The organism is Streptomyces sp. NPDC056347 (genome assembly GCF_042262625.1).
Lineage (GTDB): Bacteria > Actinomycetota > Actinomycetes > Streptomycetales > Streptomycetaceae > Streptomyces.
Genome location: NZ_JBHJQP010000042.1, coordinates 1 through 48,176, shown reverse-complemented (window position 1 = coordinate 48,176; position 48,176 = coordinate 1). Strand labels below are relative to the sequence as shown.

The window sequence follows — 48,176 nt, the reverse complement described above, 5'->3', positions numbered from 1 at the left end:
TCGAGCTACCCACCTCAGTGGCCTCAACCGACCCTCACTCACGCACCGAAAGAATCACCATCTTCCCAACCGAATTGCAGGAAAACGACCTCTTACTGATCGTTTCATAATGCGGTTCGGAGTCGTCTCAAGCAGATGATGCTGCAGGCGAGTTGGAACAGACCGAGGTGGAGGTCGGCGCGTATCTCGTAGCGGATCCGAAGGCGTTTGAACTGGTGCAGCCAGGCGAAGGCCCGCTCGACGACCCAGCGGGTCCTGCCCGGGCCGGAGCCGTGCGGATTGCCGCGACGGGCGATCTTCGGTGTGATCCCACGAGCTCGGACGAGACGGCGGTACTTGTCGAAGTCGTAGCCGCGGTCGGCGAAAAGCCGCCGGGGCCGGTGGCGGGGCCGTCGCAGGCCGCGGATATGCGGTACGGCGTCCAGCAGTGGCATGAGCTGAGTGACGTCGTGGCGGTTCCCGCTGGTCAGAGCGATGGCGAGCGGGGTTCCGTGCCGGTCTACGATGATGTGGTGTTTACTGCCCGGCCGTGCCCGGTCGACCGGCGAAGGTCCGGTGTGAGCCCCCTTTCTTTGAGAGCCCTGACGTGCGAGCCGTCGATCGCAGCGTCGTCCATCTCCAGCAAGTCCTCTTCACGTAGTTCCGCCAGCAGGGCTTCGTGCAGGCGGGGCCAGACTCCGGCTTCGGTCCAGTCCCGCAGACGCCGCCAGGCCGTCACCCCACTGCAGCCGACCAGTTCTGCGGGGACGTCGCGCCAGCTCACACTTTCGCGCAGCACGTAAACGATGCCCCGCAGAGCAGCACAGTCATCGGCTGGCAGCCGCCCGGGATACCGGTGCCGCCGAGGCGGACGAGGAGGCAGCAGCGGGGCTATGCGTTCCCACAGGTCATCGGGCCCGAGATCAGCAGACACCCGGCAGATCCTGCCGACACAACACTCAACTGCCAAGCCAGCACACCGATCTCATTCTGAAACGATCAGTAACTGCTGGTGGGGTCCAGCACCAAGCCCTGCTGGATCCCACCGGCCATACGCTGCGCTCAAAGGGAGGAATCAGTAATGACCGGCAATCTCGCATGGGTAGTCGATGCCTGGCACAGCGCGAACCTGAATGCCACCGACCTGTACATCACCTGCGCCCGCGGCCTCAGCCCTCAGCAGCTGGCAGAACGGATGGCCGACCATGAACCAGTCGAGGTCGGGCCCGCTCTCACCATCCAGGAAGCCTCCCGCATGGTCGACCTCACACAAACCTACTGCGTCGGCCGCATAGGCCAGACCGGCGAATGGTCATTCATCGTGGAGTGCGGAGGCAGCGAGGGCTGGTCCCTCGACCCGGCAGTGTCCCGTGGCGGCGCCGAAGTGCTGATACTCGACCCACGGCCGGATGATCCCCCCTCCTTCTTCACATACCTCGCCGACGGCGAGCTTCGTCTGCATTTCGAGTTGGGCCACGGCTATGACCCCGCAGGAACCCAGCCCGACCTGCTGCGCCCAGCGCTGGAAGCTGCCGGAGTAGTCCCAAAGGAGGAATGGAGCGACGACCCGCTTGGCGAGGACGAGGAACTGTCGCCTCTTGAAGAGAAGCGCCGAGTGCTGAAGGTCGCCGGTGACCACTTCGGGCTCTCACTACCCCAGCAGGTGATCGAGAACGGACAGCTTCCCGTAGTGGTGACCCGCACGTCACCTCCTTCGTCCTGGTAACCAGTAGCAGCCCGGCCCCGGCCAGAGCCTCCGGCAGCGACGCGCTTCTGACCCGTTTGGCGGGGCAGAGAACTCCAGCAGTCAGGACATCCGGCCTGGCCCACCTTGGTGAAGCCGGCGCCAGCCTGCTGATGCTGACGGCGAAGGCACGGCACAAGAAGACGGAGAACATCCGCCGCTACTTCATGCCCTCTCCGGCTCAGGCCGTAACCGCGGGCTGTCCGGCGTAGGCGTCGGCGAGGAACTGGTGGACGTGGTCGACCTCCTGCACGCACTCGATCAGGAACCCCGCCGCGATCCACGCGGTGTCCGCGCCGCCGCCCGCGAGGCACCACCGCTTCAGGTACCGGCCCGCCACCGTCACCAACTGCCCCCGCGACGAACGCGCACTCGCAGTCGGTGTGCTCCTCAGGCACGACTGTGAGGCAGCCGGCCAGCGGCAGCTCCGCGGCGAAGCGGCCTCGGGGTCGTACAGCACGGTGTAGCCGGTCACGATACGAGCGCCCGCCTGCTGCTGGAACCAGGCTTCGATCTTCGGGAGCTGCTTCTCGTCGCCGAGCGCGCGGCGGGCGACCTCGGGCAGGGCGTGGTCGCAGCCGGTCATGACCGCGAGCAGGTCGATGACTTGTTCGTGCCAGACCGTCACCCCGTAGGTGTCGCGCAGGACCGGCTCCAGGTCGGGGCACGGGTAGGAGGGCGGGGCGCCGTGGCGGGCGGCGAGGTCGTGTACCCCAGCGGTGGATGGTCCAGGTTCGGTGGGTCAGGCTACGGCGCGCGGCGTCGGGCGCCCGGCAAGGTGATCGTCCGCCATGAGGTGTGACGCTCACGGGGCGAAGGCAGCGGACAGGATCCGGGTGACCAGGGCGAGGTCGTTGCCGCCGCCGGTGGTGGGGTTGAAGGAGTACACCAGGCGGCGGCGCAGGTCGCGGGTGGTGAACATGCCGTTGGTGTAGCCGAAGGTGGTGCCGGTCTTGCCCCACGCCGTCACGCCGTTGGGCAGGGTCACGCGCATCAGGCCGGCGGCGTAGTAGGCGTTGCCCTGTCCCGGGTCGTCGGTGGTGCCGTCGAGGTAGGGGACGTCGGGGACGTCGAACAGTTCCGCCTGCTCGGTCGGGGGCAGCAGCCGTCCCCGGAAGAGTGCGGTCAGGAAGCGGTCGAGGTCGGCGGTGGTGGAGATCAAGCCGCCGGCGCCGGGGTTCTGTTCGGTGATGTCGACCAGCTGCGATCCGCCGTCCGGCCAGGGTACGGCGATGTAGCCGTGGGAGTGGGGGCCGGGGATCGTGGTGTCGGTCAGCGGGGCGGTGGTGTCGCGCAGGTGCAGCGGTTGCAGGATCCGGGTGGTGATCTCCTGCTGGTAGGTGTGTCCGGTGAGGTGCTCGACGAGCATGGCGGCGATGTAGTAGCCGGTGGCCCCGTAGACCTGCATGCGACCGGGCTTGGCGAAGGGGCGTTCGTGTCGGACGGCTTTGGCGACGAGTTCGGAGAGCGGGTGGTTGTCGAAGCGGTGCTCGACGATGCCGTCCGGGGTGGTGGGCAGGTCGTCCGGGGTCAGTTCGGGAAGGCTGCTGGTGAAGTTGAGCAGGGTACGGACGGGAATCGGCGGATAGCTGTCGGGCAGGACGTCCGGCAGGTACCGCTGGACGGGCTGGTCGAGGTCGACGCGGCCCTCGGCGGCCAGCTGCAGCATCACGGTGGCGATAAAGGTCTTGGTGACGCTCCCGAGACGGAACCGGCCGTCCACCGGCACCGGCGCGCCGTTCATGATGTCGGCGGTGCCGTACGTTCCGGCCCAGTGGCCGTCCGGCCCGCTCACGCGTGCCAGCACGCCCGTGACGCGGTCGGGCGCGCTCGACAGGGCATGCTGCAACGCTTGCGGATCCAGCTCCGGCAACCGGCCGCCGGTGGTGTCGGCCGCGGCGGCAGGCCGCGCGGCGGGCGCCGCGACCGCCGGGACGGCCGTGCCCAGTGCCGCCGCGCCGAGCACCACGCAGGCGAGCGCCGCCATCGGCACCCGCCTGAGTCGGCCCGCTGTCGGCGCGGTCCCGGCGTTGGAGGAAGGAGGCTTGAAAGTCATGCCCACGACCGTGCCGCACCGCCGTGGTGCGACGAATCAGGGATCGCCCCCGACAGCACCCTGATGGATCCCTGACGCCGTCTCAGCTTCCGGGGCCGGCTGGAGTACCAGGTCCGCCCGCCGCCTGAGAGGCGATGGAGTGCAGCACGCGATGCATGGCATCGCCCGCCTGCACACCCTCGCCCTCACCGGGTAGCCCCACCACGCAGCGGAGCGGGGGCGCGGGCGGCGTCGGCCGTACTCGAATGACGTCGCACGGTGACGGTCAGTAAAGCCGGCACTCCCAGGGCTCGATCTTCGGCTCTCCAGGAGGCAGCTTCCCGGTGCAGTAGCTGTAGAGATAGGTTGCAGCCCGGCGCTCCGCGTACTTCTCATTGACTGGTTCGCCCTGCGCGTCCAGTTCGAGGACGTTGGCGAAGATCGCGACGCAGATCTCCATCTGGGAGGGCGACTCGCGCAGTTCTTCCCAGTAGTCGATCCCGTCCAACATCGGATGGCCCACCGACCCTCGAGCAAGCCATCCGGCGAAGCGCCGCAGGGCTCCCGAAGCGCCATGGCTGAGATGCAAAGACATGCCAAGGAATCTAGTCCCAGAGGCCGGTGCCCGTCCCGGTACGGACCGGAGGCCAGGGCCCTGCACCGGTCACCGAGCAGCAGAGGCGGGTCCGGCGTGCGGGCACCCCCAGCCACCACAGCGGCCGATCGAGCGGCATCTCGTCGACCAGCACGTCCGCGTCCTGCCCGGCCCGCCACACCGCCAGCGCCAGGAGCAAAGACGCAGATACTCACCGCGCCGCCCGCTCCTGCCGCACCTCCGGCGGATCGATCACCTTTCCGCCGTCCTCCTCGATCCGTTCGATGTCCCCCGGGTCCCAGCCGACAGCCCGCTTGGTCAGTACCCAGGACAGCCGCCGGGCCCGCGCCAACGCCTCCTCACCCCCGAACTCACGACGGTGCCGGTTCCCAGCCATCCGCTACGCCCCGCGTTCCTGCCACCATTGCGCTCCCGATTCATTTCTCCGACGGCGGCTCATCGGCTCGCAGTCGACGCGCCGTCAGCAGATCGAGGAAGCGCTGTTCGTCCTCACTGCCGAGTACGTGGAGGAGCACGGGCACGCGCCGGGGGAGCGGGCCGCCTACGGGCGGCCTGCCGGGCCGCCGACCGGACGCGCCCGCCCAAGCGCAAGGAGCTGCGGTCGCTGTCCGAGCTGCGGACGCGGTGGGCGGGCGTCGGCCGCGGCGGTGTGGGCGCGGGTACGGCCGGTGGTCGAAATCGTCCTGGCGGCCGTCGACACCCTGGCCGTGGTGTACGTGATGCGCGGAGCGTTCAAGCGCCACCACCTGCTCGCCGAAGTCCAGACCGTCGTCGACGACTACACCCGCCCCGTCGGCCGGGGCCTGGCGATGACCGCCGACCTGCACGCCCTGCACCCGCGCGACACGGAGGACCAGGCCGTGCTGCGCCCACTGACCCGCAACCGGACGCTTCCCCTCTACGCACGGGCCCGTCTGGCCGCCGGAGCGCTCTCCGCCCGGCTCCACGCGGCGCGCCGCTCGGAGCGCCTGGGCTCCCGCACCCGCCCGCACACCGTCACCGTGCCCGGCGCCTCAAGGTCCGGCCCGCGGCTGTCGCGTACGGACCGGAAGGCCGGCCGCACACAGGAGCAGCAGGCCGGTGAACGCGCCGAAGGCGCCCGCCAGACCACCCCGGAGGGCCGCAAGGCCCTCCGGGGCGTCCCCACCCGACCTGTGACCCCCGGCCGCCACCCCCCACCGGGCCAAAAACGACGCGGCCCGCATAGGGGGCGCTGCTCGCCGAAAAGGCGTCCAGGAAGTGGTTTGACCGAACGACTTCCTGGACGCCTTGCTGCGCATCGGCCGGAAGGTCCGGAATCGGCTCAGGTGAACCGTCTCTGACGCTACCTGGCTGCGCCCAGCCCGTTCCCGGGCTGGGCTGACTGCTAGCTAGCGGCCCTGCCGGTTGTTCAACAGGTTGCGTCACGGGTTGCCTAACAGGTTGCGCAATGAGTTGCCCAACGGGTTGCCCAAAAGGTTGCCAAGGGTGATTTCGCTTGACCGCTGTTCTCGCAGGTCAGGGGCGTGGGTCAGCGCGACGCGGACGCCTACACCTCTTCCTCGAAGGGGAAGAGCACCTCTATCCACATCTCCCCGAAGAGCGGCACACGCTCCGGCCACGACCGCGACGACCCGAACCCCGGTCCGCTGCCGAGCCAGACGTCTGCGGTTTGGTCTGTACCGGACCGGTTGCCTACGTGCCGGGGTGGCCGTGGAGCATGACGGCGTAGAGGGGGGAGTCGGGGAAGGGCTGGCGTTCGCTGATCTTGCGGTAGCCCCATGTTTCGTAGAGGGCTTGGACGCGGGGGTGTGTGGTGTCGACGAGGAGGGTGGTCAGTGGTTCGGGCCGGGCTTCGATGAGGGTGGTGTGGAGGTGTTGGGCGAGGCCGGTCTTGCGCCACTGGGGGCGGACCAACAGCTCGGACAGGGCGAAGGTGGTGCCCGGGGCGGGGGTGGGGGAGAGGTGTCCGCGCCACGTTTCGCGGCCGAGCGCGGGAGTGGCGCCGTAGGCGAAGCCGACGGGCTCGTCGGCGTCGTAGGCGATGACGCAGTCGAAGGAGGGCCGGGTGCCCCAGTGGTCGACGAACCAGGCGAACTTCTCTGTCTGGTGGAAGGGGTCGTCCATCTCGGCGGCGTAGGCGTCGGCGTGGACGTCGAGGAGTGTCTGTCGGATCGCGGGCAGATCGGTGTGGCCGTAGCGGTCGAGGACGTAGTCGGTCATGTGCGGCTCCGATGAGTGCGGTAGCGGTCGGCGCATTCCCGGGTGCCGGCGGAGTCAGGAGCGGTGGTGGCCAGGTCGCGGGAGAATTCGCCGAGCAGGGCGGCGCGGCCCAGGAGCGGGAAGATGCCCATGGTGGTGGCGGTGGCCTGGTCGAGGTCGCCCTGGTGGAGCTGGGCGAGTGCGAGCCGGGCGGTGGCGAACGCCCGATTCCGGACGAACATGCCGGGCAGGGCGGTGAGGGCGTGGTAGGAGGCGGCCTCGGCGGCGGGGGAGTTGCCGAGGCGGTCGTGGACGATCGAGGTGATGGCGTGGAGCTCGGCCCGGCCGTAGAACGCGATCCAGCTCGGCCGCGGACGTGCCAGGTCGGTCTTGGCGAGTGCCTTCTCGGCATGGTCGAAGGAGCACAGGGCCGGCCGGTGGTCGCCGAGGTGGGCGTGGGCGATGGCGGTCCGCGCGTGCGCGAGGCTCGCGAACAGCGGGTCGCGGCGGGCGGTACCTGTGGCCCGGGCGGCCTGCCCGGCCGCGAGCGCCTCGGCGTGGGCGCCTCGCTGGTGGGCCAGGATCGCGACCGAGTTCCACACCCGCATCGTCGCGACCGGGTCCTGCGCCAGCCCGGCCAGATGCAGGGCCCGCTCGTGCAGCGGCCGGGCACGGGTACTCTGGCGGGCGTCCACGCAGGACCAGGCCGCGGTCGCGGTGTAGTCGGCCGCGAGGGAGAAGAGCCGCTGCCGGGTGCGCTGGGTGGCCGGCTTCTCCTGGAGCGCGACGGCTTCCCGCGCGCCGGCGTGTGAGGTTCGGTCGTGATGTCACTGGGATGTTCGGTGTTGCCATTCACTGGCGTGTAGGTGTACTTGCGCTGATCAAGGGCAGTTGGAGCAGTCGATCATGGTGAAAGTTGCCCGAACATCGCAGTGACGTGAGGCCGTATCAGCCGGTGTCATCTTCGCCGTGTCTCCTTTTTCTTCCTGACCTTCACGCAGGGCCCTCTGGGTGTGCGGAGCGTGCTCGGCGGTTCCTGGCGGGTGCCGCGGTGGCGGAGGCGGTGGCGAGGGTCATTAGCGCGTGCGTCCATCGAACTGGTGGGAACGTTGCGCTGTCACCTGTTCGAGTGAGGGGGTGGGCAGGAAACCTGGGTGAGGCTCATAGCCTCGCAGCAGACGCATGCGTCAACACGTGTGAGTCTGGCTGAACTGACCTGTACGCAAGCGTTGTTCGTTGTTGGAGGCTGTGCGTGATCGCCGTGCCGTTATCCGCCCGTCCGCCTCGTGGGTGCCGGGACCGGTGACGAGGCTGGATGGCGCCGTGGAGGCTGATGAGGCGGGCTTGGGGCGGCACCGGGACGAGTTGCGGCCAGCCGTGGTCCGGCAGCTGCTCAGGCTGCGACAGTCGGGGGAGTTGACCACCGCACACGTGAGGCTGGCTGCCGGCTCAGCTGGCGTGAGCGTGCGCACAGTCTGGAACTGGCTGAAGCAGGCCGAGGAGACGGGTTCCACGGAGAAGTCTGAGCGCCGGCGGTTTCGGATCACCGAGGAGATCATCGAAGTCCTCGCCGATCACCAGGGCAATGTGAAACGCGCTTACGAGTATCTGGTGCGCGTTGCCGAAGAGGCAGGGGAGAAGCCGGTCGGTCTGACCACGCTGCATGACGCGATCGCTCGTGACCTCGACCCCGGTTTCATGGCGGGCCTGCGGGAGGGCATTCCGGCCGCCCGCGGCTTCGACCCGTGCTTTCAGCGGCCGGCGGTGGCGCGGAACGAAGTATGGGAGGGCGATCACAAGCAGGCCGAGACCGTGGTGATGATGCCGGACGGGAAACCGTCGCGGGTGTGGGTGACGTGGTTCGAGGACCGCGGTACCAGTCACGTGATGGGCTGGGCGGTCACCGCCGGCTCCGCGCACCGCGGTTCGGTCCTGGCCGCCGTACGGATGTCGGTGCTGCGTGAGGACCCTTACGGTCCGGCCGGCGGTCTGCCGCGCCTAGTGCGCGTCGACGGCGGCGCCGACTTCCTGTCCAAGACGGTGCTGCGCGCCTTCGGGCTCCTCGGCGTCCCGGTCCACCGGGTGCGCAGTGCCCGCCACAAGGGCGGTATCGAGCGGCTGAACCGCACCAGCATGACCCGCTTCTTCGCTGACCTGCCCCGCTACACGAAGGCGCCGCGGCTCGATCACCGCCGCCGCCTCGGAGAGTCGGACCCGCCGCTGACCTTCGAGGCGTTCGTGCATCTGCTGGGGGAGTGGGTCCACAAGCACAACACCGAGCACGTCATCGAGCGCACCGGGATGACGCCGCTTGAGGCCTGGCAGGCGGATCCCACCGAGATCCGGCCCGAGCCGAGCGCGTCCGAGCTGCGCGCCTTCATGCTGGAGAGCGACCACAGGGTCCACAAGATCACCAGTCACGGGGTGGAGTTCAACCGCCGCGCCTACATGCCCGAGAACGGGGTGGGCCGGATCGGGCTCGAGGTCCGTGTGCGGTGGATGCCCCACCACACCCACGAGATCGACCTGTACACCTTTCGCGGCAACCGCTACCTGGGCCGGGCCTTTTTGAGCAACGAGGCCAGCGAGGAACTGCGCGCCAAGGTGCTCCTCGAGCGCGACGAGCACAGCAGGGTGCTGCGGCAGGCCCTGCAGCGCTCCGCGGAGCGCAAACGGGAACGCCACCTGCCGTCCACCCAGCCCGAACTGCCCGTCCGTGCCCTGCGCATGACCGAGGCCGAGGCCCGCGCCGAACTCGACGGCGCGAGGGCGCCCGCCGCGCCGCGGCGCCGCAGCCAACCGTACCGGCCCCTGACCCCCGTCCCGGCCGCGTGGAAACGCCCCGGACAAGACCCCGACGACACCACATCCGCCGACACCGCATCCAAGGATGACGCCTCGTGACAACTGCCCCCAAACGCAAGCACATGGGCGCCCGCCGCCAGCTGGCCGCCGCGGCCGAGAGCGAGATATCGCGGCGCCGCCCCGACCTGCGCCCGCAGCATTTCCTCGGCCTGAAGGACTCCACGCTGGTCGCCACGGACACCCTGCTGCAGATCAAGGACACCGTCATCGACACCGTCGAGTCCAGGGCCATGTCCGTGATCTACGGTGACCCGGGGCTGGGGAAGAGTTTCTCCACCCGGGCCACGATCCAGGAGATGAACCCCGATCTGATCCTCCCGCTCGACTTCGCCCGCTCCCGCCCCGGGCCCAAAGACCTGCGCGAGGAGCTGTTCCACCAGATGCGGCTCAACTGCAAGATGCCCGGCACACCGACCGCGTTCGACAAGCTGCTGCGCGAGAGCCTGCCGCGCCGCCCGTATGTGATCGTGTGTGACGAGGCGCAGCAGTACCGGCGGGAGAATTTCGAGTTCCTGCGCAAGCTGTGGGACAACTGCGACCCCAAGCCCGCCATCGTGTTCGTCGGTGGCCGTGAGGCCTACGAGACGCTGCAGAGCGATCCGGCGCTCGCCTCCAGGATCTACATCCGTCTGGAGATCCTCGCGATGACCGAGGACGAGATCCTCAAGGCGGTCCCCGACTCCCACCCCGTGTGGCGCGGCGTGGACGAGACGCTGCTGAAGCGGATCGACACCCAGTACGCGCTCGGCTCGTTCCGCGAGTGGGTCAAGGTCACCAAGCATGTCCTGAAGGGCATGGAGTACTTCCAGGCCGACCAGGTCGACGACCGTGTCGTGGATTGGGCGTTGGGCCGATGCTGACCACCGAGTCCACCGCGCACCCCGTATGGGGCGCGGCGGCCCAGGCCGGGCAGTTCGCCGTCCTGCCCGACGACGCTGCCCTGTCCGGCCTGCATTTTCTGCAGGTCGAGGGAGTGCGCGCGCTGCTCACCCCCGCCATGCTCGCGGTGGGCGGCGCGCTCGCCGACGCCGTGGCCGAACGCCAGTTCCTGTGCGTGCTGGGCGATCCCGGGGTCGGCAAGACCTTCGCCGTCCACGTCGCCGCACGCTGGCTTGGGGATCCTGGGCAGCTGCTGCCGCTTCAGGTGCGGGCGCAGCCTGAGCCGGCGGACCTGCGCACGGCTCTGCACCGGGCATGTGGGCTGCCCGGCCAGGCGCCTGCCGATCCGGGTGCCGCGGACACACTGATCCGTCATGCTCTGGCAGATGGGCCGCGGATCGTCGTGGTGGAGGACGCGCACCGGCTGTCGGCGTCCTGCATGGAGTACCTGCGCTTCCTGCACGACGGCGTTTCGGGCGGACTGTGCGTGGTCCTCATCGCCGTCGCGCGCGGCGAACGGCGCCTGCGTACCCAGCGGATGCTCGCCACCCGCACCGCCGGCTGGCTCCGCGTTCAGCCGCTCACGCGCGACCAGGTCCCACTGGCTCTGCCCGCGCTGCACCCGGTGTGGGAGGGCGTCGATCCTGGTGACCTGATGGCGCTGGACGCCCGGCTCGCCGACGGCGCGCTGCGCCGCTGGGTTCTGATCACCCATCACACCCTGCGGGTCCTGGCCCGCGCCCAAGCTGCCGCGCCCGATGGGCGACTGCTGCGGGCGGTGGCCGACCGGATCGACGGCGGACGGTGAACATGACGATGCCGGCGCTCGCTCCCGCCACCGCCGGCAGTGTGCCGACCGACGCAGCGCTATCGACGCCCACACCGGCGGCTGAGCGAGCGGGGCCGGTGCGGCTGCTGCTGGACGGCGACGACGACCGCGCGGTGCACCGGGCCGCTTACCAGTGGGCCGATCCCGCCCGCGGCCGGATCACCGTCGATCCCACCCCGCACACCACCAGCCCGGCCTACCTCGCGCTGGACGTCCTGCGCGCCATGGGCCGCGACACCTTCTCCCGCCCCGACGCGGAACGGATGTCCACCGACCCGGCGTGGCGTGCGGTGACCTGCTGGACCCTGGCCTGCGGCGGCTTGGATGAGGTCATCGTGCTGCGCGCCCACCGCCTCACGGTGGAGCGGCTGCGCCGCCTGGCCGCTTGGCGCGCGGACACCGGCATCCGCCTGACCGTCCTCGCACACACCCCGGAGCAGGCCGACTTCCAGCGCCTGCAAACACGCCTTCAACAGGCCGGGCTGGCGCAGGTGGTGACCGTGACCGGCACGGCCGCTGTCCTCGACGCGATCGGCCCGGCCGCCCCAGGCCGCAGCGTAGGCCCGCCCCCACGCGATCACGCCTACCCGCTGCCCGCGGTGCCTCGCAGTGGCGTGGCCGCCTTCCGCGCGGACTGCTGGCGTCGCCAGAACGAGACCGACTACGCCCACACCGACGGCCAGTACCGCGCCGGCTACGCCGCCGCCCGCACCTGGCTGGCCCGCACCCTGCCGCCCCCGTCACGCCAACCTGAGGTCACCGAACCCGCCGGCGGCCCGGCCGAGCCCACCGCCTTCAGTCTCCAGGAGATGGAGGCTTTGCGGCTGTTCCTGGCTCGCCTGGCCGTCTCGAGCCCCAGCCCCCAGCACACTGTGGCCCGTGTGCGCGGCGCCCAGGCCGGCTTCCTCACCCGCGCGGTGCTGCTCAATGTGCCCGAGGGCCTCACCAGTTGCGCAGGGCCGGGTATCACCACCGTGCCCCTCACCCCGCGCATCGTGCACACGATCACCGTGCGCCTGCCCAACCCGCTGCGCGCCGCCGCGGTGGCCGCCCTGCTGTTCACCGGCACCGCGAAGTCGCTGCTGTCGATGACCCAGATCGCAAGCGTCGACGACGCCGGCACCACCGTGGCCATCGACCGCGACTCGCGGATCAACATCGGCGAACCGCCCGGCCCCCGGCACATGTACGCCGTCCCACCCCGCGCCCGCCTCCTACTTCGCGCCGCGCTCGAATTCCGCCGCCGCACCCCACGCACCGCCGCGGCCCACGGCCTGTTCGCGAACTGCTTCGGCACCTCTCCACGCTTCGAGACCCTCATTGCCGACGCAGGCCTTCCGATCCCCGCCCTGGTCCACCCTCACCCCGAGGACGACTGGCACACCGCCGCCCGCTGCTGGCACCTACACACCCCCGCCCCATCCACCCCTGATGCTCTGCCGCGCCTTGTGGAGTTACGCCCGTGACCGATCAGTTCCCGCTGCCCGGCGAGACCTCCGTGGTCGCGTTCGACCTGATGTTCCTGTGGACACGCGCCATGGAATGCCAGCTCACCGACGAGGACCTGACCGCGCTGACTGGCATCCCCACCGCAGACTGGGACACCCACCTCACCCCGCGTACCCTTTCCGCCGCGACCCTGTTCTCCCTGGCTCGCGTCCTGAACACCTCACCCGAATCTCTTCTGCGCGTCCCCGAGCACGCCACCCGCCCGAATCCGGCCCCGGGTGCGGCCACCCACGCCACCGTGCTGCACGCGGCCCTGCTCGAGGTCGGCCGTATCCACCCCGACGACCTGGCCTCCGCCCTTCAATGGCCCCCGCACCGTCTGAAGCGGGCCACCACCGCCTTAACCGCCCACCTCGAGCAGCCCAGCAGCCCGCACCGGCTTGTCCACACCGACACCACCATCCACCTGACCTGCGTGCCCGGCCTGCTCACCGGCAAGCAGCGACAGAACCTGACAGACGGCGGCCACACCGCCGCCGGCCTCGCCCCCAGTGAGGCCGCCGCCCTCACTGGCCTGGTGCATCGCACCGTCAGCGGCCTTCCCCCAGACCTACCCGCCGAGCAGATCCCGCGCCTGGCAGTCCGCCGGCTGCTTGCGCCCTCCGGCGAACAACCGGCTCCCCACCCCGACATGTTGTTCGCCCTCGGCCTGGCTCCCCACCCCCTGACCGCCGTCCCCTCACCCGCCGATCGCCCGGCTCCTGCCGACCTGGAACCACGCCGACATGTCCGCCATCCCAGCCCGGCGCGCGAAGACGCCGCCGATGGCAGCCCCGAGACCGTCTTGGCCGCCGACACGTCACCACCAGCGGGAGGGTGACGATGTCGATACTGCGCGACTCCGCCGCGGGCGAGATCACCGCCGGCCCGTGGAGCCCGAGATGGTCACCCGGCCACACCAGCCCCGGCCTGCCCCCCCCCTCACCGTGGTACACGACCCCCACGACGACCACGTCTTCATGGCCGCTGCCCTGGCCGCCCACAGCCCCGCGCTGGGCCGCATCACCGTCCATCCCACCCCCGTGGCGAGCGCTCCCGCCGCCCTGGCCCACGACCTCCTGCGCAGCATGGGCAAACACCTCCCGCTGGCCGGCAGCGAGGACGGCACCTACTGGACCGGCAACACCGAGACCGCCTGGCGCGCGGTTGCTGCCTGGATCCTGGCGTTGCGCATCGGTCATGTCATCGTCACCCGGGCCCATCGCGTCAGCTCCCGGCACTTCGAGCACCTCTTCGCCCTGGCCGAGCTCACCAAAATCCGGCTGACCCTGCTGTGCCACGGCTCGCCCCCGCCCGTCCTGGCCACTGCCCTTGCCGCGCTCCCGCACGAACAGGTGCACAGCCTGGCCGTGGCCCGCCGTGCCGTGGGCGCTCCCGCCCCGGCTCTACCACCGCCCGAAGGCAGGTTCGCGTGGTGGGAGGCAAACGGGCAGTTCCCGCCTCATGAGGGCGAGCCGTGCTTCCTGCTGCCGACGCGGCGCACCCCCGGTCGTGGCCACATCGAGGCAGTGGCTCGCCGCCTGGGCCGCGTGGTGCTCCCGCTGCCCGCTGCCGGCCGATTTCCGCCCGAGCCCGACGAGCCCACCGCGCTCCTCGCGCATCGGCTCCACGCGCGTATCGCCCATCCCGTTCACGCCGGGGCGCTGGTGGTGCGCATCTTCACCGGCTGCCCGGCCGCGCAGCTGCAGTTGCCCGCCGCCCAAAAGGCCCCGCCCGCCCGGCCGAACCGTGGTCCAGAAGGCCCGGCACCGTCCTGGGCGGTGGACTTGATCGAGGCAGCCCGCCGCTTCGGGCAACTGGAAGCGCGGGAGCACAGCGCCCGCCCACTGAGACTGAGTCCCTGGGACCGGGCGGGCGTGACCGAAGCAGCCCACGCCTGCGGTCTGCACGAGCACCAGGCACCGGACCCGAGGCGTTACTCTGCCGCGACCACCTCGCGTTCCAGGCGGCCAGCCGCCGTGCGCCGCAGCGCGGGCAGCACACCGGCACCGAACGGGGCAGCATGAGCAGGTGCGCGCCCAACCAGCACCCGCAAAGACACAAGGAGCAGACGATGACCGAGCCAGGGACAGAACTTTTCGAAGCGATCCGCCGCGACCACCGCGCGGGCGACAGACTGCCCTGCTCCCTGGCTGCCCGGCACGGCGTGGCCAGAGCGACGGTCAAGGAGGCGATCTCGACCGTGCTGCCCCTGCCGCATTCCCTCCCAGCCGACGAGGAAGGCCTGGGTGAGGCCCGTCAGTTTCTGGACGCGCTGCTGGAAGAAGACCAGGCCAAGGCGCCCGACAAGCGCCGCTCGTGCCGGTGGAGTGGGGCACGATGCTGATCGTTCACCCGGCGGGGTCTTCATTCAGAGCTGAGTGAAGACGTACTCGGCCAATGCCTGGTGGGCGAGCGGTAGCATAGCGAACATGGCGAACGAGGCCTATGAAAACCTGCGGCTGGCGGCACTCTACGATCCGCTCGACTCGGATCGCAGCGATCTGGACGTATACGTCGCCGTAGCTGAAGAATTGAAGGTACGTCAGGTTCTTGATGTGGGGTGCGGGACGGGTACGTTCGCGCTGATGTTGGCCAACCGTGGGCTGTTGGTGACCGGAGTCGATCCGGCCGCTGCCTCCCTCGATATCGCGCGGTCTAAGCAGGGCAGCGAGCGGGTGCGATGGATCCACGGCGACGCGACAGCGCTCCCGGAGATGCAGGTTGACCTCGTCACCATGACCGCTAACGTGGCCCAGGCAATCACGGACTCAGAGGCGTGGGAGGGCACCCTCTGCGGGATTCACTGCGGATTGCGGCCTGGCGGTCACCTCGTCTTCGAAACCCGGGACCCGGCCCGACGGGCCTGGGAGGAATGGAACCGAGCTGCAACCCACCGCCTCGTCAGCGTCGAGGGGGTCGGCCCCGTCGAGACCTGGGTGGACGTCACCGACGTCAGCTGGCCGCTAGTGACCTACCGCAGCACTGTCATCTTCACGGTGAACGGTGAGACGCTCACCTCCGACTCGACCCTCCGCTTCCGGGAGCGTGCGGAGGTGGAGGCCGCGCTGATCGCGCACGGCTACGTCGTGGACGAGGTCCGCGACGCTCCGGACCGCCCCGGCCGCGAGTTTGTCTTCTTCGCCCGCCGTCCGGAGTGACGGGGCAGGAGTGCACGATCAACGTCACCCGATGAGCGAAAGTGTCGGTACGTCGCTGCTGGACAGAAGCGTTCGGCGGATACAAGGACGATTAGCCAGGCCCACTGCATACTTGCGTCTTCTCCGTCATCCTGCCTGGCCCCTTGTGCACCGAGGACGAGCGGGCTCTGTTCTCGCACCCGTGTTCACACACCAACGACCTCTCGCAGAGCACGTGGCCAGGACCGCACGTCGAAGCCGAACTGAGAGAAGACCGCGAGACACCATCGGTCGATTCCGAAACCCATGCAGCAGCTATGCGCCCGCTCATTGGTGTTTCCAGCCCGGATGTCCCAAGCACGGCCGAAGTGATCGCCATGCTGGTTCACCGACGCGGCCGCGACCCGGTCGCCGCCGAGACCGAGCTGTACCTCATGCTTGAGTTCCAGGGCCAGCTGGTAGACCCGGTAGTCGGCGGAGGTGTCAGTGAAGAAGGGGTCCGAGGCTGTGACCAGGCTGCCCCAGAGCTCGAAGCGGTCCAGGAACTCCCTTGCCACACCGATCAGCTGGGCGCGGAAGTCCGCAGCCCCGCGCTCCGTGCCGACGTAAACGATCTCCCGGACCCCGAATTCCCTGGATCGCCGCAGACCGTGGGTCGCGCCGCTTTCGTACCGGTAACAGCGCACGTAGCCCGTCGTCACGAATGGCGTCGCCACCGTCCGCCCCGCGAGCATACGGTAGACCGGCTGGCAGGCGGCGGGCGACAGGACGGCCTCGGGGACATCCGCGCTTGTTTCCAGCCCTGACAGGTCGATGCCGCCGGTATCCGTGACGCACTTCTCGGTGAAGCGGGCAACGGCCGAGCGGTCCTCGTGCAGGTGGAAGACGTAGTTGCCCATGTGCGCGTTGCCGTGCAGATAGCCCGAGGTCACCAATGTGTCCGCGCCCAGTAGTGAGGGCAGGTGCACCTCCTGCGCACCCAGCCCGCGGGCTCGTCGGCCGAAGGCCCGGTCGAGACCGTAGTAGAGCTCGGCCATGAGGCCGGCATACACATGGCTTCCGGATAGCTCCATGCTTAACCAGCCACGCTCCTCCAGCCTCCGGCAGACTTCGTCGGCGGCGAGTGGCTCACCATGGCAGGGCTGGGTCTCGTAGACGGTCCGGGGACACACGGTGGCCGCCTGCGCGACCATCTTCGTCACGTCCGCCAGTACCTGTGCCTCGATCTCGTCGGCGTCGCTGTCGTCTGTACAGGTCACGGTCAGTACCGGAGGAACGTCACCGGAAAGCTCGACGCCGGTGATTCCCCGGTCGATCCAGAAGAGGTTCTTCACGAGTGTCTCGCGCACGTCGGGGGCCACTTCCAGCATGAGCCTGAGCGACATGGTCTGCATGGCTCGGATTCCTCTCCTGTGCTCCGCGGCAGGGCTGCGGCGCGGGCAGTTGGGTGGACCGTGGGCAGGTCAGGAACGGGCCAGTAGGTCGGCCTGCGCGCGCACGGTCGTGCAGCGGAAGAGCTGGGTGGGGTCGATTTCGCGTCCGGCCAGCTGGTTCAGCCGGGTCAGCAGGACGACGAACCGCAGCGAGTTGCCGCCCACGTCGTAGAAGTGGGTGTCCAGCGGCACCTCTTCGAGTGCGAGGAGGTCGCCCCAAACCCCACTGATCCGGTTCTGCAGGTCCTGGACGTCGAGCGAGTCCATGTTCGTCACCTATTCGTCTTTCCGGACGTGGTCGTGGGCATGCGGTGGCGCGTGGGGCCGTATGCCTGTACCTCACCTGAGTCGCTGGGCCAGATGGTGCAGGTATTCCTGGCGGTTGAGCGGATTGCCGTCGGTACGGGTACGGGCCGGGGGGGTGCCGCGGACCCTGCGGTCGCCGTGTGGCCGGGACCACCAGATGCCCTTGCCGCTGGTGATGCCGGGAAGCCGCTGGGTGAAGACGTACACCTGGCGGGCCGGGATCTCGCCTGAGATCAGCCATGCGGCCGTCTGCCGCACCGTGTCGGTGATCTTTGCTTCCAGGGCCAGGAGTTGGGCCGTGACCGCGGCGAGCGCGTCGTCGGGAAGTTCCACCTCGAAGTGGTGACAGGGTTCGAAGACCCAGGTACGGGCCCGGGCGAGCGCGCTCATCAGGACCAGGGGAGTGAGGAACCGGAAGTCCGAGCCGCTGCTGCAGGCGTTGTCGAAGCCAGAGCGGACCAGCGTGACGGCGCAGTCGGTGACCGGCCAGCCGTAGAGCCCCTGGCCAAGGGTCTTGCGGCCGGTGTCCTGGATCGCCTGGTCGAAGGCGCGCGGTAGCGCGCCGAACTCCGTCTCACGGGCGAACCGGAGGCCCGCCCCGGGCGGTGCGGCCTCGATGCGGAGGCCGATCGTGGCAAGGAAGGGCGACTGTCCCATCTCCACCACGGCCGTGCCCGTGTCCTGCGGCCGTTCCAAGTAGAGCGTCTGGCTGGGCTCGAAAAGGGCCTCAACACCAAAATCCCGCAGCAGTGTCTCCGCGATGATCTCCTTCTGAATCTCGCCGTACAACAGGACCGATGTGTCGCCCCCGGCCGCTGCCCGGGTGTCGATCATCGGGTCCTGCTCAGCCAGGCTCATCAGGGCCGCGTGCAGCCGGACGCGGTCTTTGGGGTCACGCGGGCGGACTAGCGTCTCCAGGATGGGCCGGGCAAAGCGATGCTGTCCGGACGCGGTCTCGGGGGTGCCGATCGAGTCGCCGACGCGGAGGGACGGCACACCGGTCAGACGCGCGATGTGTCCAGGAGTGAGGCGGTCTGCGGACTCCTGGCCGACAACCTCCAGCGAGCTCAGCCGTCCGGTCCGGGCCGCCGGTGTGCCGTCGTCCGTCCGCCGGTGGTAGGTGACCTGCTCCCGTGCCCGGAGAACGCCCTTGAACAGGCGCACGTACGCGGTCTTCTCGCCGCCTTTGGCCCGCTCGATCGCGAAGACCATGCCCTGGGCCGCGGCGCTCTCCTCGCAGGGAGCAGCCGGCAGCAAGTCACGGATCCCGCCGACGAGGTCGCCGACGCCCTGGCCGCCGCGGGCAGAACCGAAGAAGGCGGGGTGGACCAAGCCAGCTGCGGTCTGCTCGGCGAGGCGGGCGAGGACGGTGTCCCGGCTGGGCGTCCGGTCGGCGACCAGTTCGGCCAGCAGTCCGGTGTCGTGTTCGGCGAGGATCTCAGCCGCGGACACTGGGGCGAAGAATGCGCCCCCGTCGATGTGCGCGTCCGCGGTGCCGAGTCCCTTCACGCTGTTCAGCGGGACGATCCGAGCGCCCAACTGCTCCTTGATCTCGGCCAGCAGCTCCCGGTCGCGAGCCCCCGTGCGGTCAATCTTGTTGATGAAGATCAGCGTAGGCAGGGCCATGGCGCGCAGGGTCTTCATCAGCAGTCGGGTCTGGGCTTGGATTCCTTCGACTGCGGAGACGACCAGGATCGCCCCGTCCAGAACGGTTAGCGCCCGCTCGACCTCGGCGATGAACTCGGAGTGGCCGGGCGTGTCCACGAGGTTGACCTGCAGCGGTCCCGCCGTGAACGAGGCCACTGCGGTGCGGATGGTGATGCCGCGGCGGCGCTCGATCTCGTTCGAGTCTGTTCGCGTCGTACCCTCGTCCACGCTGCCCAGGCGCTCGATCGCGCCGGACTCGAACAGCAGTCGTTCCGTCAGCGTCGTCTTGCCGGCGTCGATGTGGGCGAGGATACCGATGTTCACTACGGTCATGGGAGCAAGAGGCGGTCCGTTTGGATGGCGAGCACGGCGTCTACGACAGCGTCGTCGGACAAGCCCTTCAGCAGGGTCCTGGTGGCCTTGGCGAGCGCGGCATCGGCTGCAGCACGCTCCTGTGGCGAAAGACCCGAGTGCAGCGCCGGGATTGGCTGATAGCCGATGCCGCGGCTGCGCAGGACCTTAGTGAGGGCGGGCAGCACGGCGGAGTACAGCGACACGGCCGGGCAGACGAGGGAAAGGCTCAACGATTCTTCGTGGGAAACCCCGGAATGCGGCCAGAACAGCGGGATATAGAGCAGGTCGCCAGGCCTCACGGTGAATTGGACGCAGTCGTCCTCCGGAAGGGTGTGCTTTCCTGCGCCGGGAAGATTCATCATGCGCCGCACGATGTCTCTTTTTTCGACGTGGCTCGGTGCCGCTAGCTTCCATTCCTTAGTTCCAGTCTGCTGCAGCACGAAGTTGTCGCTGTGGTCAAAGTGTGCACCAATTCCGCTCGCGCTGCGTGTTCTCACCGAATCAAACCAGACTTGAGGTGCACCGAATACCGTGCTGAATTTGGCGGCTTGACGCTGTAGATTCTCGTCGAATCTAGACACCTGCTCGATGAATTCCACCTCGCCCGACCGCTCTTTCACGGCGTGCTCGGAGCGTGCTCTGACGAGTGCTGCATCGAAATCGGCGTCCGTCCAGGAACGCCTGAGAAGTTCCTTGGCGCCGCCCCTTACGAACAGGGGCTGCCTGCGCCAGTAGGTCGATAAGAAGAGATCGAGATCAAACGATGCCTGCTCGAGCGGGTCGGCTGATGCCATGCTGTATTCCAATCGCTGCGGAACGCCATCCACCGTCGTTAGGACTCGTTTCAGGTCGTGTCGACCTGTTGTTCGGCCGTCGGCAGCGCTCCCCGTGACCTTGCCGCGTGCGATGTCGCTGAAGCGCTGCCATCCTTGATCAACCTTTCAAGAGGTGTCAAGTCTGGTAGCGCCCACGCGAATCCCGGATTGACGGGATCTGATCCCCGGTCGACGGACACCTCCTGAAGGCGTCGGGACGAGACGTGCAAAGATTCCCCGCGCTGGACGATGGTGTTGTGGGCGTCGAAGTGGCTGAAAGTTATGGTTCCGGTGCCACTGGCCCCCATTTCGTGCCAGTCTCGCATGTCGTTCCTATGTTGTTGTCGACGGTCAAGTGATGAGTCTGGGCTGTGCGGTTGCCATTGACATTGGAGGTGTACGCCTGTTCTGATTTTGCAGTCGTTCATCCACAGGGGTAGCAGATCGCCAAGTCTGGAACCATGCTATGAATCCGCACGGTGGCGGATCGGCGTTCTACGGCTCCCCTACACATAAGGGAGTGATGAAGTGGCAAGTCTGTCGCTGGAAAAGAAGCCGGCGTTCTTCCGCGTAATGTCGGCCGAGGTCTTCTTCGAGGCCGAGGCCCTGGAGACGGAGACCGTCCTGGAAGACCTGGGCGCCGACCTTGAGGTCGACGCTGAGCTGGACGCGATCCTGAGCGCCTGAGCCACTGCCCTCCGGGCGGCGACTCACGGACGGGGGCGGCCCACGCCGCCCCCGTCCCCGCCCCACAGACTCTCGACACCCGATCCACGGAAGGCGGCGACGTGCCAACGCGACGCAAGGTGACTCCGCTCTGCGGGCTGCCCTCCGCCCACCGCGACGACATCCCCGCCGGAACCGTCGGTGCGGTGCTGGGCGCCGGCCACGCCCTGGGTTCACCCCACGAGGGCGCGGAGAACGCCCCGTTCTTCCTGCGTACGGTGTCGAAGACACTTACCTGGTCGGCCCAGGCGCCCGACTTTTTCGACCTGCGCCACGCCAGCGCGCCCCTGCGGGGCTTCGTCGATCTCGGCGATCTCGACTTCACCGGCATGGACCTGCCTCAGGCCCTCGCAGCTGTCGAGGAAGCCGTGGCTGCACTGCCTCCCGAGGTCGTCCCCTGCGTGATCGGCGGAGACCACACGCTCAGCTTCGCCGTCGCGCAGGCCCTGCACCGTCGGCGTCAGCGCCCCTTCCGGGTAGTCCAGTTCGACCACCACCTGGATCTTCAGATCTGGGAGGGTGCACCAGCCCGCCCCGAGACCGAACTTGAACCCATCTACCACACCAACGTCATGTCGCACGTGTCGCGGCTCGTTGGCCCGAGCAATCTCGTCCAGGTGGGTGTGTCGCCCTACGCGACCGTCGAGGCGAGCGCCATCGACGCTATGCCAGGCTACCTCCACGCCGTGGGAGGGCAGATCTGCGTCACCGATCCCGCGATCGAGGACACCGACGCGTTCCTGTCAGCAGTGGGTAAGGGAGCAGACGTGTACGTGACCGTCGACGTGGACGTGCTTGACCGGGTTGAGATGCGCTCTACCGGATACCCAGCCGAGTTGGGGCTACGCACACACCAACTTCTGCGACTCGTCGACCAGGTGGCTGAGCACAACCGCCTGGTCGGCTTCGACGTCGTGGAGTTCGGCGCCGCACGCACTGACCGCGACCCGCAAACTCTTGCTGACGCCCAGCGAGTACTCCTGATCTTCCTCCACCTGCTGTCCTGGGTACACCGGCAGTCGGCGGAACGCCCACGCCCATAGTGTCACCCGCACATGGCCCTGCCTGCCACTGAACCGACCACACTGCAAAGGGACTCCAATGGGCGACAGGATCAGCTTCCACCGGAATGCCTTCCAAGAGACCATGGTTGGTCTGCGATACACAGCTCCCGAACCGGACCTGTTCTCCCAGGCATGCGCTGAGCAGTACCAAGCGAGCGACCCGACCCGGTTTGGCTACCTGTTCGCCCAGGTCTTTGAGCCCAACGTGCTCCACGAGACGGCCGTGCTGGAAGGAATGCCATACGATGCGCTGGCCGAACTGCACCACCAGCCCACCCCAGAGACCGCACACTTGGCCGAACTGGCGGCGCATGAAGGTGAATTGTCAGTGGTGGAGCAAGTTAATCTCGCGGCAGCCCTGATCAGCATCTCCCGCTTCGAACTCTCCGCCCGGATACTGAAACTGGCCGCACCTCGGGCCGCCGGGGGCCGAGAATCCTTCGAGGTATGGATGCTCGCTTTCGTTGTGGCCAACCGGTGTGACCAGAAAGCAGATTCGGCCACTGCCTTCCAGCGGATGCGCGAGGCGATCGAGGCCGGCCAGATCCCGCCCGACCGGACCCTGGACGCGTGTGCCCAAGCAGTCGTCTGGCACATGAAGCCAGGCGGCGGGCACATAGCGCAGGACGACTTCTGCTGGTTCCTGGCACATGGCCGGGAACTGACTGAGACCCCGCATGAACTGGACCCAGGAGCAGTCTCCTCCTGGTACCGGGCCCTGGCCATGGTTCCGGCCGCCAAAGGAAGGGCCGACGAGACTCGCGCGTTCATGCTGCGAGCCCGGGATGCTGCAGACAGCACCCTGTCCCGGCGCCCCCGCGCATACGAGAAGCACTTGCTGAAGACCTATCACGAGTCCTCGCTCAAGGAACACATGTACGTCACCCGCGATGTGGACCGGGCCGCAGAGTCCGGCCACGCCCTGATCGCCCTGGACCCCGCCTGGTCACCGAGCTACGGGGAGCTAGCCGAGGCCTATGCCCACTTCGGCCAGCTCACCGAAGCTGCCGCCATGTACGACAAAGCGGTGGAACTCGGCCCTCCGTACTACGGACACCACCTACTGCGAGCCGCTAAGACCCACGAAAAGGCGGGCAACTTCGAGCGCGCCCTCGCGCACTACGGGGCCCTGTCCTGCCTGGTCCCCGACAACGCCGAGGTGCTCACTGCAGGCCGGGACCTTGCCACTTCCCTCTCCCATGAATCCAGGCGCCATTTCGTTGGCCTGCTCGAACGTCTTGACATGCAGGCCGGTGAGCGGGCCAGGCATGAAGGGAACCGTACGTGAAGCACACACAACTGACGGTTCGCAACTACAGCAGCTTCGCGTTTGTTGTTCTGCTCATCAGCTCCGCGCAGGTCGGCTTCAGCGCCATCGACTTGCTCATGATCGCCCCCAAGGGCGTGACACACGTGGCCGCCATCGGCCAGGCCGACGTCATCATCGCGGGTCTCTTCGCCTTTTTCACTGGCGCCATCGACACCTTTAGCAGCCGCCTCGCGATGGCGGAGGGCGACGGCCGGACTAGCGCCCGCCTGCCCGTGCTCGCAGGGGCACTGACTCTGGTCGCCGTGGCCTCCGCCGCACTTGCTGCTCTGCTCTCCTTTGGTATCGAACCGGCTCTCCGGCTTGCCGGGCAGAGCCCTGACATCATTCCGCTTGTCGGTGACTTCGTCTCGATCCGCCTCTACAGTCTTGCCCTGGTTATTCTCTTCACCGCGGCCAACGAGGCACTGAAGATTTGCGGTCTGAAGAACATCACGTTTGCGGTCCTGGCCGTTGGCTTCGCCGCGAACGCCGCGTTGGACTGGCTGTTCCTCTACACCGGCGCTGGCAGGATCTTCGGCACGCCCGAGCAGGCTGTCGCCACCGCCACAGTGACTGCCCAACTGCTGATGACTGTCTGCAGCGTAACGGTGCTCCTGCGGCAGTTGGCCAAGCGCGGCGACCGATACGCACGTCCGCAGCGCGGCGAGGTCCGCGGCGAGTTCTGGTCGATGGCCCGCACTGCCCCCGGGATCGGCATCGGACACCTCAATGACTACATGGGCGCCATCATCCCCCAGCTTCTCATCGGCACTCTCGGCGTCCAGGCCGTCGCCGCCACCGCGGTTGCCACGACCCTGTTCACGCTCTTCTGCCGGGTACCCCAGGCATGCGTGTCCTCCACTTTCCTCTTTTACGGGTATGAGGCCGGCCGCGAGACCACCCCGGATCGGCTGGCGGCGACGGGACGAAAGCTGCTGTCGTACTCCTTGCTTCCCACCGGCGTTGCGGCCCTCGCCGTCGTTGTGCTGTGCCCCTGGCTGGTGAAGGCTTTCGGAGGCGATGGCCTGGACGTGCCGCTGGCCCAGACCATGGTCTTCGCCTACATGCTCTGCGTGCCGCTGTACATCTTCGAGACCAACTATGAGCGGATGCTGGCCGTGCATCAACGTGGCGGCTTGATCTCCGGAGTCTCCACAGCGGTGACCTATGCCGCAGGAATTCCGCTGGCGGCCCTGGGTGTGTTCGTTCTGCACTCGCCATTCGCTGCCATTGTCTCCTGCATCTTCGTTGCCACCCTGATCGCGGTGTACGTCTACTGGCGCGCGTTGCGCAAAGACCACTGGCAGTCGCAGCCACAGGGGGAAGCCGGGGTGCAGGTTGCCTAGCGCGCCCGCGTTCCGTCACGACCCGGCCAAGAATGTGATGGCAGTAGGGAAAGCGGCGACGGCGGATGCTGCCACTTCCGCGCCCTTCTATTGGGACCGGGAACCGGTGGTCTGTGGCCACCGCCGACTGCTCAGTCAGGACCTTACGACTGGCCAGGAGGTGCCGGTGCCCGTCAGCGCCACACCAGCTGTAGTCACTGGCGTGGGCGTGGTCGCGGCCAGTGACGACGGCCATGTCCGTCTCTACAGCCAGGGTCTGACCAAGGTCTACTGGGAGCGTCGGCTCAACAGTGGCGTGTATGCCTCCCTGGTCGTGGACCCGGAACGGCAGCGGGTGGTGGTCGCTGGGACCAGCGGCCTGGTGCTCTGCTTCGATCTGCGGGGCGGTCTCGCCTGGTCCGCCGACGTCGGGGCGCCGGTCTTCGCCACCCCGACTGTGCTGTCCGCTGCTGGCCTGCTCGTGATTGCTGCCTTCCACGGCCGCTGCCTCGGTCTTGACTTGGAGACCGGCGCGCGCGTCTTCGACACACGCACGCCTGAGCCCTGGCATGCCGTGCACGGCGGCACGGCCGCCTACCGGGATCCGTACGCCAGCCCTGTCGGCACGCCGGAAGGAAATGCCGCCCTGTGCTGTGCGGAACACGTGCTGTGCCTGGCACCAGACGGCACCGAGCTGTGGCGGCGCGAGACCGGTCACGCGATGAAGGCGTCCCCGGCTGCCCTGTGGGAGACAGGGGAGATTGCGGTTTGCCCTGTCGACGGCCGCTGCCTTTTCCTCGACAGTCGTACCGGCGAGCCACGCGGGGAGATCTTCTTAGGAGCCAAGATCACTGGCAGCCCCGCCGTGTCCGGCGGCCTTCTGGCGGTCGGCACCGTACGCGACACGGTCTCCGCCATCGACATCCGCACCCGCCGGGTCATCTGGGAGGCGTCGCAGGGCGCGCCCCGGTCCTACACCTCCTTCAGCGTGCTGCCCGGGGGCAACTTCATCGCGACCGCGGCCGATGGGAACATCGTCTGCCTGCGGCGCGAGGATGGGCGCTTCCTTTGGGAGAGCAGCCAGGTGCTGGGCCTCGCCGACCACCAGCCGGCCATGGACGTCACCCCGGTCGCAGGCCCGGACGGCAGGATGTACGGCGCCTCCTACGAGGGCGACCTGTACGAGTTCCGCTTTCAGCCCCAGCTCTCCCGCAACCACTGACTAGCCGTCGCCGAGGGGACACGTCGTGCCGATAGAACAGTTCAGCGCAGCGGACCGACAAAGCATCGCTGCGGTCGAGGAGTCCCTGGACGGGATGCTGACCCGCCTGCACGCCATTGTGGCCGAACCTGCGCTTTCCCAGGACACGCTGGTCGAGATCATGTCGATCTACAACAACGTTGCCTACGTCTTCCTCTACCTCGAGGCCATCGACGACGAGGATAACCACCAGCGGCTGCTCCCCAAGCGCGCCCTGTTCCACGAGGACGCGGCCCTCGACGCCCGTCTGCTCGACCTCATGTCGCGGATGCACTGTGACGAGCCGGAGGTGGAGGAGGCCCGTCTGGAATTCGTCGACCAGCTGTGCAAGGGCCGGACCCACGACCCCGCCCCCGACCGGCGGATCAACGAGCTGCTGTGCAGTGCCAAGCAGACCCTCGACCGGATCCGGGAGGACCAGAGCGGTCTACTGGAACGCCTCGGGGTGGGCACGGCGGCTGCGACGAACCCGGCCGCGGTGTTCTACAAGCTGACGGGCCAGACCAAGAGCGAGGCCACGCGGGAGAAGCTGGCCCGTGCCTGGCAGAACGTACGCGACGGTCGGCTCGACGAGCTCGTACCCATCATCGATGAGATGGTCGCGGTGCGGCGGGCTGACAGCGCGGCCGCCGGCTATGAGAGCGCGCTCGCCCGCTCGATTGAGCGCAGCAGGGTCGGCACTGATGAGATCCGGCGGTTCCTGGACGACTACCTGGTGCGGGCCGTGGCGAGCCACTCCCGGCTGGAGGACGAGATCCGCACGGTGACCGGCATTGTGGACCGCCCCATGGACCACTTCGCCTTTGCCATGAACAGCGTCTTTGGGACCTCGCACTCGCCGCTCTTCGAGCTGGACGAGTGCCTGTCTTTCATCTTCGCGGTGGCGGAGAGCGTTTTCGGGCTGACCATGCACCGCGTGGCGGACACGTACGCCGACGTTCCCACGTACGACGTCCACAATGCTGATGGCCTGGTCGGCCAGATCACCTTCGACCTTTGGAACCGTGACCGGAAGATCGCTGGCAACTACACCCAGGGCATCCGTAACCGCACCGACTGGAGCGATGTCGTCCAGCGTCCGGTCGCCTATGTGGCCTGCCGGTTCCAGACGAACCAGGATGGCGCCCGGCGCATCACCTTCCAGAACGTGCACAGCCTGTTCCACGAGTTCGGACACGCCGTCAACCATCTGCTGATCCGCAAGCGCCTGTCGTACCAGTCCGGTCTGGAGTATCTACCGCCCGAGCGGCTGGAATGCCTGAGCATGTGGTTTGAGAAGTGGGTCTACCACGTTGAGTTTGCCCGGCACCTGTCCCTGCCCGCCGATGACGCCAACGCGCTGGAGAGGTGCGGCCGGATCAAGATGATCGAGTACCGGCGCACGTACGTGGAGCGGGCTGTCTCCGCGGCCCTGGACTTCGAACTGCACAGCAGCCCCTCGGGCGGCTACGCGGAGGCCTACCGCAGACTCGACGAGCGGCTGGGCATCTCGCGCTTCACCACGTACGGGGACTTCCCTGCCTACTTCACCTGGCCGATGTACATGGCTAAGCCCGGTGCCAACTTCAGCTACCTGTGGGGATCCGCAGACAGCAGTAGGAAGTTTGCCTCCTTCAAGGAAAACAGCCTGGCGGAGATCGCGGCCCGCCCCGGCCTGCGGGAGCTGTTCACGCCCTCCTTCGACTTCGACGCACCCTCCGAGGCACCCGACCCCACCGCCCTGTTCTCCTTCTACGACACCGCCCCCTTGGGCACGGCGGGACAGCCGGCATGAGCGGCGCCCCGCCCGCAGGCTTCCCAAGCGGCTACGCCCGGGCCGTCCTCGGCCCCCGCGACCCCGTCCTGGACGAGATCCTCACCCGGTCCCTCGCTGGCCGGGGGATGCCCACGATCCAGATCGACGACAACGCCGGCCGCGTGCTGCGTCTGCTCACCAGCCTGCAACGCCCCCGGCACGTCATCGAGATCGGCACCCTATTCGGCTACTCGACGGTGCACATCGCGCGCGGCCTCCCGCCCGAGGGCCGGATCACCAGCCTGGAGATCGACCAGGAGGCCGCCGCGCTCGCCCGCGAAAACCTTGAACTGGCCGGAGTGGCAGACCGCGTGGAGATCGTGGTGGGCGACGCGGCCACGTACCTGCCCACGGTCCCGCCGCAGACCGTGGGCATGGTGTTCATCGACGCGGACAAGAAGGCCTACCCCGACTACCTCAAGCTGAGCTACCCGCTGCTGGAACCCCGGGGCCTGCTGATCGCCGACGACGCCTTTGGGCAGGGCGACTTCATCGGCGAGTCCGCAGCGAAGACCGCAGCCGCCAGGGAAGCCCGGGCCATTCACACGTACGCGCGTGCTGTGGGGCACAGCCCCCGACTGTTCTCGGCCTTCATCGGCACCGAACAGGGCATGCTGATCAGCCGCAAGGAGGCGTGATGCCCGTCAAACGCGCTCTGGTGACCGGAGCCAGCCGGGGGCTGGGCCGCTATCTAGCCGGCGCACTGGCCACCGACGGCTGGGCGGTGACTGGCCTTGGCCTGCGCCCCGAGGGCGACCTGCTCTCGCTTCCCCTCGACGAGGGAAGCGAGAGCGAAGTGACATATCTGCAAGCTGACTTGGGGGACCCCGCAACCCTGGTCCCGCTTTCCGCGAAGCTGGGCGAGGTGCCGGACCTGGTGGTGCACTGCGCCGTCGCCTACCCCCCGCGCACCAGCGGCCCGCCCACGCCGGACCAGTTGCAGGACGTCTTCCGCGTCAATGCTTTCGCGCCGTACCTGCTCACCCTCGGCCTGCTGGAGCGCAAGCCCGCCGAGCAGTTCACCGCAGTTGTCGTCGTCAACTCGGAGGCCGTCTTCGCCGCCGACAAGGACTCCGCGCCCTACGCGGCAAGCAAGGCCGCCATGCGGGTGCTGACCACCGGCCTCGCCGACGTCTGCAAGGGAACGAACGCAGCGGTGGCCACCCTGATGCTGGGGCCGCTGTCCTCCCCGGACAAACGGGCCGAGCTGCGCAGAATCGCCGAGAAGCGGAACCTCTCAGAGGAGGAGATCACCCGCATGTTCCTGCGCCGCTCCAACCCGAATCTGGTCATCGACACGCTCATCGACTACGAGGCATGCCACCGCAGTGTGCAGTACATCGCAGGCCTCGGGCCGGTCGGCAACGGCATGGTCTGTCGACTCGACGGGGGCTCGGCGGGTTCCCTGATCTGAGCGCCCCGGCCTGCCCAGTAATCGCAGAAATCCGGCAATCCCAAGGACACGCATGACAAGCAAGCCAGGGCCCCTGTGGTCGCCCATGATTCCCCCGGACCTGCAGGGGGCAGACGAGTTGTGTGCCGTCTCCGCGCGCGGCGTTCGCATCCGCTACGCCGATGGTCACGAACTGCTCTGTGGAACAAGCGGGTTGTGGAACGCCAACCTGGGGTATGGCAACGCGGTGATCACTCAGGCAGCCGCCGACGCACTTCACGACGCCTCGTACCTGAGCCTTCACCAGTACGAGAACGTATATGCCCGTCGGGCTGCGGAGGCTCTGATCGGGATCTGCGGGCCGGAACACTACGGCCGGGTCCTCTTTTCCACCTCCGGCGGAGCGGCCAACGACCTGGTCATGAAACTGGCCCGGCAGTACCACGTGCTGCGCGACGAGCCGGGCCGCAAGGCCGTCACCGCCCTAAAGGGCTGCTGGCACGGCCTGACGTTCGGATCCTTCGCCCTCACCAGCGACAGCCTCGGCCAGCGCATGTACGGGGTCGACCGGCGCATGGTCGTGCACGTCCAGCCCAACGAACCGGCCGAGCTGGAATCCCTGCTGGCCAAGCACGGCACGCAGATCGCCATGGTCGTGGTCGAGCCGGTGCTCGGCACGGGCGCAGTCGCCCTCACCGACGCCTACGTCGCCGACCTCGTGCGGCTGCGCTGTGAGCACGGCTTCCTTCTCGTAGCCGATGAAGTCGCCACCGGATTCGGCCGCACCGGCACATGGTTCGCCTCCGAGCGATGGCCCGAGCCGCCCGACGTCCTGATCACTTCCAAGGGCCTCACCAACGGCACGAGCGCGATCGCCGCTGTGGTGGTCTCGCACGCCGTGGCAGACACCTTCACTGACGCTCGCGCCGTGCTGGCTCACGCCGAGACGCAGGCGGGCACACCCGTCACCTGCGCCACGATCCTCGCAACGATCGACGAGATGCGCCGACTCGACGCCGTGGCCAGGGCCGCCGCACTGTCCGAGCGCCTAGACACCGAACTCGCTCGCCTTCTCGCCGAGGAGCCGATGGTGGCGGAGGCTACAGGCCGGGGCTGCTTCCGTTCCGTGCGGCTGCGCGGGGCGGACGGCGGCCGGTTGCCTTCCGGCGAGGTCCCGGCCGTCCTGGCGGCCATCCGCAGGGCCGGCGCCGTCGTCCACGCGGCACCAGACGGCATCCAACTGCTGCCCGCTCTCACCTACACGGAGGAGAACCTGGCCGAACTGCTGGACTGCGTGCGCCGGGGCCTGGCCGCCTACACCAAGGAGCGCGCGTGACCCTGCACCAGAGCAGCGCACCACCCGCGGACTTCGGGATCCTCGCCCTGGGCAGCAGCCTGGGGGAGCTCCGGGATGTGGCCACGACCGCGCACGAGTACGGTGCCCGGCCCGAGCGCGTCCTGCGTCTGGGCTACCGCACCTACCGGTGGGCGCCGGACGATGTGACCTGCACGGAACTCGCGGCCCGGGCCGGCCGCGTGGCCCTCGCCAGGGCAGGCGTGGACGGCGCGGAGGTGGACTTTCTACTGGTCGCCACCGGCTCCGTGCCGGAGTACCTCAACTGGGACTTCTCCACGGCCGTCGCCCGTGCGCTGCGGCTGCGCGGCACACCGACGCTCCTGCTTACCCAAGGCTGCGCCTCCGCAGTCCTGGCCTTCCAGCAGGTGGCGGGGCTCTTCGCGACCCGTCAAGACGTCCGTACCGTGCTCCTGGTCGCCGCCGACCGGGTGGACGAGCGGGAAAGCAACCGGATGCGGGCGAACGTCGAGAGTGACGGTGCCGCTGCGGTGCTCTTCCGTCGGGGACACGACGGGATGCGCTGGCTCGCGACGGAACAGCACACGGACGCTGAGTACGCCGACTTCTTCCGGCAGGAGTACGGGGGAACCGCCGCGCCAGTTGCGCCAGAGGGTAGGAGCAACCGCGACCTCGACCCCGCCCACCAGGTCTACCTGCACTTCCGTGACGACCCGGCCGGTCTCACAAAGTTCGCTGGCGCGGTGGACCGGCGGGTCGTCAACGCGGTCACTGGCGCCTGCAAAGTGGCCGGGACCAACGTATCCGCGCTGTCCCGGCTCATCCTGCTCAACGACAACCGGCCCTCCATGGCGGGCATCGCTGAGCTTCTCGGCATCCCACTGGACCGCACGAACGCTGATCTGTCGGGCGAACTCGGACACGCCGGCGGCGCAGACCCCCTCATCTGCCTGGACCTGTACCGGGAGCAGGGCACGATGCTCCCGGGCGACCTAGTGGCGCTGGCCGGGATGTCCTCCGGCATGCACTGGTTCTGCACTCTGATCGAGGTCTGACGATGACGGACAACGCACTCCATGCCCCCCGGCCCACCGTCCCCGCTGAGGGGCGCTGCCTGCACGAGCAGTTCGCCGAAGTGGCGGCCCGGGTCCCGGACAGCATCGCCGTCACCGACGGCACCCGGGAGCTGACGTACTCCGAACTAGACCGGGCCGCCAACCGGTTGGCCCACCGGCTGAGGCGGGCGGGCGCTGGTCCCGAGACGCTCGTCGCACTGTGTACAGAGCGCACCGCAGACCTTGTGGTTGGGCTGCTCGGCATCCTCAAGACCGGAGCGGGGTACGTGCCGCTGGATCCGCGCTACCCACTCGAAAGGCTCGACAGGATGCTGGCCGACGCCGGGTGTGACCTACTCGTCGGCGAGGAGATCGCGGGGCTCGCGGTACGCACCGTGCCGCCCACGGAGCCGGATGCCTCAACGCACCGTGATGTGGACACCGCGCCAGAAGCGGGCGCAGAGCCGTCGAACGCCGCGTATGTCATCTACACCTCCGGCTCGACCGGCCGGCCCAAGGGAGTGGTGGTCGAACACGCCCAGGTGATCAGCCTCTTCGCCGCCACAGACCAGGAGTTTGACTTCTCGGGCGACGACGTGTGGACCATGTTTCACTCCATCGCCTTCGACTTCTCCGTCTGGGAACTGTGGGGCGCGCTGCTGTACGGCGGACGCTTGGTCGTGGTACCCTACGCGCTCAGCCGTGACCCGGACGCGTTCCTGCGTCTGCTGATCGACGAGCGTGTCACCCGGCTGAGCCAAACCCCCTCCGCCTTCCGGCAGTTGGCCAGGGCCGCCGAGGTCGCCGGATTCCCGGCGACTGCCTTGCGAACCGTCGTCTTCGGAGGTGAGAAGCTCGCTGGCGCGGTGCTGCGCAGCTGGGTAGAGGGATACGGCGACGCGGCACCCGAGCTGGTCAACATGTACGGCATCACTGAGACCACGGTGCATGTGACGTTCCGTCGAGTCAGCCAGTCCGACCTGTACCGCACTGACAGCCCGATCGGACGGCCGCTGGCCGGCAGCCAGGTCCACGTCCTGGACGAACAGCAGCAACCCGTGGCCCCAGGCGCGGTGGGCGAGATGTACGTGGGCGGCCGTGGGGTCGCGCGCGGCTACCTGGGCCGTCCCGAACTGACCGCGCAGCGCTTCCTGCCAGATCCCTTTGGCCGCGCGGTCGGACGCCTGTACCGGACCGGTGACCTGGCCTGGGTCGCCCCCGATGGCGAGCTGGTCTTCGTCGGCCGCTGCGACGAACAGGTTCAGATGCGAGGGTTCCGCATCGAACCGGGCGAGGTCGAGGCCACTGTCCTCGAACATCCCAGCGTCGCGGGCGCGGTGGTGGTCCTGCGCGAAGATGTCCCAGGAGAGCAGCGGCTGATCTGCTACGGGGTGTCGGCCGAGGCATCCGCGGACTGGGCGGCGGTCCGCGCGTACGTGGCGGAAAGACTGCCCGCACACATGGTGCCCGCGGCCTTCGTCGAACTCGCCGCCCTGCCCTTCACGCTGAACGGCAAACTGGACCGGGCAGCTCTGCCCACGCCGTCGGCATCCACGAACCTTGCGGGAACAAGCCACCCGGCCGATGCGCCGCGTGACGAGATTGAGAAACGCCTCGCGGAGATCTGGGCACGGCTGCTCAGGGCCGAAACCGTTGGCGTGCACGACAACTTCTTCGCGCTGGGCGGTGACTCGATGCAGGCAATACCTGTGGTGGCACAGGCAAAGGCAGTGGGCCTGGAGGCCGACGTCGCCGCGCTCTTCGCACACCCCACAGTCGCGGGACTCGCCGAGGTATGCCGCCGGCGGGCAGCGGCCAGGGTGGCAGCCCGGGGCCGCGCCAGCGTATCGGTGACCGAGGACGACCGGGATGCGCGCGGCTACCTGGCTGCCGCCCCAGCCGGGGTCGTCACCGCGTATCCCGCCTCCGCCCTCCAGCAAGGGATCATTTTCCACAGCCGCTTCAGCGGCGACCCCACGCTCTACCACGACTTGGAGAGCGTCCGAATCCGCACCCCCCTCAACACCGGTGCGTTACGCCGGGCCCTGCGCAACCTGACCCACCGGCACGAGATCCTGCGCACCGCCTTTGACCTGGGCACCCACCGGGAGATCGTGCAACTGGTCCACGCCGAGGCCGAGATCCCACTGAGTGTCGTCCCCGTACCGCTTACGGACGGCGCCTCTCGGGCGGCCGTCCGGGACTGGTGGAAGCACCAGTGGCGCGATGGCTTCGACCTGACGCGGGCGCCTCTGGTGCGCTGCCACGTTCTTGACCATGGAGCCGACGGATTCCACCTTGCCGTCTCTGCCCACCACGCGATTCTCGATGGCTGGAGCTTCGCTCTCCTCATGTCTGAGCTACTGAACGGCTACGACCGGGAGTCGGTGGGGCGGACCGCCGCCACCGGCGCGCCCGAGCCGGTCCCGTACCGCCGCTTTGTGGCCCTGGAGCGAGCGGAGGCCGACTCGGCAGCCGCCCGCGCCTTCTGGCTCGACCGGCTGGCCGGCAGCACCGCCACGACGCTGCCACGTCCCCGTACCATGGTCGTGGAAAGCAGCCCGGCGCTCGACCCCGACATCCACCTGCCTCTGCCAGACGAGTTGGTGGCGCGCGCCGTAGCCGTCAGCGCGCGGCTGGGCACCCCCGTACGCAGTGCCTATCTGGCTGCGCATTTGGCCGCCCTCGGCCAGGTAGCCGGAACCAAGGATGTGGTCACCGGGCTCGTGGTAAACGGCCGCCTGGAAGAGGTCACGGCGGACCGCGCGCTGGGCCTGTTCCTCAATACTCTCCCGCTCCGCATCGATCTGGCGGCGAAGCCCTGGCCTGAGCTGATCCGAGCCGCGGCGGCCGCCGAGCAAGAACTGCTCGCGCACCGCCGCTACCCCCTAGCCCGGCTCACCACCGACCTCGGAGGGAGCGCGCCTTTCACCGTGTTGTTTAACTACACCGACTTCGGCGCAGTCGATCGCTTCGACCGGCTTGCGCATGTGGAGGTGGGCGACTGGTGGCTGTGCGATCGCAACAGCTTCCCGGTGTCCGTGGAGGTGGGCAAGGAGATGTCCGCCGAGCGGTGGGCGCTGGTCGTCCGCGCGGACCCCGCCCAGACCTCCACCGACGCGGTCCGCGAGTTCGCGCGTGCCTTCGAGGAGGCCCTGTGGCAGTGCACCGCCCGCGAGGAGGAACGATGAGCGAGCCCCCCAGGATCGCCGTGGTGTACGAACGCGGAGCGGTCACGCCCGCCGAAATCGCGGTCGGACTTGCGGACCTCGGCACGGTGCTATTCGCCGTGCCGCAGTCAGGCTCGCCGCATCTGGCGCTCGTCCAGCCGCTCCTGCAGCAGCTCGGCGAGGTCGTCGAGCTCACAGGGGATCTCGAAACCGATCTTGGTCGGCTGCGTGCCCACCGCCCGGCCGCCATTCTCACGTTCAGCGAGTCCCGGCTCCGCACCGCGGCTCGGCTGGCGGCGGGCCTCAGGCTGTCCTTCCACGACATCGAAACGGTCCGGCTGCTCACCGATAAGGTCCAGCAGCGCGCACGGCTACGGGAGGCTGGACTTGACCGCGTGCGCTGCCGCGGACTGTGCTCGGCTGAGGAGTGGCCGACGGCACTGGCGGAGATCGGCCTACCCGCCGTGGTCAAGCCGGTACAGGGCGAGGGCAGCCGGAACACCCTCCTGGTGAGGAGCGCCGAGGAGGCGGAGCAGCTGCTGCCGCTGGTGTTCGCAGGGCTGGATACCACAGCATGGGACGAACCGGTCGTGGTGGTCGAGGAACTCCTCCAAGGGCGGCCGAGCGGGGCGTTCGCGGACTACGTCAGTGTGGAGAGCATGTGCGGTCCGCATGGCATCGCCCACTTTGCCGTCACGGGGAAATTCCCGCTGCTGCCGCCGTTCCGGGAAACCGGTATCGGCTTCTGGCCCGCCGCGGTGGGCGAGGGTGAGCAGCGGGAGATCCTTGACCTCACCACCCGCGCGCTGCAGGCATTGGGGGTCACCCTGGGACTGACGCACACAGAGGTCAAATTGACCCCCGACGGCCCCCGGATCATTGAAGTCAATGGTCGGATCGGTGGGCAGGCGAACCTGCTTTACCGGCACGCCCACGGGGTGGATCTGGTCCGTATTGCCGGGCTGCTGGCACTCGGCGAGTCGGTGGCCCCTCCGGATCTGCGCTCTGACGGGCAGGTCCACTTCTTGTGCAGCGTTGTAGGGCCGACCCAGCCGTGCACCTACGTGGCCGTACACGGCGAGGCCGAGGTCCGGGCGCTCCCAGGCATCGCTGGCTACCAGCTCTACACCCGTCCCGGCGAACGGTTGGCGGAAGGTGTCATGACGCGCCACCTGGACGCGATCTGGGGCCGCTGCGCTGACCACGAGGAACTCACAACGCTGCGACGCAACGCCCTGATGGCGCTGTCACACGAGTTCGACTTCCCCTTTGGCCGTCGCCGCGTTCCCGCCACCGAGCTGATGCACTGATCTGGCCGCCTGATGATGGTGCGGCAAGGAGCACCCGTGAATAGCCGCGGGTAGCCCTCGTACGCGATCAGTAGGACATCAGCCGGCGTGCGGCGCTCTGCAGGCAGCCCATTTCTGTGACGATCCGGCAGACGGGCGCATCGTGGTGAACGTCACCCAAACGCGCTCGCCGCGGCGTAGCTAACCCAGGGCCTCCTGCGAACCCTGAGTTGCATCCATGGCCTTCGCGCACGCGCCCCGTCCTTCCGGCCAAGGGTTGTCCCGTAATCCCCGGCGGGCGCGCGACGACAGCTACTTCCCCAAGCTCTCGGCTACGTTCGAGCAGGGGAGACCCCACTCCTCGCCGTGTTGTCGGAACGCCCGAATACATCCAGTATGCGGGCGTCCCTCAGCCTTGCGATGCACTGCATCTGACGCCGCGCGCTGATCCACCAGGGATTACGGGACAGCCCTTAGCCTCACATGACCGGCAGCTGCGTGCTGGATTATCGCCATGGACATTCGTCGGATGTGGATCTGGTTCACGCTGGTCGCGGCGCGGGCGTTCTGGTGCTCCTGAGCAGTGAACAGCTCGCACATGCGGTTATGGCTCGCCATGTCCTTGTCGGGCAGGTCCTCGAGTGCCTGGCGGCGGATGCTGGTCAGCCGGTGGCGTCGTCGGCTTCCCAGTCGATGGTGCGCCGGTGCTCGGGGTGGTTTTTGTCCATCTGGATGGCGGCGTGGATGGGCAGGGGGTGGCGGGTGCGGTGTTCCCACGCGAGGGCGTGATTGCACAGCCGGGCCGCGGTCAGCGCGTAGGGGAGTGCGGTCTCCCCGTCGGGGTGCTGGATGATGGCGATCTCGGTGGCGGTGAGGTTGTGCCAGGTCTCGGCCTGTTGCTCCTTGTCGTCACAGCTCCAACGCCCCTGGGTACGCCCGGACTTGGCTGATGGGGTCTTGCCGTCCATCTGGTGAGGGCGGCGACTCATGAGGAACGTGGTGGCGGTGCCTTCGAGTTGGAACAGTGCGTTGCTGGTCTTGTCGCCGTCACGCTCGGTGCCGTCCTCGTCGATCTCGTGGAAGAGCGCGGGAAGCGGGATGCTCGGGTCGGCGCTGGAGGTGGTGCGGATGACCGCTTGCGGGCGGTGCTCGGGCGCGAGTGTGGCGCCAGGCAGGGCGGGCCTGTTGTTGGCGAGGCCGTCGTCGTCGGTGCGCAGGTCGGCGTTCTTGTTTGCCAGCAGCGGCCAGACAGGGCGGGTGGAGTCACCAGAGACGTAGAGGACGTAGCCGCACTCGAGGTGTCGGCTCAGCTCGTACAGGGCGTGGTCGATGCGGCGGGGCAGGGTATCGTCGCCGCGGCTGCCCTCGGGGATGGGGTGGCTGCGGGACATCGCCTGGGCGTGGGCGTAGTTGAACCAGCCGCCACTGCCGCCCCGTCCGGCGGGCAGATAGGCCAGGGCTTTCCACTGCTCGCCGACGGGGACGAACGCGGTGAGGATCCACATGAGTTTGGGCTCCTCGGTGCGGGTGACATGTCTCTCGCCGAGCTGGGCGCGCATGTGCAGGCCGAGATGGGCGACGCGGTCTTTGAGACCGCTTCCGGTGGAGATGGCGCGAGTCAGGCGGGGGTGGACCAGGCCGGCGGAGCGCAGCATGTCACCGATGGCCATGTGGCCAGGGAAGTCTGCGGCGAGCTCCATACCGAGGACCTCCAACGGGGATGCGGCCTCGCGCTCCTTCTTCTTCGAGCGCAGCTTCTTCGTGGCGGGGGTGAGGAACTGGGCGAGCACGCCGTGACGCGCGAGATGCCGGGAGACTTCCGGCTTGGCATCCAGCGTGTAGGGGTCGACGGCGCCTTCCTCCTCGCGGCGGGCGGCGCGGCGCTGGCGGCCCCACTCCTTGGCGTCGTACTCGGTCTCGACCAGGGCCAGGACCCCGGTGCCCTCCGCTGCGAGTCCGGGCAGGGCGTCGACGAGTGCACCACGCCGGTCGTGATGGCCGCCGTGGGACAGCAACTCCGGGGCCCGGTGGAGCAACACCTCGGTGTGGCAGCCGAGTTCAACGATCTCGTCCTCGGGCATACCGGCGGCGAGGTCGGGCCGGTTGAAGTGGTAGGCCAGCAGACGCTGCATGCGGGTGCGCATCTCCTGGTGCTTGTACAGGGCCAGGATACGCAGCCTGGAGCAGCCCGCAGCCGCCATGATGTGCTCAAGATTGACGTCGTCGAGCAGTGTGGCATCACGGCCGTACTCGGTCTTGCGGGCAGCTACCGAGAGAACCTTCGCGACTTGTCGGCTGCGGACGAGGTCTTGCCCGGTGACCGCAGACAGGTGGTCGGCCAGGGCGGCGACTGTGTGCAGGCCGACGCCCTTGCCGATGGGGAACGACTTCGAGAAGGGGACGAGCGCACGGAAGTCGCCGGGCTCGCCGGACAGGTCCATGGCGCTGACGGGCAGGAACTCGGTGTCCTTGGGCCCGCGGGGGAACACGGGCTCGTCCATCAGCCGCACCCACGCGTCCAGGGCCAGACGGCTGGTGTGCTCGAGGTGGGTGTATTTGCCCTTGCCTCCCAAGTTCAGGCAGAGCAGCGGCCGGTTGGGGGAGCGCGGCGCCCACCAGGCGGTGCGAGCGCTGTTGATCTGATTGCTCAGTCGGGACACGCGGGGTGTCATGACCACCAGCGGCACGGGCAGCGAGTGCAGCGATTTCATCGCTACCTCCATCCGCAGTGCGGCGTAGTGCCGCCGGACCTTCCACTCCTCCGGCTCCTGGGTCTCTTCCGCAGCACTCTTGGCGCTGTCGTTCTTCTTGTCCTTGGCGGGGCGGGCATCGAGCCAGTTGTTCGACCACAGGTGCTCGGTGTCCCAGATCATGACGTTGTTCTCGGTGTCCGGGCGCAGCGGGATGGTGCGGCCATCGACCGTCAAGTCGGTCTCGGCCACCAGAGAGGCAAGGTTCGAGCTCGCCGCGTCCCACACCCAGCCGTCCGCGTCCACGGCGTGCGGCCCCAGACGGACGTGGTCCCACACTGCCACCTGTTCGGGCTCCACCGAGGCGAACAAGTCGGCGAGGTCACTGCTGTAGGCCAGGGAGATCTCGTCTGCCGGCGTCTGGAGCAGGGCCTGCTCCCACAAGGCCACCGCGGCCCGCAGATGCGCCCCAGACAACTTTTTGGACAGGGCGAGGAACTGGGGCGGCTTGCTCTTGCTGGTGGGATTCAGTGTTGCGCTGGTGGCGCCGCTGGCGCGCAGCACCATCAGTAGTCCGGCATAGGGCAGGTTGGCCTTCGAACCGGTCTTGCCGCAGTAGATGGCGCGCAGCCTCTTCCACTCATGCTCGATCTTGTCTGGGAAGCGGTACAGCCACACGGTGCCCATCAGCTCGCGGGTCAACGGCGCGGCCAGCATGGACATACGGGTGTCATTCGACGGCATTACTCAAGTCCTTCATCGTCCAGGGCCGGGGCGGGAATCAACGTGACGGGGTTCGGCAGCAGGTCCTCGCTGTGGGCGAGGTCGAGCCAGGCGGTGAGGGTGGAGCCGTAGACGCGACGCAGGATCTCCTGCTCGTCGGTGTCGAGCTGGCCGTAGTAGGAGCGCAGGAGACGGGGGAAGTCACAGCCCAACTGCTGGTTGAAGAAGGCGTGGTCGACCAGATAGAGCCCGACGGGGGTGCCGCCGCGCCGCGCCCGCCCGGCCAGCTGGATGAGCTCGACCAGGATGCCTGCCAGCACCTCGGTCTTGAGGAACTTCGGCATACGGGAGAACCGCGGGTCGGTGCGCAGCAGCAATTCCCGCTGGCGGATGGCCGCGCTGCGCTGGGACGCGAGCATGCCCGCAGGATCAGCGCTGACAGCGCCGACGGCGATACCGCAGGCGTTGATGCTCGCGTACATCACGGACGGCTCGTGCAGGTGCGTGATGGGGCGAACTCCCACCCACACCGAGGCGAGTGCCGAACGGTCGGTGTGCGGGATGAGGATGTTCAGGCCGCGGGAGACCACCGACAGCGGTGCGCAGATCACCTTCACCCGCGGGTGGGTGGCGGGCAGGTCTTCGAGTTCGTCGATGGTCACCCGCACCACGCCTTCAGGCAGAGCCACGACCGCTCCGGAGGGGGCCCGGTTGTTGCTGACGAGGACCGCGACCCATTCCGGGCGGCCGCACGCGGCCGCGATCCCGGCGGCCATCACCTCCGCGTGGAAATAGGAGTTCCCGGCCAGCAGCGCCAACTCCCGCCGCGGGTCATTGCGGGCGACCTTCTCCAAGTGCGACGACATCTGGGTGTGCCATAGCCGCTCGGCGAGCTTGCGCAGCTCGGAGGGTTTGCGTTTCTCCTCCACACCGCCGATCGAGATCGGCTGCCAGCCGATGTCGGTGGCCGACACGCTTCCGGCATGGGCAGTGACCGCGCCGACAGCGGCGTCAGTCATCACGTAGGCGGGCAGAGCGTGCACGTGCTGCAGGGCAGCTTTGGGGAAGAACGCGGTGGCGGACAGACCAAGCACGCTGCGCCGCACTCCCGCGGTCGCCAGGGCGACGGTGTCGCCGAGGCGGACGGTGGAGGTGTGCGGGTCGCCGCCCAGAGACTGCAGCGACAGCCGGCCGGTCCCGCCGGCGTTCTTGTCGAGCTTGAACCCGTACAGGTTCTGCCCCAGCGGCCCATAGGGAATCGGTTCGTCGCGAGGGATCAGCCCCATCGTGGACACCAGGTCAGTGGCCGCGTTCAGCTCCCCCAACAGCGGCAGGAGCGACCACTTCAAGGTGTGCAGCTCGTTGTGGAGCGCACCGAGCCAGGCCCGCACCAGCAGATCATTGACCAGTGCGGCGCGCCGCGAGGCGGGCACGTTGAAGGGCGCGCCGGCCAGGATGCGCGAGATGGAGTCCTTGAAGACCGCGAGCTTTCTGCTGCGGCGAGTGCCCTGGACCTTGCCTGCCAGAGCCTGGCGGATCTGCTCGGCAAGAGGCTTCCAGCCCTCCGGTACCTCGGCGTCAGTCTGCTCGCCCGGGAAGAGCGCCAGGTAGGCCTGGTGGACTCCTTCACTGACCTCGGCATCCGGCGAGGCGCCCGTCAGGGCGCGACACAGCTCGGCGTCTTTCTTGCCCACCATGTACCAGCCGGATCCGGGACGATTCTGGCGCTCCTGCTCGGACTCCAGATACAGGTGGCCTGTCAACACGTTGTCCAGGAAGGTCTCGCTGAGCCGGCGTGCCTCCATCAGCGGGCTGGTCACCAGCAGGTTCTTCAGCGCAGTCAGGCCGTTGCGATGCCGGTCGACCTCTTCCAGCCGCCCGCCGTTCCCGCGGCCGCGGCTGATGAGGGTGAACTCCTGCGCACCCTGCGTGCACCAGGTGGACTGGAAGGAATCAACCTCGTCGATGATCACGACGCGGCAGCGGCGCAGTACGAACTCCAGCACGCTCATGTCGTTGACGACCCGCTCGCAGTCCACCTCGACGGGCACCTTGCAGCGCCCCCGGATCAGGTTGTGGTGGTTGGTCACGATGATGTCGGCCTCGGCGGCCTGCCGAATGTGCTCGAAGCGCTGGCAGATCCCCATGCGCGGGCACAGATGCCTGCCGTCGGACTCCGGCTCGGCAGGCCCGTCGACCCACTCCAACTGGGCGCAGGGGAGCTTGGCGCGGTCCAGCCGTGGGCCGTCCACCTGCCAACCGGTCATTTCACAACCGCCGGCGAACTGCTCGAACCGGTCCTCACGGCCCTGGGAGAATGCAAGCTCCGCCTGGTCGTCGTAGCGCGAGGATGCCACCCACGGCACCACCCGCAGGGGCCTTCCGGCCCGCTCGGCCGCGTCCTGCACAGCGGCGGCTGTCTCCTCGACCAGGGCGCTATCCACGCCCAGCTGCTCGGCGGTCCCCAGCCCTTCACGGATGCGGCCCACCACGATGAGGACCGGCCCCTGGCCGCTCGCCGCAAGAAGATGCGCCGCATCCCGCATCAGCACGCTCTTGCCCACCCCGGTGGGCGCATTCAGCAGCGTCATCGAACCGGCAGGAAGCCGCAGTTCCGCTGCCGTGCGGCCGTAGGCATCGGTGAGCCGGTCGAAGAACCCCTGCAGCAGGCCGGGCTTCCACCCGAACTTCTTCGGCTGGGCTCTCGCCTGGCCCTCCACGCGGTCCATCACGGCTTCGCGCGGCAGCCTCACCTCGTCAAGGAACGGCTCGGTGAGCAGCCGGACCGGCGCCACAAAGGCGTTCTTCTCGCTGGCAGGAATCTCTACCGTGTACAGCCCATCGTGACCAAACGCCCACAGACCCTCGCCGGCCGTCGGTAGAACAGTCTCCAGCATGCCCCGGTAGTCCTCGGCCTCCTGAACGAGATTCTCGGTCAGGGCGAGAGGCTCTTGAGCATGGCAGGCCACCAGCCAGTGGGCCTCGTCCGCGTTCGACTCCTCCGGAATCCGGAACAGCGCCGTGGGTGCCACCGCATACTCCAGCACTGCCTCACGGAACGTCTCCGGCTGCGCCAGGTCCCCCTCCTGCCTGACCGCCCGCCACAACCGGCCCACCAGCTCGTACTCGGCGCGCGGCAGCGACAACCACGCACCCCACACATCGGTGCGCCGGGCGGCGAACATCGCCGCGAAGTCCAACGGCACACCGCGCCGGCCATCGACGGTCTCGAAGACGAAGTACTGCTGGGACAGGGCGAGATACGCCGCGATGGCACAGCGCTGCAACGCCTCACGAACCTCACCGGTCGTCACGACTCACCCCGGCACCAGCGAAGAACCTCGGCGACAAGGTCCTTGTCGGTCATCACCACAAAGTCCGGCCGCCCAGCAAGACGCGCCCGCAGCAGCGGAAGGTCGGACCGCTGCCGGTGGGGGACCACGATCGTCAGCGGCACAGCCCCGCCGAGCACGGGACGCTCGAGCAATGCATCGGCCAGGGCACCGAAGGACCGCCACGCCTTCGCATCCACCCGCCACTGTTTGGCCACCAGCGGGGTGGCGGCCGTGATGCGCAGGTCGTAGCGGTCGCCGTCCGGGTACATGAAGACATCGAGACCGATGATGCCGGTCAGCGCGTCCCGGATCGCGAACTCCATGCGCCCCGGCAGGGTCAGATACCGCCACACCGTCCGGGAGACCGCCAAGTAGTCACCGGCAGCCGGGAAGCCTTCCACCTGACCGACAGAGCAGCCACCACCTTCCAGGACCGGAGGGCCGCCGCGCCGCACCGGTCGGTAGGTGTACGTCGCCCCCTCCAGCAGATGCGCGTCGCACGACACGACGAAGACACCGCCGCCGGCGGACTGAGCCCGCATCGGCCAGGCACAGGCGGAGCACGGGAAGCACCAGCCCGCAGCGTTGCACCACGGCCAGGACGAGACCGGCTCGAAGAACCCGAACCGCCCCCACAACCCGCCCCACTTCTCCCACAGCACACCCTGCTCCGCCACCGGATCACTCGCCAGCAGCTCGCGCACCCTTGTGTAATCGCCCAGCGGAAGACGCCGAATCTCCGCGTACAGCTGCTGCTCCTCCTGCTCGGCGCGCAAACGAGCCCAGGGCCAGTACTCCATCAACGCCTGCTGGGGCACCAGGTGTTCGCGACCCAGATCCTCCACGGCATCACACAGCAAGCCGTCCTCGTCCAGCAGCCTCATCCCACCGAGCGGGTCATCACCCTCGCTGCCGGCGGGCAGAAGAGGCGCAAGCCCGCGGCGCAGACCGCGCCGCAGCACACCCATGTCCAAGGTGGCAGCCACGCCGGCACCATGTGTGGAGCGCAGAACCCCGAGGCAGTCGATGAGCCGGGCGGCGCGCTGACCTGGATCGCCGGTGCGGTCCGCTTCCGCTACCGCGGCTGCGCAGCACGCGGTCAGCGCCAGGTCGCGGCGCCAGCGGAGAGTGTTCCGTTCCACGAGGCCCATACCGGGTGAATAGCCCAGAAAGCTAACGAATGTTATATACGGTGCCGATCATGAATGCCAAGACCGCCCCATCGGCTCAATCCGAGGCCCCCACCAGCACCATCCCCTCGCGCGAGATCACCGAACACTGGCTGTGGGCCGACGCCCCAGACACCCCCCTGACCGAGGACGACCACCCCTTCAGCGGCAAGTGGATCTGGTTCACACCGCTCAGCCTTCTCGATGCCTCCTGGACCACGATCCGCGCCGCCACCCAAGACGGCCTTCTCGGCTACCGCAGCAAGGCAGGCACGCTCATCAACACCCGGCCCAAGAGCGACGACACCCGCCGCCCCATCTGCGTCTACACCCGAGACTGGCGCGACATCGACGACGTCCAACGAGCACTGACCAACCTCCGCGCCCTCGGCATCATCGACGTCCTGCTTTACAAGACCGACAGCGACACCCTCCGAGGCCGCTACGGCACCGGCGCCAGCACCTTCGTCGCGCCCGCCGCCAAGCAGAAACTGGTCATCCCCAAACGCACCCGAGAAGCCCTCGCACACCACCACGCTGCGCGAGCCCAGGCCCGAAGAGCTGCTGCCGCACGCAGGAAAGCACCAGCGCCGAAGCACACTTGACACCTGCAGGGGCACCGAGTGGATCGAGCAAACAATGCTTCCTCGCACACCACCGCTACCGCGCCTTCGAAGCCCTGCCTCCTTACTAGAAGATCTACCGCTGCGCGGCGTGTTCGCCGTTCTGCGGCCGCGGTGCCTCCAGGGCGCGCGACGATGGGGCCCGGAATACCAGACACCGAACCTTGTTGGAGGGGCCCGTGGAAAGAATCGTGAGCGGCGTGGACCATGTGCACACTGCGGCCGCGGTCCGCCGTCGGCAACGCACGTTCGTGCCGCCGTCCGGGACGTACCTGCCAGGCCATCAGGTCCGGGCGGGTGACGCCCTGCTGGACCGGTTGTTCTACGCGACGGTGGACGAATGCTCTGATCCCCGCTGCCGCCCGCTGCTGCTCGACCGCGTCGCGGCCGACGTGGGGGCGACACGCAAACTGGTCGACTGGGCCTGCTGTATCGCCTCCGAGGTGTACGGCGGGCTTCCCGCGGAGCTGGTGGACGAAGACGAGGCGGCGACAACCGTCTTCAGTCCTTCACCCCTTTTCTGCCGGCTTGCCGCCGAGTACCACAACCCTGGGCCGACCTTCGACGCCGTATACGCCACGTATGAAACCGCCCAGCGCCGTCAGGTGGCAGACAATGCTGTCGCCCTGGTCGACGGGCTTCAGGTGTGGTGGACAGACTTCCTCTACCAGTGACCCCCGCCCGCCCCCCTGCGAACCTTCAGCCGAGCCTCCCAAGGAACCACCCGATGGCCACCAACCCCAGCCCCGCTGTCCCAGGCAGCCATCCGCCCCTGACCAACACTTTCGCGCCTGCCCGCCGGGTGCTGCGCACGGATCAGCAGGCTGCGGTGGACAGCGGGGTAAGAGGTCTGAGGAAACCCGGGAGCCGCGGGCACATGGTGTCTGCGTGTGGTACGGGCAAGACGCTGATCGCGCTGCGCACGGCCGAGGCCCTGGATGTCCGGTTTCTGCTGGTGGTGGTGCCGTCGAGGGACTTGATCGGCCAGTGGGCGGCCGCGGCCCGCGCTGACGGCCGTACCGAGGCGTTGATGGCGGTGTCGTCGCTGAACGCGGACAAGCACCCCGTGCTGGCCAAGGCGGGCGCGAGCAGTACGGGTTCGGGGGAGTACCTGGCGTACTGGCTGGTCCAGCGCGCCAGGAAGAACGAGAAGGCGATCGTGCTCGTGACCCTCGACTCCCTCCCGCGGATCGAGGAAATCCAGCACTCCGTCTTCACCGCACCCGCCTTCGACCTCACGATCATCGACGAGGCGCACCGCACCGCGGGCTCCTGGGACAAGGAATGGACGATGGTCCACGATTCCTCCCAGATCCGCACCGACCGCCGTCTGTATCTGACCGCCACGCCCTATGAATGGGAAGCGCCGCGCCTGACCGAGGCCCCGGACACCCGCCCGCGTCCCAAGCGGACCGCAACGACCGCACCGGAGTGGGAGTCCCCGTCCCTGATCGCCTCCATGGACGACCCGAAAGTGTTTGGCCCCCGCCTGCACACCTACACCCACGCGGCTGCGATCGAGGACGGCGTCCTGGCCGACTACCAACTCCTGATCCCCACCATCACCAACACCGACCTGCGCACGGTCCTGACCGACCCCGACCACGCGCACACCGGTTTCGCCCCGACCGCGCGCCGGACGACCGCCCTGCACCTGGCGATCCTCAAAGCGATGACCGAACACGACCTCCGCCATGTGATCGTCTACTTCCAACAGGTCGCCGACGCAGAAGACTTCGCCCGCCAGTTCCCCCACACCCTGCGCACCCTCCCACCCGACCAACGCCCCTCCTGGGCCGGCACCCTGTCCGTCTCCTCAATCAACGGCAACCACACCCCCGACCAGCGCACGAAACTCCTCAACCAGTTCGCGAACGCCGACCGCGCCGTGATCACCAACGCCCAAGTCCTGGGCGAGGGCATCGACTTGCCAGCTGTGGACGCAATCGTGTTCGCCTCCCGCACCGAGAGCGTGCGCCGCATCGTCCAGGCCCTGGGCCGCGCCCTGCGCAAACCTCCCACCACCGATGTGAAGACCGCGAGCCTGATCATCCCCGCCTACACCCCACCAGGAGCAGACCCCACCGACCTCCTCGATACCCCCTACGAAGCCCTCTGGCTCATCACCGCAGCACTGCGCCACCACGACCAGACGATTGCTGCCCGCGCCCCGCGCAAGGCCACCGCGCACCGTCTGGACGCCGAAACCCACCGCCTCCTCACCCGCCGGTTCCGCTTCGACTTCACCCTCGACCCGGGCACGATCGCCCGCGCGATGGACCTGCTGGCCTGGCCGTCGGCTGGCGCGGTCCTTTCCGCACCCCGCCGTGCCGGCCTGGCGGCGGCCACCCGCTACCACACAGAACACGGTCACCTGAAGGTCCCGGTTGACTACACAGACGCCTACGGCTACCGCCTCGGCTCCTTCATCGCCGGCCAGCGCACCGCCCACCGCCGCGGCACCCTGACCGCGGACTGGACCGCCGAACTCGAAGAGCTCGGCATGATCTGGGACGAGCACGAAGCCACCTTCGAAGGCAACATGACCCTCATCGAGGCCTTCCACGCCGAACACGGCCACCTCGCCATCCCTGCCCACGATCCCGGCGGCCAATTCCTCGTCGACCAACGCGGCCTGGCCCGCAAAGACCAACTCCCCACAACCCGTCACACACGCCTCACCGCCCTCGACCCCAACTGGCTTCTCCCGTACGGACCCGACTGGCACCGCAAGTACCACCTCCTGGCCCGCCACATCCAGGACGGACACGACCCAGCAAAACTGCGCCGCGACACGGTGATTGACGGCATGAAAGCCGGCACCTGGCTACACCGTCAGCTCACCACCTGGAACACCCTTGCCGACGGTCAACGCCACCTCCTGGCCCGCCTTGGCCTCACCCCGGACCACGTCACCCTGACGACGAAGAAGCCCACCACCCCCGCCCCCGCCACACCCAGCACCCTCAAGACCAGAAAACGCCGCTCCTTCGAACAGACAGCCACACTGCTGCGCGCCTTCATCGAGCGGCACGGCCGTCTTCCCGGAGCCCGGGAGGGGATCGAGGTCGACGGGGAACGCGTCATGATCGGCCCTTGGCTCTGCAAGATCCGCACCAGCCAGAGGAACAATCAACTCTCCGACAGCAGAAGCAAGTTGATCCAGACCATCCTCCATGAAGCCAGCACCGCCCCCGCCGAAGAGGAGCGCCCCGAAAACTCAGAGATCCCGTAACTTTTCTGCCCACAACTCGAATAAGGAAGCACCCCGGAAGCGCTACGGTAGAGACCGACGAGAAGGCCCTCCGGATCCGGAAGGCCCGCACCTCCGACACGAGAGTGGCCGGCCCAGAACCTCGTCAGCAGACCCCGGAGCTTCACAGATAGCACAGGAGTTCGCGAAGCGAACACAAGCAGGCCATGCAAGACCGTGCGCTTGACCAGGCGTCAAACACACCACCCCTTGCTGCCGCGCTTTCAGGCCAGCGCGGAGCGCAGGCCGTTCAGGCCGGATCGCGGAGCGATCCGAGCCACTGGGCCACGGAGTGGACCGACAAGGCGTCACGGAGTGACGCCTACTCACGACGGAGTCGTGAGGTTCCGGCGTCTTCGCGGAGCGAAGA

The 48,176-nt window shown here is 68.2% G+C and carries 38 protein-coding genes and 2 pseudogenes; 25 read left to right on the top strand and 15 right to left on the bottom strand.

The window, feature by feature from the left end; all coding sequences use genetic code 11:
- Positions 1-104: 104 nt before the first annotated feature.
- A protein-coding gene (locus ACFCV8_RS12855) for an IS5 family transposase (RefSeq protein ID WP_376685344.1) occupies positions 105-913 on the bottom strand; the annotation gives its coding sequence in 2 pieces (ribosomal slippage) (positions 105-572 and positions 575-913; 807 coding nt in all).
- Positions 914-1,060: 147 nt separating this feature from the next.
- Between ACFCV8_RS12855 and ACFCV8_RS12850 the strand changes: the two genes are divergently transcribed.
- Entirely contained in the window at positions 1,061-1,705 is a 645-nt protein-coding gene (locus tag ACFCV8_RS12850) for a DUF6461 domain-containing protein (RefSeq protein ID WP_376685343.1), read from the top strand.
- 496 nt (positions 1,706-2,201) lie between these two features.
- On the opposite strand, the pseudogene ACFCV8_RS12845 reads toward ACFCV8_RS12850, so the two are convergent.
- The 5 genes and pseudogenes from ACFCV8_RS12845 to ACFCV8_RS12825 form a co-directional block, all read right to left on the bottom strand.
- A pseudogene (locus ACFCV8_RS12845) lies at positions 2,202-2,456 on the bottom strand (hypothetical protein); the annotation flags it as partial.
- A 72-nt stretch (positions 2,457-2,528) separates the two neighbouring features.
- The gene (locus ACFCV8_RS12840) at positions 2,529-3,779 is read right to left on the bottom strand and encodes a serine hydrolase domain-containing protein (RefSeq protein ID WP_376685342.1); all 1,251 of its coding nucleotides are present in this window, start codon (positions 3,777-3,779) and stop codon (positions 2,529-2,531) included.
- Positions 3,780-4,044: 265 nt separating this feature from the next.
- Positions 4,045-4,269: a hypothetical protein gene (locus ACFCV8_RS12835; protein WP_376685341.1), complete on the bottom strand. Its 225-nt coding sequence runs from the start codon at positions 4,267-4,269 to the stop codon at positions 4,045-4,047.
- A gap of 94 nt (positions 4,270-4,363) precedes the next feature.
- Positions 4,364-4,552 (bottom strand): hypothetical protein, encoded by a 189-nt coding sequence (locus ACFCV8_RS12830; protein ID WP_376685340.1) that lies wholly within the window; start codon positions 4,550-4,552, stop codon positions 4,364-4,366.
- A gap of 12 nt (positions 4,553-4,564) precedes the next feature.
- On the bottom strand, positions 4,565-4,750 hold the full coding sequence (locus tag ACFCV8_RS12825) for a hypothetical protein (RefSeq protein ID WP_376685339.1): 186 nt from the start codon (positions 4,748-4,750) through the stop codon (positions 4,565-4,567).
- A gap of 127 nt (positions 4,751-4,877) precedes the next feature.
- On the opposite strand from ACFCV8_RS12825, the pseudogene ACFCV8_RS12820 reads away from it, so the two are divergent.
- Positions 4,878-5,696 (top strand): annotated as a pseudogene (locus ACFCV8_RS12820) (hypothetical protein).
- A 352-nt stretch (positions 5,697-6,048) separates the two neighbouring features.
- On the opposite strand, the gene ACFCV8_RS12815 reads toward ACFCV8_RS12820, so the two are convergent.
- Together ACFCV8_RS12815 and ACFCV8_RS12810 are read right to left on the bottom strand one after the other, a co-directional pair.
- Positions 6,049-6,576: a GNAT family N-acetyltransferase gene (locus ACFCV8_RS12815; RefSeq protein ID WP_376685338.1), complete on the bottom strand. Its 528-nt coding sequence runs from the start codon at positions 6,574-6,576 to the stop codon at positions 6,049-6,051.
- Positions 6,573-7,250 (bottom strand): hypothetical protein, encoded by a 678-nt coding sequence (locus ACFCV8_RS12810; RefSeq protein WP_376685337.1) that lies wholly within the window; start codon positions 7,248-7,250, stop codon positions 6,573-6,575. Before ACFCV8_RS12810 ends, ACFCV8_RS12815 begins: the two co-directional genes overlap by 4 nt.
- Before the next feature lie 721 nt (positions 7,251-7,971).
- Between ACFCV8_RS12810 and ACFCV8_RS12805 the strand changes: the two genes are divergently transcribed.
- From ACFCV8_RS12805 to ACFCV8_RS12770, 8 genes are all read left to right on the top strand, one after another.
- Positions 7,972-9,459 (top strand): Mu transposase C-terminal domain-containing protein, encoded by a 1,488-nt coding sequence (locus ACFCV8_RS12805; protein WP_376685336.1) that lies wholly within the window; start codon positions 7,972-7,974, stop codon positions 9,457-9,459.
- On the top strand, positions 9,456-10,280 hold the full coding sequence (locus ACFCV8_RS12800; protein ID WP_376685335.1) for an AAA family ATPase: 825 nt from the start codon (positions 9,456-9,458) through the stop codon (positions 10,278-10,280). The genes ACFCV8_RS12805 and ACFCV8_RS12800 overlap by 4 nt, the downstream gene beginning before the upstream one ends.
- Complete coding sequence (locus tag ACFCV8_RS12795; RefSeq protein WP_376685334.1) at positions 10,274-11,107, top strand: AAA family ATPase; 834 nt, start codon at positions 10,274-10,276, stop codon at positions 11,105-11,107. Before ACFCV8_RS12800 ends, ACFCV8_RS12795 begins: the two co-directional genes overlap by 7 nt.
- A 2-nt stretch (positions 11,108-11,109) precedes the next feature.
- Positions 11,110-12,594, top strand: coding sequence for a hypothetical protein (locus tag ACFCV8_RS12790; RefSeq protein ID WP_376685333.1), 1,485 nt, complete (start codon positions 11,110-11,112; stop codon positions 12,592-12,594).
- Positions 12,591-13,457 (top strand): hypothetical protein, encoded by an 867-nt coding sequence (locus ACFCV8_RS12785; protein ID WP_376685332.1) that lies wholly within the window; start codon positions 12,591-12,593, stop codon positions 13,455-13,457. The genes ACFCV8_RS12790 and ACFCV8_RS12785 overlap by 4 nt, the downstream gene beginning before the upstream one ends.
- Positions 13,458-13,596: 139 nt before the next feature.
- Positions 13,597-14,643, top strand: coding sequence for a hypothetical protein (locus tag ACFCV8_RS12780; RefSeq protein WP_376685331.1), 1,047 nt, complete (start codon positions 13,597-13,599; stop codon positions 14,641-14,643).
- A 47-nt stretch (positions 14,644-14,690) separates the two neighbouring features.
- Positions 14,691-14,963, top strand: a complete 273-nt coding sequence (locus ACFCV8_RS12775; RefSeq protein WP_376685330.1) for a hypothetical protein — start codon at positions 14,691-14,693, stop codon at positions 14,961-14,963.
- An 85-nt stretch (positions 14,964-15,048) separates the two neighbouring features.
- Positions 15,049-15,777: a class I SAM-dependent methyltransferase gene (locus tag ACFCV8_RS12770; RefSeq protein ID WP_376685329.1), complete on the top strand. Its 729-nt coding sequence runs from the start codon at positions 15,049-15,051 to the stop codon at positions 15,775-15,777.
- Between the two features lie 185 nt (positions 15,778-15,962).
- Here the strand turns inward: ACFCV8_RS12770 and ACFCV8_RS12765 are convergent, their stop codons facing one another.
- The 4 genes from ACFCV8_RS12765 to ACFCV8_RS12750 form a co-directional block, all read right to left on the bottom strand.
- Complete coding sequence (locus ACFCV8_RS12765) at positions 15,963-17,150, bottom strand: aminoacyl--tRNA ligase-related protein (protein ID WP_376685328.1); 1,188 nt, start codon at positions 17,148-17,150, stop codon at positions 15,963-15,965.
- Between the two features lie 69 nt (positions 17,151-17,219).
- Positions 17,220-17,456: a phosphopantetheine-binding protein gene (locus ACFCV8_RS12760; protein ID WP_376685327.1), complete on the bottom strand. Its 237-nt coding sequence runs from the start codon at positions 17,454-17,456 to the stop codon at positions 17,220-17,222.
- A gap of 72 nt (positions 17,457-17,528) precedes the next feature.
- Positions 17,529-19,475: a GTP-binding protein gene (locus ACFCV8_RS12755; protein ID WP_376685326.1), complete on the bottom strand. Its 1,947-nt coding sequence runs from the start codon at positions 19,473-19,475 to the stop codon at positions 17,529-17,531.
- Positions 19,472-20,290 carry a JmjC domain-containing protein gene (locus ACFCV8_RS12750; RefSeq protein ID WP_376685325.1) on the bottom strand — a complete coding sequence of 273 codons (819 nt, stop codon included), beginning with the start codon at positions 20,288-20,290 and terminating at the stop codon, positions 19,472-19,474. Before ACFCV8_RS12750 ends, ACFCV8_RS12755 begins: the two co-directional genes overlap by 4 nt.
- A 549-nt stretch (positions 20,291-20,839) precedes the next feature.
- Between ACFCV8_RS12750 and ACFCV8_RS12745 the strand changes: the two genes are divergently transcribed.
- From ACFCV8_RS12745 to ACFCV8_RS12690, 12 genes are all read left to right on the top strand, one after another.
- The gene (locus ACFCV8_RS12745) at positions 20,840-20,998 is read left to right on the top strand and encodes a hypothetical protein (RefSeq protein WP_376685324.1); all 159 of its coding nucleotides are present in this window, start codon (positions 20,840-20,842) and stop codon (positions 20,996-20,998) included.
- A 101-nt stretch (positions 20,999-21,099) separates the two neighbouring features.
- Positions 21,100-22,080: an arginase family protein gene (locus ACFCV8_RS12740; protein ID WP_376685323.1), complete on the top strand. Its 981-nt coding sequence runs from the start codon at positions 21,100-21,102 to the stop codon at positions 22,078-22,080.
- Between the two features lie 58 nt (positions 22,081-22,138).
- A complete protein-coding gene (locus ACFCV8_RS12735; protein WP_376685322.1) occupies positions 22,139-23,389 on the top strand; it encodes a hypothetical protein in 1,251 nt (416 codons plus the stop codon).
- Positions 23,386-24,756, top strand: a complete 1,371-nt coding sequence (locus ACFCV8_RS12730) for an MATE family efflux transporter (RefSeq protein ID WP_376685321.1) — start codon at positions 23,386-23,388, stop codon at positions 24,754-24,756. Before ACFCV8_RS12735 ends, ACFCV8_RS12730 begins: the two co-directional genes overlap by 4 nt.
- A gap of 202 nt (positions 24,757-24,958) precedes the next feature.
- Positions 24,959-25,957, top strand: a complete 999-nt coding sequence (locus ACFCV8_RS12725) for a PQQ-binding-like beta-propeller repeat protein (protein ID WP_376685320.1) — start codon at positions 24,959-24,961, stop codon at positions 25,955-25,957.
- A 25-nt stretch (positions 25,958-25,982) separates the two neighbouring features.
- Complete coding sequence (locus ACFCV8_RS12720; RefSeq protein WP_376685319.1) at positions 25,983-27,770, top strand: M3 family metallopeptidase; 1,788 nt, start codon at positions 25,983-25,985, stop codon at positions 27,768-27,770.
- Positions 27,767-28,429 carry an O-methyltransferase gene (locus ACFCV8_RS12715; protein WP_376685318.1) on the top strand — a complete coding sequence of 221 codons (663 nt, stop codon included), beginning with the start codon at positions 27,767-27,769 and terminating at the stop codon, positions 28,427-28,429. Before ACFCV8_RS12720 ends, ACFCV8_RS12715 begins: the two co-directional genes overlap by 4 nt.
- Positions 28,429-29,205: an SDR family oxidoreductase gene (locus tag ACFCV8_RS12710; protein WP_376685317.1), complete on the top strand. Its 777-nt coding sequence runs from the start codon at positions 28,429-28,431 to the stop codon at positions 29,203-29,205. Before ACFCV8_RS12715 ends, ACFCV8_RS12710 begins: the two co-directional genes overlap by 1 nt.
- 52 nt (positions 29,206-29,257) lie before the next feature.
- Positions 29,258-30,520, top strand: coding sequence for a daptide-type RiPP biosynthesis aminotransferase (gene mpaD / locus ACFCV8_RS12705; RefSeq protein WP_376685316.1), 1,263 nt, complete (start codon positions 29,258-29,260; stop codon positions 30,518-30,520).
- Positions 30,517-31,554 carry a 3-oxoacyl-ACP synthase III family protein gene (locus ACFCV8_RS12700; protein ID WP_376685315.1) on the top strand — a complete coding sequence of 346 codons (1,038 nt, stop codon included), beginning with the start codon at positions 30,517-30,519 and terminating at the stop codon, positions 31,552-31,554. The genes mpaD and ACFCV8_RS12700 overlap by 4 nt, the downstream gene beginning before the upstream one ends.
- 2 nt (positions 31,555-31,556) lie before the next feature.
- Positions 31,557-34,745, top strand: a complete 3,189-nt coding sequence (locus tag ACFCV8_RS12695; RefSeq protein ID WP_376685314.1) for an amino acid adenylation domain-containing protein — start codon at positions 31,557-31,559, stop codon at positions 34,743-34,745.
- A complete protein-coding gene (locus tag ACFCV8_RS12690; protein ID WP_376685313.1) occupies positions 34,742-36,034 on the top strand; it encodes an acetyl-CoA carboxylase biotin carboxylase subunit family protein in 1,293 nt (430 codons plus the stop codon). Before ACFCV8_RS12695 ends, ACFCV8_RS12690 begins: the two co-directional genes overlap by 4 nt.
- Before the next feature lie 641 nt (positions 36,035-36,675).
- Here the strand turns inward: ACFCV8_RS12690 and ACFCV8_RS12685 are convergent.
- Genes ACFCV8_RS12685 through ACFCV8_RS12675 form a run of 3 tightly spaced genes read right to left on the bottom strand, consistent with a single transcriptional unit; the run spans position 36,676 to position 43,912 of the window.
- Positions 36,676-39,447, bottom strand: a complete 2,772-nt coding sequence (locus ACFCV8_RS12685; protein WP_376685312.1) for an RNaseH domain-containing protein — start codon at positions 39,445-39,447, stop codon at positions 36,676-36,678.
- Entirely contained in the window at positions 39,447-42,740 is a 3,294-nt protein-coding gene (locus ACFCV8_RS12680; RefSeq protein ID WP_376685311.1) for a hypothetical protein, read from the bottom strand. Before ACFCV8_RS12680 ends, ACFCV8_RS12685 begins: the two co-directional genes overlap by 1 nt.
- The gene (locus ACFCV8_RS12675; RefSeq protein ID WP_376685310.1) at positions 42,737-43,912 is read right to left on the bottom strand and encodes a hypothetical protein; all 1,176 of its coding nucleotides are present in this window, start codon (positions 43,910-43,912) and stop codon (positions 42,737-42,739) included. Before ACFCV8_RS12675 ends, ACFCV8_RS12680 begins: the two co-directional genes overlap by 4 nt.
- A gap of 50 nt (positions 43,913-43,962) precedes the next feature.
- Between ACFCV8_RS12675 and ACFCV8_RS12670 the strand changes: the two genes are divergently transcribed.
- The 3 genes from ACFCV8_RS12670 to ACFCV8_RS12660 all read left to right on the top strand — a co-directional run bounded on the left by ACFCV8_RS12670 (position 43,963) and on the right by ACFCV8_RS12660 (position 47,788).
- Complete coding sequence (locus tag ACFCV8_RS12670) at positions 43,963-44,535, top strand: putative phosphothreonine lyase domain-containg protein (protein ID WP_376685309.1); 573 nt, start codon at positions 43,963-43,965, stop codon at positions 44,533-44,535.
- A gap of 209 nt (positions 44,536-44,744) precedes the next feature.
- A complete protein-coding gene (locus ACFCV8_RS12665; protein WP_376685308.1) occupies positions 44,745-45,227 on the top strand; it encodes a hypothetical protein in 483 nt (160 codons plus the stop codon).
- 53 nt (positions 45,228-45,280) lie between these two features.
- Positions 45,281-47,788 carry a Helicase associated domain protein gene (locus ACFCV8_RS12660; RefSeq protein ID WP_376685345.1) on the top strand — a complete coding sequence of 836 codons (2,508 nt, stop codon included), beginning with the start codon at positions 45,281-45,283 and terminating at the stop codon, positions 47,786-47,788.
- Positions 47,789-48,176: the final 388 nt, after the last annotated feature.

Excerpts from the sequence above, each read along its gene's own strand:
- ACFCV8_RS12850 (WP_376685343.1), top strand. The coding sequence starts at position 1,061 with ATGACCGGCAATCTCGCATGGGTAGTCGATGCCTGGCACAGCGCGAAC.
- ACFCV8_RS12840 (WP_376685342.1), bottom strand. The coding sequence starts at position 3,779 with ATGACTTTCAAGCCTCCTTCCTCCAACGCCGGGACCGCGCCGACAGCG.
- ACFCV8_RS12835 (WP_376685341.1), bottom strand. The coding sequence starts at position 4,269 with ATGTTGGACGGGATCGACTACTGGGAAGAACTGCGCGAGTCGCCCTCC.
- ACFCV8_RS12825 (WP_376685339.1), bottom strand. The coding sequence starts at position 4,750 with ATGGCTGGGAACCGGCACCGTCGTGAGTTCGGGGGTGAGGAGGCGTTG.
- ACFCV8_RS12815 (WP_376685338.1), bottom strand. The coding sequence starts at position 6,576 with ATGACCGACTACGTCCTCGACCGCTACGGCCACACCGATCTGCCCGCG.
- ACFCV8_RS12795 (WP_376685334.1), top strand. The coding sequence starts at position 10,274 with ATGCTGACCACCGAGTCCACCGCGCACCCCGTATGGGGCGCGGCGGCC.
- ACFCV8_RS12790 (WP_376685333.1), top strand. The coding sequence starts at position 11,110 with ATGACGATGCCGGCGCTCGCTCCCGCCACCGCCGGCAGTGTGCCGACC.
- ACFCV8_RS12780 (WP_376685331.1), top strand. The coding sequence starts at position 13,597 with ATGGCCGCTGCCCTGGCCGCCCACAGCCCCGCGCTGGGCCGCATCACC.
- ACFCV8_RS12775 (WP_376685330.1), top strand. The coding sequence starts at position 14,691 with ATGACCGAGCCAGGGACAGAACTTTTCGAAGCGATCCGCCGCGACCAC.
- ACFCV8_RS12770 (WP_376685329.1), top strand. The coding sequence starts at position 15,049 with ATGGCGAACGAGGCCTATGAAAACCTGCGGCTGGCGGCACTCTACGAT.
- ACFCV8_RS12765 (WP_376685328.1), bottom strand. The coding sequence starts at position 17,150 with ATGCAGACCATGTCGCTCAGGCTCATGCTGGAAGTGGCCCCCGACGTG.
- ACFCV8_RS12760 (WP_376685327.1), bottom strand. The coding sequence starts at position 17,456 with ATGGACTCGCTCGACGTCCAGGACCTGCAGAACCGGATCAGTGGGGTT.
- ACFCV8_RS12755 (WP_376685326.1), bottom strand. The coding sequence starts at position 19,475 with ATGACCGTAGTGAACATCGGTATCCTCGCCCACATCGACGCCGGCAAG.
- ACFCV8_RS12750 (WP_376685325.1), bottom strand. The coding sequence starts at position 20,290 with ATGGCATCAGCCGACCCGCTCGAGCAGGCATCGTTTGATCTCGATCTC.
- ACFCV8_RS12735 (WP_376685322.1), top strand. The coding sequence starts at position 22,139 with ATGGGCGACAGGATCAGCTTCCACCGGAATGCCTTCCAAGAGACCATG.
- ACFCV8_RS12715 (WP_376685318.1), top strand. The coding sequence starts at position 27,767 with ATGAGCGGCGCCCCGCCCGCAGGCTTCCCAAGCGGCTACGCCCGGGCC.
- ACFCV8_RS12710 (WP_376685317.1), top strand. The coding sequence starts at position 28,429 with ATGCCCGTCAAACGCGCTCTGGTGACCGGAGCCAGCCGGGGGCTGGGC.
- mpaD (WP_376685316.1), top strand. The coding sequence starts at position 29,258 with ATGACAAGCAAGCCAGGGCCCCTGTGGTCGCCCATGATTCCCCCGGAC.
- ACFCV8_RS12695 (WP_376685314.1), top strand. The coding sequence starts at position 31,557 with ATGACGGACAACGCACTCCATGCCCCCCGGCCCACCGTCCCCGCTGAG.
- ACFCV8_RS12690 (WP_376685313.1), top strand. The coding sequence starts at position 34,742 with ATGAGCGAGCCCCCCAGGATCGCCGTGGTGTACGAACGCGGAGCGGTC.
- ACFCV8_RS12685 (WP_376685312.1), bottom strand. The coding sequence starts at position 39,447 with ATGCCGTCGAATGACACCCGTATGTCCATGCTGGCCGCGCCGTTGACC.
- ACFCV8_RS12675 (WP_376685310.1), bottom strand. The coding sequence starts at position 43,912 with ATGGGCCTCGTGGAACGGAACACTCTCCGCTGGCGCCGCGACCTGGCG.
- ACFCV8_RS12670 (WP_376685309.1), top strand. The coding sequence starts at position 43,963 with ATGAATGCCAAGACCGCCCCATCGGCTCAATCCGAGGCCCCCACCAGC.
- ACFCV8_RS12660 (WP_376685345.1), top strand. The coding sequence starts at position 45,281 with ATGGCCACCAACCCCAGCCCCGCTGTCCCAGGCAGCCATCCGCCCCTG.